The sequence below is a fragment of the Mesorhizobium sp. BR115XR7A genome (assembly GCF_020165315.1).
In the GTDB taxonomy this organism is placed as follows: domain Bacteria; phylum Pseudomonadota; class Alphaproteobacteria; order Rhizobiales; family Rhizobiaceae; genus Mesorhizobium; species Mesorhizobium australicum.
The window spans coordinates 724046-779510 of record NZ_JAIUHW010000001.1 but is presented as its reverse complement, the minus strand read 5'-3'; the positions used below and the strand labels follow the sequence as shown (position 1 = coordinate 779510).

The 55465-nt window shown below is 63.4% G+C and carries 56 protein-coding genes and 1 pseudogene; 32 read left to right on the top strand and 25 right to left on the bottom strand.

What is annotated here, in order from left to right:
• The first annotated feature begins 224 nt into the window (after positions 1–224).
• The 9 genes from LB557_RS04130 to LB557_RS31705 all read left to right on the top strand — a co-directional run bounded on the left by LB557_RS04130 (position 225) and on the right by LB557_RS31705 (position 10139).
• Positions 225–1385, top strand: a complete 1161-nt coding sequence (locus LB557_RS04130; RefSeq protein WP_224643253.1) for a porin — start codon at positions 225–227, stop codon at positions 1383–1385.
• 133 nt (positions 1386–1518) lie between these two features.
• Entirely contained in the window at positions 1519–2295 is a 777-nt protein-coding gene (gene recO, locus LB557_RS04125; RefSeq protein ID WP_140663085.1) for a DNA repair protein RecO, read from the top strand.
• Positions 2292–2810: a PaaI family thioesterase gene (locus LB557_RS04120; protein WP_015318570.1), complete on the top strand. Its 519-nt coding sequence runs from the start codon at positions 2292–2294 to the stop codon at positions 2808–2810. Before recO ends, LB557_RS04120 begins: the two co-directional genes overlap by 4 nt.
• 82 nt (positions 2811–2892) lie before the next feature.
• A complete protein-coding gene (locus LB557_RS04115) occupies positions 2893–5640 on the top strand; it encodes a DUF2339 domain-containing protein (protein WP_224643252.1) in 2748 nt (915 codons plus the stop codon).
• A gap of 161 nt (positions 5641–5801) precedes the next feature.
• Positions 5802–6320, top strand: a complete 519-nt coding sequence (locus tag LB557_RS04110; protein WP_140726435.1) for an RNA polymerase sigma factor — start codon at positions 5802–5804, stop codon at positions 6318–6320.
• On the top strand, positions 6317–7108 hold the full coding sequence (locus LB557_RS04105; protein ID WP_140663082.1) for an anti-sigma factor family protein: 792 nt from the start codon (positions 6317–6319) through the stop codon (positions 7106–7108). The genes LB557_RS04110 and LB557_RS04105 overlap by 4 nt, the downstream gene beginning before the upstream one ends.
• Positions 7109–7288: 180 nt before the next feature.
• A complete protein-coding gene (locus LB557_RS04100; protein ID WP_140618477.1) occupies positions 7289–8386 on the top strand; it encodes a peptidase C39 family protein in 1098 nt (365 codons plus the stop codon).
• A complete protein-coding gene (locus tag LB557_RS04095) occupies positions 8386–9849 on the top strand; it encodes a RimK family protein (protein WP_140663078.1) in 1464 nt (487 codons plus the stop codon). Before LB557_RS04100 ends, LB557_RS04095 begins: the two co-directional genes overlap by 1 nt.
• Complete coding sequence (locus LB557_RS31705; RefSeq protein ID WP_224643251.1) at positions 9813–10139, top strand: DUF3303 domain-containing protein; 327 nt, start codon at positions 9813–9815, stop codon at positions 10137–10139. The genes LB557_RS04095 and LB557_RS31705 overlap by 37 nt, the downstream gene beginning before the upstream one ends.
• A 14-nt stretch (positions 10140–10153) precedes the next feature.
• Here LB557_RS31705 and LB557_RS04085 read toward each other — a convergent pair whose 3' ends face one another.
• Positions 10154–11071 carry a LysR substrate-binding domain-containing protein gene (locus LB557_RS04085; protein ID WP_224598408.1) on the bottom strand — a complete coding sequence of 306 codons (918 nt, stop codon included), beginning with the start codon at positions 11069–11071 and terminating at the stop codon, positions 10154–10156.
• Between the two features lie 111 nt (positions 11072–11182).
• On the opposite strand from LB557_RS04085, the gene LB557_RS04080 reads away from it, so the two are divergent.
• Positions 11183–12073, top strand: coding sequence for a fatty acid desaturase family protein (locus tag LB557_RS04080; RefSeq protein ID WP_224643250.1), 891 nt, complete (start codon positions 11183–11185; stop codon positions 12071–12073).
• 15 nt (positions 12074–12088) lie between these two features.
• Here the strand turns inward: LB557_RS04080 and LB557_RS04075 are convergent, their stop codons facing one another.
• The 3 genes from LB557_RS04075 to LB557_RS04065 form a co-directional block, all read right to left on the bottom strand.
• Positions 12089–14230, bottom strand: a complete 2142-nt coding sequence (locus LB557_RS04075; protein WP_224643249.1) for a putative bifunctional diguanylate cyclase/phosphodiesterase — start codon at positions 14228–14230, stop codon at positions 12089–12091.
• Positions 14231–14295: 65 nt separating this feature from the next.
• The gene (locus tag LB557_RS04070) at positions 14296–14931 is read right to left on the bottom strand and encodes an HD family hydrolase (RefSeq protein ID WP_140791796.1); all 636 of its coding nucleotides are present in this window, start codon (positions 14929–14931) and stop codon (positions 14296–14298) included.
• Entirely contained in the window at positions 14931–15791 is an 861-nt protein-coding gene (locus tag LB557_RS04065; RefSeq protein WP_224643248.1) for a YgfZ/GcvT domain-containing protein, read from the bottom strand. The genes LB557_RS04070 and LB557_RS04065 overlap by 1 nt, the downstream gene beginning before the upstream one ends.
• 81 nt (positions 15792–15872) lie before the next feature.
• Between LB557_RS04065 and LB557_RS04060 the strand changes: the two genes are divergently transcribed.
• Positions 15873–17198, top strand: coding sequence for a dihydroorotase (locus LB557_RS04060; protein WP_140791798.1), 1326 nt, complete (start codon positions 15873–15875; stop codon positions 17196–17198).
• Positions 17199–17279: 81 nt separating this feature from the next.
• Positions 17280–17476: pseudogene (locus LB557_RS31820) on the top strand (hypothetical protein).
• Between the two features lie 302 nt (positions 17477–17778).
• Here the strand turns inward: LB557_RS31820 and LB557_RS04055 are convergent.
• The 4 genes from LB557_RS04055 to LB557_RS04040 form a co-directional block, all read right to left on the bottom strand.
• The gene (locus LB557_RS04055; RefSeq protein ID WP_224643247.1) at positions 17779–18564 is read right to left on the bottom strand and encodes an alanine and proline-rich secreted protein Apa; all 786 of its coding nucleotides are present in this window, start codon (positions 18562–18564) and stop codon (positions 17779–17781) included.
• Positions 18565–18634: 70 nt separating this feature from the next.
• Positions 18635–18892: a hypothetical protein gene (locus LB557_RS04050; protein WP_015318556.1), complete on the bottom strand. Its 258-nt coding sequence runs from the start codon at positions 18890–18892 to the stop codon at positions 18635–18637.
• 351 nt (positions 18893–19243) lie between these two features.
• A complete protein-coding gene (locus LB557_RS04045) occupies positions 19244–19621 on the bottom strand; it encodes a TIGR02301 family protein (protein WP_140718306.1) in 378 nt (125 codons plus the stop codon).
• Between the two features lie 129 nt (positions 19622–19750).
• Positions 19751–20173 carry an NUDIX hydrolase gene (locus LB557_RS04040; protein WP_140663065.1) on the bottom strand — a complete coding sequence of 141 codons (423 nt, stop codon included), beginning with the start codon at positions 20171–20173 and terminating at the stop codon, positions 19751–19753.
• Between the two features lie 128 nt (positions 20174–20301).
• Here LB557_RS04040 and LB557_RS04035 point away from each other — a divergent pair, with 128 nt between their 5' ends.
• Positions 20302–21063, top strand: a complete 762-nt coding sequence (locus LB557_RS04035; protein WP_140718304.1) for an SOS response-associated peptidase — start codon at positions 20302–20304, stop codon at positions 21061–21063.
• Positions 21064–21138: 75 nt separating this feature from the next.
• On the opposite strand, the gene LB557_RS04030 is transcribed toward LB557_RS04035, so the two are convergent.
• Positions 21139–21294: a hypothetical protein gene (locus tag LB557_RS04030; protein ID WP_015318552.1), complete on the bottom strand. Its 156-nt coding sequence runs from the start codon at positions 21292–21294 to the stop codon at positions 21139–21141.
• 413 nt (positions 21295–21707) lie between these two features.
• Between LB557_RS04030 and cysS the strand changes: the two genes are divergently transcribed.
• The 8 genes from cysS (at position 21708) to rarD (ending at position 28774) form a co-directional block, all read left to right on the top strand.
• On the top strand, positions 21708–23159 hold the full coding sequence (cysS, locus tag LB557_RS04025) for a cysteine--tRNA ligase (RefSeq protein ID WP_224643246.1): 1452 nt from the start codon (positions 21708–21710) through the stop codon (positions 23157–23159).
• Positions 23160–23439: 280 nt separating this feature from the next.
• Positions 23440–23844, top strand: a complete 405-nt coding sequence (locus LB557_RS04020; RefSeq protein WP_224643245.1) for an endonuclease domain-containing protein — start codon at positions 23440–23442, stop codon at positions 23842–23844.
• Positions 23841–24227, top strand: a complete 387-nt coding sequence (locus LB557_RS04015) for a VOC family protein (RefSeq protein ID WP_015318548.1) — start codon at positions 23841–23843, stop codon at positions 24225–24227. The genes LB557_RS04020 and LB557_RS04015 overlap by 4 nt, the downstream gene beginning before the upstream one ends.
• A 6-nt stretch (positions 24228–24233) precedes the next feature.
• On the top strand, positions 24234–24725 hold the full coding sequence (locus LB557_RS04010; protein ID WP_015318547.1) for a GFA family protein: 492 nt from the start codon (positions 24234–24236) through the stop codon (positions 24723–24725).
• Entirely contained in the window at positions 24722–25198 is a 477-nt protein-coding gene (locus LB557_RS04005) for a GFA family protein (RefSeq protein WP_140663054.1), read from the top strand. Before LB557_RS04010 ends, LB557_RS04005 begins: the two co-directional genes overlap by 4 nt.
• Positions 25195–26145 carry a prolyl aminopeptidase gene (pip, locus tag LB557_RS04000; RefSeq protein ID WP_015318545.1) on the top strand — a complete coding sequence of 317 codons (951 nt, stop codon included), beginning with the start codon at positions 25195–25197 and terminating at the stop codon, positions 26143–26145. Before LB557_RS04005 ends, pip begins: the two co-directional genes overlap by 4 nt.
• Positions 26142–27764: a citramalate synthase gene (cimA, locus tag LB557_RS03995; protein WP_181177885.1), complete on the top strand. Its 1623-nt coding sequence runs from the start codon at positions 26142–26144 to the stop codon at positions 27762–27764. Before pip ends, cimA begins: the two co-directional genes overlap by 4 nt.
• Positions 27765–27847: 83 nt before the next feature.
• A complete protein-coding gene (gene rarD / locus LB557_RS03990; protein WP_140718288.1) occupies positions 27848–28774 on the top strand; it encodes an EamA family transporter RarD in 927 nt (308 codons plus the stop codon).
• On the opposite strand, the gene LB557_RS03985 is transcribed toward rarD, so the two are convergent.
• The 4 genes from LB557_RS03985 to LB557_RS03970 all read right to left on the bottom strand — a co-directional run bounded on the left by LB557_RS03985 (position 28752) and on the right by LB557_RS03970 (position 31659).
• Entirely contained in the window at positions 28752–29750 is a 999-nt protein-coding gene (locus tag LB557_RS03985) for a transporter (RefSeq protein WP_224643244.1), read from the bottom strand. The genes rarD and LB557_RS03985 overlap by 23 nt on opposite strands.
• Positions 29751–29858: 108 nt before the next feature.
• Positions 29859–30641: a glucose 1-dehydrogenase gene (locus tag LB557_RS03980; protein ID WP_224643243.1), complete on the bottom strand. Its 783-nt coding sequence runs from the start codon at positions 30639–30641 to the stop codon at positions 29859–29861.
• Between the two features lie 158 nt (positions 30642–30799).
• A complete protein-coding gene (locus tag LB557_RS03975; RefSeq protein WP_224713008.1) occupies positions 30800–30967 on the bottom strand; it encodes a hypothetical protein in 168 nt (55 codons plus the stop codon).
• Between the two features lie 80 nt (positions 30968–31047).
• Positions 31048–31659, bottom strand: a complete 612-nt coding sequence (locus tag LB557_RS03970) for a TIGR00730 family Rossman fold protein (protein ID WP_015318539.1) — start codon at positions 31657–31659, stop codon at positions 31048–31050.
• 127 nt (positions 31660–31786) lie between these two features.
• Between LB557_RS03970 and LB557_RS03965 the strand changes: the two genes are divergently transcribed.
• From LB557_RS03965 to LB557_RS03950, 4 genes are all read left to right on the top strand, one after another.
• Positions 31787–33268, top strand: a complete 1482-nt coding sequence (locus LB557_RS03965) for a LysM peptidoglycan-binding domain-containing protein (RefSeq protein ID WP_224644191.1) — start codon at positions 31787–31789, stop codon at positions 33266–33268.
• Positions 33269–33347: 79 nt separating this feature from the next.
• Positions 33348–33695, top strand: coding sequence for an ArsR/SmtB family transcription factor (locus tag LB557_RS03960; RefSeq protein ID WP_015318537.1), 348 nt, complete (start codon positions 33348–33350; stop codon positions 33693–33695).
• A 25-nt stretch (positions 33696–33720) separates the two neighbouring features.
• Positions 33721–35604, top strand: coding sequence for an ABCB family ABC transporter ATP-binding protein/permease (locus LB557_RS03955; RefSeq protein ID WP_015318536.1), 1884 nt, complete (start codon positions 33721–33723; stop codon positions 35602–35604).
• A gap of 94 nt (positions 35605–35698) precedes the next feature.
• Entirely contained in the window at positions 35699–36046 is a 348-nt protein-coding gene (locus LB557_RS03950) for an antibiotic biosynthesis monooxygenase (protein WP_224644190.1), read from the top strand.
• Here the strand turns inward: LB557_RS03950 and LB557_RS03945 are convergent.
• Positions 36043–36909, bottom strand: a complete 867-nt coding sequence (locus LB557_RS03945) for an SMP-30/gluconolactonase/LRE family protein (protein ID WP_224644189.1) — start codon at positions 36907–36909, stop codon at positions 36043–36045. The genes LB557_RS03950 and LB557_RS03945 overlap by 4 nt on opposite strands.
• A gap of 405 nt (positions 36910–37314) precedes the next feature.
• Here LB557_RS03945 and LB557_RS03940 point away from each other — a divergent pair, with 405 nt between their 5' ends.
• Together LB557_RS03940 and LB557_RS03935 are read left to right on the top strand one after the other, a co-directional pair.
• Positions 37315–38013, top strand: coding sequence for a phosphatidylserine decarboxylase (locus tag LB557_RS03940; RefSeq protein WP_015318533.1), 699 nt, complete (start codon positions 37315–37317; stop codon positions 38011–38013).
• Between the two features lie 2 nt (positions 38014–38015).
• Positions 38016–38834 (top strand): CDP-alcohol phosphatidyltransferase family protein, encoded by an 819-nt coding sequence (locus LB557_RS03935; protein ID WP_411970514.1) that lies wholly within the window; start codon positions 38016–38018, stop codon positions 38832–38834.
• A gap of 27 nt (positions 38835–38861) precedes the next feature.
• On the opposite strand, the gene LB557_RS03930 is transcribed toward LB557_RS03935, so the two are convergent.
• Complete coding sequence (locus tag LB557_RS03930) at positions 38862–41084, bottom strand: AMP-binding protein (protein WP_224644188.1); 2223 nt, start codon at positions 41082–41084, stop codon at positions 38862–38864.
• A 102-nt stretch (positions 41085–41186) separates the two neighbouring features.
• Complete coding sequence (locus LB557_RS03925) at positions 41187–41594, bottom strand: tautomerase family protein (protein ID WP_140618441.1); 408 nt, start codon at positions 41592–41594, stop codon at positions 41187–41189.
• A gap of 109 nt (positions 41595–41703) precedes the next feature.
• On the opposite strand from LB557_RS03925, the gene LB557_RS03920 reads away from it, so the two are divergent.
• The gene (locus LB557_RS03920) at positions 41704–42567 is read left to right on the top strand and encodes a LysR substrate-binding domain-containing protein (protein WP_224644187.1); all 864 of its coding nucleotides are present in this window, start codon (positions 41704–41706) and stop codon (positions 42565–42567) included.
• 216 nt (positions 42568–42783) lie between these two features.
• On the opposite strand, the gene LB557_RS03915 is transcribed toward LB557_RS03920, so the two are convergent.
• Both LB557_RS03915 and LB557_RS03910 read right to left on the bottom strand, forming a co-directional pair.
• Positions 42784–43689: a DMT family transporter gene (locus tag LB557_RS03915; protein ID WP_224593906.1), complete on the bottom strand. Its 906-nt coding sequence runs from the start codon at positions 43687–43689 to the stop codon at positions 42784–42786.
• A 60-nt stretch (positions 43690–43749) separates the two neighbouring features.
• Positions 43750–44637, bottom strand: coding sequence for a DMT family transporter (locus LB557_RS03910; RefSeq protein WP_224643536.1), 888 nt, complete (start codon positions 44635–44637; stop codon positions 43750–43752).
• Positions 44638–44975: 338 nt separating this feature from the next.
• Between LB557_RS03910 and LB557_RS03905 the strand changes: the two genes are divergently transcribed.
• The 3 genes from LB557_RS03905 to LB557_RS03895 all read left to right on the top strand — a co-directional run bounded on the left by LB557_RS03905 (position 44976) and on the right by LB557_RS03895 (position 47302).
• Complete coding sequence (locus LB557_RS03905) at positions 44976–45557, top strand: VOC family protein (protein ID WP_224643535.1); 582 nt, start codon at positions 44976–44978, stop codon at positions 45555–45557.
• Between the two features lie 26 nt (positions 45558–45583).
• Positions 45584–46429, top strand: a complete 846-nt coding sequence (locus tag LB557_RS03900; RefSeq protein WP_224643534.1) for a glutathione S-transferase family protein — start codon at positions 45584–45586, stop codon at positions 46427–46429.
• Positions 46430–46594: 165 nt separating this feature from the next.
• Complete coding sequence (locus LB557_RS03895; RefSeq protein ID WP_224643533.1) at positions 46595–47302, top strand: response regulator transcription factor; 708 nt, start codon at positions 46595–46597, stop codon at positions 47300–47302.
• Between the two features lie 13 nt (positions 47303–47315).
• Here LB557_RS03895 and LB557_RS03890 read toward each other — a convergent pair whose 3' ends face one another.
• The 3 genes from LB557_RS03890 to LB557_RS03880 form a co-directional block, all read right to left on the bottom strand.
• Positions 47316–48419, bottom strand: coding sequence for a polyamine ABC transporter substrate-binding protein (locus LB557_RS03890; protein ID WP_224643532.1), 1104 nt, complete (start codon positions 48417–48419; stop codon positions 47316–47318).
• A gap of 69 nt (positions 48420–48488) precedes the next feature.
• Positions 48489–49595, bottom strand: coding sequence for an agmatine deiminase (gene aguA, locus LB557_RS03885; RefSeq protein ID WP_224643531.1), 1107 nt, complete (start codon positions 49593–49595; stop codon positions 48489–48491).
• A gap of 161 nt (positions 49596–49756) precedes the next feature.
• Positions 49757–51274 carry a S10 family peptidase gene (locus tag LB557_RS03880; RefSeq protein WP_224643530.1) on the bottom strand — a complete coding sequence of 506 codons (1518 nt, stop codon included), beginning with the start codon at positions 51272–51274 and terminating at the stop codon, positions 49757–49759.
• 194 nt (positions 51275–51468) lie between these two features.
• Between LB557_RS03880 and LB557_RS03875 the strand changes: the two genes are divergently transcribed.
• Positions 51469–51972: an OsmC family protein gene (locus LB557_RS03875; protein WP_140617232.1), complete on the top strand. Its 504-nt coding sequence runs from the start codon at positions 51469–51471 to the stop codon at positions 51970–51972.
• Positions 51973–52022: 50 nt separating this feature from the next.
• Here the strand turns inward: LB557_RS03875 and LB557_RS03870 are convergent, their stop codons facing one another.
• The 4 genes from LB557_RS03870 to purF form a co-directional block, all read right to left on the bottom strand.
• On the bottom strand, positions 52023–52241 hold the full coding sequence (locus tag LB557_RS03870) for a hypothetical protein (protein ID WP_015318519.1): 219 nt from the start codon (positions 52239–52241) through the stop codon (positions 52023–52025).
• 169 nt (positions 52242–52410) lie between these two features.
• On the bottom strand, positions 52411–53052 hold the full coding sequence (locus LB557_RS03865) for a hypothetical protein (RefSeq protein ID WP_224643529.1): 642 nt from the start codon (positions 53050–53052) through the stop codon (positions 52411–52413).
• A gap of 77 nt (positions 53053–53129) precedes the next feature.
• On the bottom strand, positions 53130–53870 hold the full coding sequence (locus LB557_RS03860) for an SDR family NAD(P)-dependent oxidoreductase (RefSeq protein ID WP_224643528.1): 741 nt from the start codon (positions 53868–53870) through the stop codon (positions 53130–53132).
• A 48-nt stretch (positions 53871–53918) separates the two neighbouring features.
• Positions 53919–55388: an amidophosphoribosyltransferase gene (gene purF, locus LB557_RS03855; RefSeq protein WP_015318516.1), complete on the bottom strand. Its 1470-nt coding sequence runs from the start codon at positions 55386–55388 to the stop codon at positions 53919–53921.
• Positions 55389–55465: the final 77 nt, after the last annotated feature.

The window sequence follows — 55465 nt, the reverse complement described above, 5'->3', positions numbered from 1 at the left end:
AGCAAGCTCTCATTAGTGTTATTTGTGCAACACGTATTTAATCTGTGGCGAGAATCCAGCGCATTTATGGAATTGTCATTGAAGGTGGACGATTGGTGGGTATGTTCGCCGCGAAAAGGGGACGCGGTGCGGGCCTTTTTCATTGTGGGGGTGAGGCGGGAAAACATATCCGCCAGCCACAATTCAGAAGCCATTTTTTCAAACTTGACTGGAGAGGTCAGAAAATGAACATCAAGAGCCTCCTTCTCGGCTCAGCCGCGGCTTTGATCGCGGTGTCCGGCGCGCGCGCCGCGGACGCGGTTGTCGTCGCCGAACCGGAACCGGCCGAATACGTCAAGATCTGCGACGTCTACGGCGCCGGCTATTTCTACATCCCGGGCACCGAGACCTGCCTGCGCATCGGCGGCTATCTCCGCTATGACATCGGCGTCGGCGATTCCGGCACGCTGGATGGCGTCGACAACGTTGGCGATCACATGGACGGTGGAAACCACGACACCTACTACAAGAACATGCGCTTCACGCTGAGGACGTATACCGGCCAGGAAACCGAACTCGGCACGTTGAAGACCTTCACCGAGACCCGCTTCCAGTTCGGCAACTCCTCGGGCGACTATGATGGAAGCTCCTCGACCTCCTGGCAGGCCGGCAACAAAACCACCAGCCTCAACTTCGCCTGGATACAGCTCGGTGGCCTGCGCGTCGGTAAGGATGAAACTGCATACGACCAGTTCATCGGTTACGCGGGCAACGTCATCCAGGACACGATCATCCCGTACGGCGTCAAGGACACCAATGTCGTCCAGTACTATTTCGACGCTGGCAGCGGCTTCACGGGCGTGGTCTCGCTCGAAGAAGGCACGGGCGTCAACACCATCGACAGCTATGTTCCGCATGTCGTCGGCGGCTTGAAGTACAAGGGCGACTGGGGCGCGATCACCGGTGTTGTCGCCTATGACAGCAACTACGAGGAAGTGGCCGGCAAGGTTCGCCTGGATGTCAACGTCAGCAAGGAACTGTCGCTGTTCATCATGGGCGGCTACGGCACCGACGACAACCTCACAGACGACGCCCACAATGCCATCGACGTACATGGCCGCAGCCAGTACAAGCCGTGGGGCGGCAACTGGGCCGTCTGGGGCGGCGGTACCTACAAGTTCAACGAGAAGACCTCGTTCAACGTCCAGGCTTCGGCTGACGACGACAAGAACTATGCTCTCGCCGCGAACGTCGCATACACCATCGTCCCGGGCTTCACGGTCACGACCGAAGTCGACTGGGATCACTACGGCAATTTCGGCAATCCATCCATCTACGGCAACTGGTCCAAGGCCGACAAGAAGGACAGCGTCGGCGGCATCGTCCGCTTCCAGCGCAACTTCTAACGGATCGACTGACCTCACCAACCGCCCGCAGCACATTGCTGCGGGCGGCTTTTTTATGCCTCGTTGCGAGAGCCGGCACAGGCGCCAGACCCATACCTTGATTTCGCCACCCGATCGGTGAAAAGCTCCTGATATGGAATGGCGCGACGAGGGAATCATTCTCGGCACCCGCAGGCATGGCGAAACCAGCGCCATTCTCGAGGTGATGACGCGCGCCCATGGCCGCTATCTCGGCCTCGTGCGCGGTGGCCGCTCGCGCAAGCAGCAGCCTGTTCTCCAGCCAGGCAATCGCGTCGATCTTTTGTGGCGTGCGCGCCTCGACGAGCATCTGGGCACATTCCAGGCCGAAGCCATCGAGATGAACGCCGCCCGGCTGATGGACAGTGCCGTTGCCGTCTACGGCCTTCAGACGATGGCGGCGCATCTGCGCCTGCTGCCCGAGCGCGATGCCCATGGCGGCCTCTACGAGGCGCTTTCGGTGATGATCGTTCATCTCGACGACGCAGATGCCGCCGGCGAACTGGTGGCGCGCTTCGAGCTCCTGATTCTCGATGAACTCGGCTTTGGCCTCGATCTCAGCCAATGCGCCGCCACCGGCTCGAGGCAGGATCTGGCCTATGTCTCGCCTAAGTCTGGGCGCGCGGTGTCGCGTGAAGCCGGGGCGCCGTGGCACGACAAGATGCTGGTGCTGCCCGCCTTCCTGCAGCGCGGCTCCGGCCAGCGCGCCAATCATGCGGCGATGGCGGACGCATTCCGCCTGACCGGCTACTTCTTCACCCGCCACGTCTACGAGCCGCGCGGCATCGATCAGCCCGATGCGCGCGCCGGCTTTCTGGCCGCACTGCGCAAGCACCACGCAGCGCAGAAGCCCATCGCCGGAGAGAGCACGGCCGGAGAAATCATCCGATGAGCGAAGTCGAACTCTATCCGGGCCGGGTCTCGCCGCTCGGCCTCGGCACCATTCCTCATGCCGACATCCTGAAATACACCGGCTTGGAATTGCTGCAGCGAATCGTCGACGGCAAATACCCGGCACCACCGATCTCCTTCCAGCTCAGCTTCGCGTTGACCGAAGTATCGGAAGGTCGCGCCGTGTTCCGGGGCGTGCCGAACGAACGCCACCTCAACCCGCTGGGCGGCGTTCACGGCGGCTGGGCGGCGACGCTGCTCGATTCAGCGTTGGCGTGCGCGGTGCAGACTCTGCTCGACAAGGGCGAGGCTTACACGACTGCGGAGTTCAAGGTGAACCTGACGCGGCCGATCACGCCCAGGACCGGTGAGGTTGTCTGCGAAGGCAAGGTGGTTCACAAGGGCCGCACGCTTGCCGTTTCGGAAGCGACGCTGAAGGATGCCGGCGGCAAGCTGCTGGCTTTCGGTACCGAGACATGTTCGATATTTCCAGCCGCCAATCTGGCGGCACGTTGAATTTTCAGCCGTTTAGCCGCCGTATTTGAATGTCAGTGAGATGAAGCGTCAGTGAAAACTGGCCTGGTTTGGGGGAACCGCCATGTTTGAGAGCCTGATCGGCCTCGTCGCCATCATTGCCTTGTTCGTCATCATTTCGCGTCAGCAGGGCCGCATCGGCCTGATCGAGCGCGAGCTTGGCGCACTGCGCAGCCATGTGCTTTCGGGCGCGGTATCGCCCACGGTCAAGCCGTCGGAACTGGAGGCGGCGCAGGGCAGGGCCGACACGGCTCCGGTGGCCGCGCCAGCCGACATCGCCCCGGCGGCAATCGGCGAGCCGGCACCCGCGCTACAGGCCACGGACGCGGAAATCCCGGCCGGAGGGCCCGGCCCTTGGAGCGCGCCCGAGATCGCACCGAAAACGCCAGAGGTCGCGCCGGCAGCGGTCGCCAAAGCCGCTCGCCAGTCCGACGTTGAAACCGCGCTCGGCACGCGTTGGGCGGTCTGGGTCGGCGGCATCGCGCTGGCTCTGGGCGGCTTGTTCCTGATCCGCTACACCATCGAGGCCGGCATTTTCGGACCCGGCATGCGGCTCACCATGGCGGCGGTGCTCGGGTTGGTGCTGGTCGCCGGCGGCGAGTTCATTCGCCGCACCGGCTTCAAGGTACCGGTGCAAGGTATTGCCGGCGCTTATATTCCGGCGATCTTGACCGCGGCCGGCGCCTTCATCCTGTTCGGCACCGTCTATGCCGCCCATGGCATTTACGGCTTTATCGGCCCGGCGCTTGCCTTCACGCTGCTCGGTGCGATCGGCGTTGCGACCATAGCCGCCGCTCTCGTCCATGGCCAGGCGCTGGCCGGCATCGGTCTCGTCGGCGCCATGGTGACGCCGGTGCTGATCGCTTCGCAGGCGCCCAATCCGTGGGCGTTGTTCGGCTATCTCGCCATCGTGCTCGCCGCCACTGGCGTGATCGCCCGCATGCGCGACTGGAAGACGCTGATGGCGGCCGCTTTTTTCGGTACCGGCGTCTGGACCATCCTCTACATGACCGACGCACCGGGCGCGAACCTCTCCGCCATACTGTTCATCGATGCTGTGACGCTGGCTGTGCTTGCCCTTGTCTGGCTGAGCAGTCGTGGCGGCGAGACCGGACTAGCAGGGACTTTCGACTGGCCATCCATCGTGCCTGGACTGTTCGTCGCCTTCTCGGCGCTTGGCCTCTCGGTTGACCCGGTCTTCGCCGCTGCCGGTGATGCTTTGCCGGGCGCGGTGCTGCTTGTCGTGATGATAGCGGTCGCGCTCTACCGCCCACTGGCGCTGCCACTGCTTTATGGCGCGGGACTGGTGACGGTGCTGATCTATCTCGGCATCATCCCGCCAACGTCTATCGCTTCCGACTTTTCGGGCGGCGCTTTGGGTGTTGATGGGGTGCCCTTGGCCACCGCTGACGCGCTGAGCTTGCGTATCGGTATTGGTCTCGGTCTTGTTTTCGTCGCCGCTGGTTTGTGGGCCGCGCGCCGCTTCGCCGCCACGGCGCAGATCCGAGCAGCCTCTTGGGCTGCATGGGGTGTCATCGTGCCGCTGATCGTCCTGCTGGCGCTCTGGTTCACGTTCGGCAATCTCGACCGCGACTTTGTCTATGCCGCCGTCGCGGCCCTGCTGGTCCTGGTCTTCGCCGCGGGCGGCGAGTGGATCGCGCGGGCTGAGGAACCGCCGCACAAGGGGGGAGCCGCAGTGTCGTTTGTTTTGGGCGGCGCGGCAGTCGCCGGCCTCCTGATGCTGCATATGGCTTTTGATTCCGGTTGGACCACCATCCTGCTTGGTGCCGCCGCGATCGTGCCGGCGCTCGTCACGCGCTGGCGCTCCTATCCTGTGCTCGGCTGGATTTCGGTCGCCGCTGTCATCGCGGTGCTTGGCCGCGCCGCCGTCGATCCGACGATCGTCGGCGCCGAATTCCTGTCGACGACACCGGTTTTCAACTGGTTGCTGCCGGGCTACGGCGTGCCGGCGCTCGCCTTCGGCTTCGCGGCCTGGCAACTCGCCCGCACCACCGATGGCCGTCCACGCCTGGCCATGGAAGCGGCGGCGGCACTGTTTGCGCTGCTGACGCTCGCCATGCTGGTGCGTCACGCAATGCATGGCGGCGTCATCAACAGCGATGCGCCGACGCTCGCCGAACAGGCGATCTACACGCTGATCGCCGTCGGTGCCGGCGCCATCCTGATCGCCATCGACAGGCGCTCGCCAAGCTCGGTGCTGCGCTATGGTTCGATGGCGGTGGGCGTGCTCTCGGCCGCCTTCATCGTCATCCAGCATTTCCTGGTGCTCAATCCGTTGTTCACGGACGAATCGACCGGTCGGATACCGGTCTTCAACCTCTTGTTGCTAGCCTATCTCCTGCCGGCCGTCGCCGCCGGTGGTCTGGCGCTCTATAGCAGGGGCAAGCGGCCGAAATGGTATTCGGCCATGCTGGCGCTGGTGGCGGCGCTGCTTGCCTTCGCCTATGCCACGCTTTCGGTCAGGCGCCTGTTCAAGGGCGAGTTCATCGGCATGTGGAGCGGCCTTGGCCAGTTGGAGACCTATACCTATTCGGCGCTCTGGCTGGTTATCGGCGTGGCGCTGCTCACGGCTGGCGTCTGGCTGAAATCGCAGGTGCTGCGCATCGCCTCCGCCGCGCTGATCGCGGTGGCCGTCCTGAAAGTCTTCCTGTTCGACATGTCGGAACTGGAAGGTGTGCTCAGGGCGCTGTCCTTTATCGGGCTCGGCGCCGTTCTGATCGGCATCGGCCTGTTCTACCAGCGGCTGCTGACGCGGGCGGCAAAGGAGAAATTGTCGGCCGGCGAACAATAATAGCCGGAATTCAACGCTGTGCGGGAATAAACCGGCATCCGCCGGCGTTATCTCGTTGCTTGGGTGACCGGAGCGGTGGACCGCTTCGCGCTGGCCGCTTGCGCCGTGCCGGGAAGGCGCGTTCTATCGGATCAACAAGGGCGACCTCAGAACCAGCGGTCATGGACGAAAAAAAGGCAGCAATCCTTGGTGAAATACCGCGCCTGCGCCGCTACGCACGCTCGCTTCTGCGCGGCCGTGATGCTGCCGACGACCTCGTTCAGGACTGCCTCGAGCGTGCGCTGTTGCGGCTCGACAACTGGCAGACGGGAGAAAGCCCCAGGAGGTGGCTGTTTACGATCATGCATCATTTGTTCATCGACCAGATGCGCAAGGTGAACCGCCGCGGCGAAGCGGCGATGCTGCCGCTGGAGGCGGGCGAGGCGGTTGCCCAGCCGCCCGAACAGTTGGAGGGCATCGCTTCGCGCGAGATCATCGACGCGTTGCAGGCGATCAGCCCCGATCGCCGCGCGGCCATTGTCATGGTTGCCATAGAAGGCTTTTCCTATGCCGAGGCTGCCAACATTCTGGGTGTTCCCGCCGGCACGCTGATGTCGCGCATCGCGCGGGGGCGTGAGGAATTGCGCGGGCTGCTGGACGACACAGCGCGCCGCCGCGCCATAAGGATCGTCGAGAAATGATCCGCCGCGATTTTTCCGAACGGGACATCCATATGGCGCTCGACGGCGAACTGCCGGCCGATGAGCGCGCCGCCTACGATGCCTGGCTCGACGCCAATCCCGAGATGAAGGCCAGGAGCGCCCGCTTCACCGCCGACCGGGAGGCGTTGCGCTCGGCCTTCGCCGGCGTGCTGGACGAGGTGGTGCCAGTGCGCTTGCGCAAGGTGGTGCTCGGTGAAGCGCCTGTTAAGGCAGCAGTGCCACGCTCACGCTGGTGGCTTGCCGCCGCCGCGGCCGTGCTTCTCGCCACGGGCGGATTTGGCGGCTACTTTGCGGGTATCGGAGGGATCGGGCAGGAGGATCCGGCGGAGGATCAGCTCGCCGAACAAGCGATCGCCGCCCATGTCATCTATGCCGCCGAGAAGCGGCACGCGGTGGAAGTGCCGGCCAGCGACAAGGATCATCTGCAGACCTGGCTGTCCAGTCGGGTCGGCCTGAAACTGGTGGCACCGGACCTGAGCGCGAACGGCTTCCAACTGGTTGGCGGCCGGTTGCTGCCGGCGGGGGAAAGCAAGGCCGCGATGCTGCTCTACGAAGACGACAAGGGCGAGCGCATATCCCTCTTCGTGACGGCGGAATCGACCGAGAATGCCAAGGGCACCTATGCTTCGGCGCAGGACGGTCCGCAGGCCGTCTACTGGCTGGATAAAGGCTATGGCTGTGCCGTCGTTGGTTCGCTGCCGCGCGAGCAGTTGGCGGCCGTGGCCAAGAGCGCGTATGGCCAGCTTCTGGCCGGTCTCTCCAGCTGAGCCGGCTGCGATCTTGCGCGGTCGGCTGGCATGAAACAGCGATTCCGTTCAAAGCTTGTCAGCTTCCCTGCCGTCGCGGAAAGTGTCACAATTCGGCCCTAATCAAGGAGCGATAGCGCTTGATGGATACCGGCGCTTCGGCCGGTGTTTGCGACGCTTTTCGACCGGGGACGTTGCCGCATGCCTGCCGAGATCCGCACGGCCCGCGCGTCTGACGTCGATGACCTCGCCGCCATCGAGAAAGCTGTATTCTCGAGCGACCGCATTTCCCGCCGCTCCTTCCGCCTGTTCATCGAGCGCGAGACCGCCGAGACGCTGGTCGCCGAAATCGATGGCCGCGTCGGCGGTTATGCGATCGTGCTGTTTCGCAAGGGCAGTGGGGTAGCACGGCTTTATTCGATCGCCGTCGGACCGTTTTTCGGCGGGCTCGGCATAGGCCGGCAATTGCTGGCCGCGGCCGAAGAGGCAGCCTTCGAACACGACCGCATGATGCTGCGTCTCGAAGTGCGCGAGGACAATGGCCGTGCCATCAGCATCTATGAACAGGCCGGCTACCGCAAGATTGGCCGCGAGCCCGGTTATTACGAGGACGGCGCGACGGCACTGCGCTATGAAAAAACCCTGCGCGGCGACCTTCCGGTCGCCACCAGGGTGCCATTCTATCAGCAGACCTGCGAGTTCACCTGCGGTCCATGCTGCCTGATGATGGCCATGGCTAATTTCGATCGTGGCTTCGTGCCCGACCCGGTGATGGAAATCCGACTCTGGCGCGAGGCAACGACCGTCTTCATGATGTCAGGACCGGGCGGCTGCGAACCATTCGGCCTGGCTGTCTCGGGCTACGAAAGCGGGCTTGCGGCGGAGGTTTACGTTTCCTTCTACGGCGCATTGTTCCTGCAGTCGGTGCGCAGCGAGGACAAGCGCCGGGTCATGGAACTGGCACAGGTCGACTTTCGCCGCCGCGCGGAACTTTACGGCATCCCGGTGAATTACCGTCCATTCACCATCGACGATATCAGGGCGGCTCTCGCCGGGGGCAAACTGGTGCTGGTGCTGATCAGCGGCTTCCTGATGTTCGGCAAGAAGGTGCCGCACTGGGTGCTGGCCATCGGCGATGATGGCGATCATATTCTGATCCACGATCCGTGGGTCGAGGATGAAAGGCAGGAAACCATCCTTGATGCCGCCAACATTCCCGTGCCTTACGGCATCTTCATGAACATGGCGCAGTTCGGCCGCGACGGACTGCGTGCCGCCATCACTTTGGGAAAGAGATAATGACCTGGGTCATTCTTACCGGCAGGCAGAGCGATCTCGACCAGGTGGCGACGCCGCACAAGATCATCACCAATCGCGACTATCTCGCGCATCCCTCGCTGTTTCGCGGTCAGCGGCCTAAGGTTATCAACCTGTCGAACAACTACGGCTATCAGAGCCGCGGCTACTATGCCTCGCTGCTGGCGAGTTCGCGCGGCCACAAGGTCATCCCGACCGTGGAGACGATGATCGACCTGTCGGAGCGCAAGCTCTACGAGCACGCCTTGCCGGAACTGGAACTGGCGCTCAACAAATGCCGCAAGGATCTCGGCGGTGTATTTCCGGCGAAGGTCTGCATCTTCTTCGGCATCGGCCCGTCCAAGGTCTGGGACCGTTTCGCCAAGCTGTTGTTCGACTGGTTCCGGGCGCCGGCGCTCGAAGTCCATATCAAGGACAGCGCCGAATGGGCTTCGATCCGCAAGGTCGGCTTCCACCCGCTGGCTCGGATGACGGAGGACGAGGAAAAAAGCTTCATCCAGTGCCTGGAGACCTACACCAACCGCGAGTGGCGCGACACCAAGGGCCGCACGCCGGCGCGCTACACCTTCGCCACGCTGGTCGATCCGCATGAGGAATTGCCGCCTTCGGAAATCTCTTCGCTGCGCTACTGGGCCAAGATCGCCGAAAAGATGGGGGTCGAAATCGAGCCGATCACCAGAAAAGATCTGGCCAAGCTCGCGAATTACGATGCACTGTTCATCCGCGAGACCACCTCGATCTCCAACCATACTTACCGCTTCGCTCGCCGCGCCCAGCAGGAAGGCATGCCGGTCATCGACGACCCGCTGTCCATGATCCGCTGCACCAACAAGGTCTATCTCAACGAACTGATGGCCTACAACAAGGTGCCGGTGCCGCCGACGGTGATGATCGCCGGCACCTCTGACCTCGAACTGGCCGCACAGACGCTGGGTTTTCCCCTAGTGTTGAAGATCCCCGATTCGTCCTTCTCGCGCGGCGTCAAGAAATGCGAGACCCTGGAGGAACTGACGCGGCTCGCGACCGAATGGCTGGAGGATTCCGACCTTCTCATCGCGCAGAAATTCATCCCGACCGAATATGACTGGCGTGTCGGCGTGCTCGGTGGCCAGCCGCTGTTTGCCGTGCACTATCTGATGGCCAAGAAACATTGGCAGATCGTCAACCACAAGGCCAATGGCAAGCCCGACCAGGGCGGCATCAAGACCTTCACGCTGAAGGAGACGCCGGCCCATGTCGTCGAGACCGCCGTCAAGGCGGCGCGCTGCATCGGCGACGGCCTCTACGGCGTCGACCTCAAGGAGACCAAGGACGGCGTCTTCGTCATCGAGGTCAACGACAATCCAAACCTCGATCACGGCTGGGAAGATTCCGGCGAGAAGGACGAGGTCTGGGTGCGGCTGACGCAGTGGTTCCTGGAGCGGCTCGACCGGCCGGGGCGGTAATCATCCGAGGGGAAATATGCAGTTCATCGTCATTGAGGATTTCACCGGCTGCGACCGCAAGGAAATCTACCGCCGGTTCCGCGCGACCGCGGCCGCCTGAAGCCGGAGGAGCTGTCGTGCATCACAGCTGGATCGCGGCTGACATGAGCCGCTGTTTCCCGCTGGTGGAGACCGATGACGTCACGTCGCTGCAGCGCTGGGTCGTCGAATGGGCTGATCTGGTCGAGTTCGAGATCGTGCCCGTGGCGACCAGCAAGGACATGGTGGCGGCCTTGAGCGGGCACCTCTGACCATCCCCTCCAGGTCAGCGCAGCGCCGGCGAGCCAACCGCGCGCTGGCATTGGTTGACCAGCCAATCGCGGAACGCGGCCACGACATCGCGGCTTGCGCTTCGCTCTGGAACCGTCAGGCAATAGGGCTGGCGCAATGCAATCGCGCCGCCGGCCGGCCGGACCAGCCTGCCGTCCTCCACCGCTTCGGCACAATAGACCCCTTGCGCCAGCGCCACCCCCAACCCCGAAATGGCGAGGTCGAGGGCCGCGCGCGACGAATTGGCCGAAAGGCCGCGCCGTGCCGCTCGGCCAGGGTGAGCACCCTCGGCCTCGAACCAGTTGGGCCAGGACGGAAACGATGCGCCTGTCGGCCCCCAGTCGGTGTGGATGAGCGGCAGCCCGGCGAGCGGCTCGCCGCCCGCCTTGGTGATGCCGGCAAGCCCTGGCGCGCAGACGGGATAGACGGCGTCCCTGGCGATCTCCTCGGTCGGGTGCTCGCGATAATGCGGACCATAGGAAAGCCTGATGTCGATCAACTCGCGGTCGAACGACACCGGGTCGTCATCGCCCCGGAGCGATATGTCGGCGGCGCCGTGGCTTGCGACAAAGCCGGCGAGGCGCTGCGAGAGCCAGCCCATGGCCATGGATGGCGGCACCGACACCACCAGGCGCGGGCGGAATGCATCGGCGCCCAGTTCGCGCGAGACGCTGCCGATCTCCTGGAAGGCCACGGTCAGCCGAGGCAGCATTTCCACGCCGGCCTCGGTGAGGACAACGCGGCGGTTGATCCGGTGAAACAGCTTGCGTTCCATCTGCACCTCCACGGTGCGGATAAGCTGGCTGACGGCGGCGGCCGAAACCGAAAGCTCTTCCGCCGCCGCGGTAAAGCTGCCCGTGCGCGCCGCGGCCTCGAAAGCCTGAAGTCCTTTCAGGGATGGGGATGTGGCCATGATCGCTAGATAGGTAAGGTAAGCTTATCTAAATCGCAGAAATCGTCGTTTCTGGAAAGCTTTTTCGTCGACTAGAATGGCTTCATCATTCTTCAGCATGGATCGAAGCCGATGGACCATCGCGACATTATCGCCTCATTGACACCGGAAGAGCGCAATCGCCTGACGGCCAAGTCCGATGTTGCGGGCCTGTTCCAGCTCTGCACTCACTTGGGTGCGATTATCTTCATTGGATCACTGATCGCGGCCGAGGTCCCATTCTGGCCGTTGCTGATGCTGCCGCAAGGCATCCTGATCGTGTTCCTGTTCACGCTGCTGCATGAGACGGCGCACCGCACGGCTTTCGAAACACAGTGGCTGAACGACGGCGTGGCGCGGCTGTGCAGCCTGGCCATCGCGCTGCCGGCCGACTGGTTCCGCTACTTCCATTTCGCTCACCACCGGTACACGCAGGATCCCGAAAACGACCCCGAGCTTGCCTCCCCGAAGCCCGAAACCCTGCGGCAATACATTGTCCACGTCTCTGGGCTTCCGGTGTGGTGGGGCCATCTCAAGACACTCTACGCCAATGCGATTGGCGGTAGTCAGGAGAGCTATGTACCGCTGAAAGGCCGACGCAAGGTGCGGGCCGAGGCGCGCGCCATGATTGCCTTCTACGCTGTCCTCATTCTGCTCGCCGTCTATTTCCGGCTCACCGTGCTTTTCTATGTCTGGATCATTCCCGCTCTGCTCGGACAGCCATTCCTGCGCCTCTATCTGCTGGCCGAGCACGGTCGTTGCCCGCTGGTGGCCAACATGCTGGAAAACACCAGGACGACGCTGACCAGCTGGGCGGTGCGCAAGCTCGCCTGGAACATGCCGTTCCATGCCGAGCATCATGCCTATCCCGGCGTTCCGTTTCACCAATTGCCGCGGTTTCATGCGCTGATCGAGCGGCATCTGAAGGTGGTCGAGCCCGGCTATGTCAGCTTCCATGAGAAATACCTGGAAACGCTGCGCTGACTTGTGCTGACGCCATCAGCCGGTCTGGCTGCGTGTCGCACGCGACTTCAGCAGGCGCTGGATGTCGGCCGGCTTCGACGGCACGCCGATCAGATAGCCTTGCGCCTCGACACAGCCATTGTCGCGCAGCATGTCGAGTTGCGCCTCCGTCTCGACGCCTTCGGCCGTGACGACGATGCCAAGCTCGGCACCCAGCCCGATGATGGTCCGAACGATGGCCGCCGTGTCGCGGTTGCCCATGTCGCGAATGAATGATCGGTCGATCTTGATCTTGTCGACCGGAAAACGCCTGAGGTAGCCGAGCGAGGAATAGCCGGTGCCGAAATCGTCCAGGGCGATGCGGATGCCGAGCTCACGCAACTGGCGCAGCGTTTTCAGCACGGCCTTGCTTTCGTCCATCAGCACGGTTTCGGTGATCTCCAGCTCCAGCCGTCCAGCCGGAACGCCGGAAAAAGCCAGCGCCGAGATCACCCCGCGGGCAAACCCGTTGCTTTCAAGCTGCACGGCCGAGACATTGACCGCAATGCGTAGGCCGGGTGGCCAGCTTGCGGCCTCTGCGCAGGCTTTCCTCAGCGCCCACTCGCCGAGCGGCACGATCAGCCCGGTCTCTTCGGCGACCGGGATGAAGTCGTCCGGCGCGACAGTGCCACGCCCTGGTGAATGCCAGCGCATCAAGGCTTCCGCGCCGGTGATCTCGCCGGACGTGATGTTCATGATGGGCTGGAAATGGAGATCGAACTCCTGGCGCGGCAGTGCTGCCTCGAGGTCTACTTCAAGCGCCCTGCGGGCCTGCACGACAGCATCCATTCCGGGCTCGAAGAAGCGATACAGGTTTCGTCCTTCGCTCTTCGCCCGGTAGAGCGCCGTATCCGCGTTTTTCAGCAGCGTGTCGGCGTCCCTGCCGTCGTCGGGAAAAACGGCAATGCCCATGCTGATGCCGACATGCATGTCCCGGCTCTTGTCTCTAAATGGTTTTGCGATTGCTTCAACCATGCGCTTCGCCAGTTTTTCGGCATCGCCAATGCCCTTGAAATGGAACTGCATGACGACGAACTCGTCGCCGCCGAAGCGGGCGACGATGTCCGTTTCGTTGCGGACGCAATGCCGCAGCCTCTCGGCTACGCTTCTCAGCAGCCAGTCGCCTGCGGGGTGTCCCCAGGTGTCGTTGACCGCCTTGAAGCGGTCGAGATCGAGCGAGAAGATCGCCAACGGCTTGGCTGCCGCGTCCTCCAGCGCAAGATCCAGCCGTTCGCGAAACTTCGAGCGGTTGGGCAGTCCGGTCAGCGTGTCATGATGCGCAAGATGGGTCATGCGCTCTTCGGTCCGGCGGCGCTCGGTCACGTCGTCGAAAGTCACCACCCAGCCGCCGCCGCTCATCGGCCGGCGTGTGACCAGAACCGTCCTGCCGTCGGTCAGATGCCGGTAGGCCGAATGCGTCTTTGCCGCCGCCAGACAGGCTTCGGTTTTGGCGACTTCGCTGTCGACGTCGATCTTCATGTAGATGCCGAGTTCCAGCAATCGTTCGAGCGCGTTGCGGTGCGTCGTTCCAAGCGGGAAGTCCTCCGCAGTGACGTTGTAGAGCTCCAGAAAACGCCTGTTGCGCACAATCATCTTGCCGTCGGCGTCGTACATCAGCAGGCCTTGCGACATGTTGGCGAGTGCCGCGTCGAAACGGCGATGCTGCTCCTTGAGATCCTGCTCGGCGCGCCGCTTTTCGGTGATGTCCTCGTAGATCGAAACCCATCCACCCAGGGCAAGCGGACGGTGCGAGATGTTGATGATGCGGCCGTCAGACAGCGTCTCCTCGTAAGTTGAGGGTTTTGCCTGGTCGATATAGGGCTTGCGGATGGCGTAGAGTTCTTCGGCGCTTTGCGAGGCAACCCCGATATCGACGCTGTGCCGCAGGATATCGACGAAGCGAATGCCTGGCCGTACCACTTTGGCGTCGAGGCGGAAAATGTTGATATAATTGCCGTTGCAGATGATCATGCGCTCGTCGGCGTCGAACATGCACAGGCCATGCGACATGTTTTCGACAGCAGCTGAAAAGCGTTCGTTCTGCTCGCGCAGCTCATCTTGCATGCGGCGCTGATGTTCCATGCCTCCGGCCGCCCGTTCCGGGACGACCGAACCACCCTTGACATCCACGACGGGCATGAGGCGCCCCTGCGATGCTTGATCGAACACCACACTGTTGACGCTTCCGGTTAATTTAGCGTTTTCTATCCTAGCGCGGACGTCGGAACGTGATGCCGCGACTTCTCGATCGCCGAAAACCGCTTCAGGAACGCATTCTGCGCTGAGGTCACCGAGCGTGGCGCGAAGTCGAAGCGCTCGGCGGAAAAACCGCGCGGCCGGCCGAAGAACTCGGTCGCCTCGGCGGTCGAAAACCCGGCAAGCAGCGTCGCCTCGAAATAGGCGGCGATCTGGTCGGCGCGCTTGATCTCCTTGCGCAGAATGGCACCCGGTTCCGGCGGCAGCGAGAAGCGCAGATGGATGGCGCGCTGCAGGCGCATTTCGCAGTCCTTGTAGCTGCCGCCCATCACCGACTTGAATGGCGAGATCATGTCGCCGATGACATATTCGGGCGCATCGTGCAGCAGCGCCGCCAGTTGGTCGTCGGCCGAAGCCTGGGGCACCAGCTCGTTGAACAGTGCCTCGACCAGCAGTGAATGCTGGGCAACCGAAAAGGCGTGCTCGCCGCTGGTCTGGCCGTTCCAGCGGGCGACGCGGGCAAGCCCATGGGCGATGTCCGAGATCTCGATGTCGAGCGGCGAAGGGTCGAGCAGGTCGAGCCGGCGGCCGGACAGCATACGCTGCCAGGCCCGTGGCGGCGCACCGGCGCGGTCTGCCGCCATCAGGCTTCCTCCGCGCCGGCGATTTCCTGCGGAAAGCTGAATTTGGCCCAACTGGGGATGATGAGCGTCACCGGTACGTCACCCGCCAGGATCGGCTGGCCGGCATCGAGCGCCGCCTTCACCCTGTCGATACGGGCGATGGCGAGCCCTGTCACGGTAGCACTCGAGCCGAGCGTGCCGACCGGCCGCCCGCCGACGGTTAGCTCGGCACCCGCAGCGGGCAGGGGAAGCCCAGCCTGGACAATCAGAACGCGCCGCCGGGCGGTGCCTCGATGCTGCATGCGCGAGACGACCTCCTGGCCGACATAGCAGCCCTTCTTGAAGCCGACGCCACCCATTTCGTCGAGCAGCACGTCATGCGGGAACGCATCGCCAAGTGCATAGTCGGCCCCGCTCTCGGCGACGCCGTGGGCAATGCGAAAGGCCTGCCACGCGCCAATGTCGCCAGCGTCCGCGGTGCCGGCATGGAAGCGCGTGACGCCTTCGTCGCCAAAGCGCCTGTCGGCAAGCGCGGTTGAATCACTTTCTGAGGCGATTGACTCTTTTCCCCAGGCGACAGTGACAAGTGCCTGTCCCGACTTCGCAATCTCGACCTTGGCGCGAAGCTTGTAGAGCATCAGCCGGCGAATGAAATCGTCTGAAATATCGGCACGGCATTCGATGCGGAAGGCGTTTTCGCCTGCCCGTGAGATCAGGAAGTCGAACAGGATCTTGCCTTGCGGCGTCAAAAGCGCGCCCGGCTTTGCCTCGCCATTGCCAAGCGTATCGAGATCGGTGGTCAGGATGTTCTGCAGAAAATGCTCGGCATCCGGGCCGGAGACGGTGATGAGCGCGCGATCTTTCAGCAGGGCAAAGGGCATGGGGCGATTAAAAGCCTGATCTTGCAAAACGGTTGGCCATTACGTAAGCCGCTGACACTCCCCCCGCAAGAGAGCATCACCATGACCTACGACCTCATCCTGACAGGCGGCATAGTGGTCAATCATGACGGCGAGGGGCCACGCGACATCGGTGTGAAGGGTGGGCGCATCGCCGCGATCGGCGATCTGCGCCAAGCATCGGCTGGCGAGACGATCGACTGCCGGGGCCTGCATATCCTGCCCGGTGTCGTCGACAGCCAGGTGCATTTCCGTGAGCCGGGACTGGAACACAAGGAAGACCTGGAAACGGGTTCGCGGGCCGCGGTGCTGGGCGGTGTCACCGCCGTCTTCGAAATGCCCAACACCAATCCGCTGACCACCAGCGAGGCAACGCTTGCCGACAAGGTCCGGCGCGGCAGCGGCCGCATGCATTGCGATTTTGCTTTCTGGGTTGGCGGTACCCGCGACAACGCCAGGGACGTCGGCGAGCTCGAACGTTTGCCGGGGGCTGCGGGAATAAAGGTCTTCATGGGATCGTCCACCGGTGACCTGCTGGTCGAGGACGATGAAGGCGTCGCCTCGATCCTGAGGAATACCCGCCGTCGCGCCGCTTTTCATTCGGAAGACGAGTTCCGGCTGCGCGAGCGCCTGGACGAGCGCGTCGAGGGCGATCCGTCATCGCATCCGGTCTGGCGTGACGAGATCGCCGCCTTGCGCTGCACCGAGCGGCTGGTGCGCATCGCGCGCGCCGTTCGTGCCCGCATCCATGTCCTGCACATCTCGACCGCCGAGGAGATCCTGTTCCTCGAACAGCACAAGGATGTTGCGACCTGTGAAGCCACGCCGCACCATCTGACGCTGAGCGCCGACGACTATGCGCGGCTTGGCACGCTGATCCAGATGAACCCGCCGGTGCGGGACAAACGCCATCGCGACGGCGTCTGGCATGGCATAGCGCAAGGCATCGTCGACGTGCTCGGCTCCGACCACGCGCCGCACACGCTGGCCGAGAAGGCAAAACCCTATCCGGCCTCGCCCTCGGGTATGACCGGCGTGCAGACGCTGGTGCCGATCATGCTCGACCATGTCAACGCCGGCCGGCTGACCCTGCAGCGCTTCGTCGATCTCTCCAGCCATGGCCCGCAGCGCATCTTCGGCATGGCCAGAAAAGGCCGCATCGCCGCCGGCTATGACGCCGACTTCACCATTGTCGACATGAAGCGGCGCGAGACCATCACCAACGCGCAAGCCGGCTCGAAAGCCGGCTGGACCCCCTATGACGGCAAGCAGGTCACGGGCTGGCCGGTCGGCACGGTCATTCGCGGTCAGCGCATTATGTGGGACGGCGAAATCGCGACGCCAGGCCAGGGGACGGCGGTGGAGTTTTCCGAGGCGCTGCCGGGTTAGCCACCTGTGGCTGTGCGTCACGTCTTTTAAGCGTTCCGCATTATGTTCAAGGCATCATGCGGACACATGTCGCGCCTATGATTGACCGAGTTTCCAGAGCTGCAAGCGCTCCTGTGGAATCGCGATGTCGCGCGACTGATCCCGGCCAACGAAGCATTTGCGTTCTACGAGCGCAATTGGCGCTTTGTCGATCAGACACGGCTTACGACGCGCGAGAAATTGCTTATCCAGAACTCGCCAGGGAATTCGGTCACGGTATCCTTCTGACTGCCGGCTGAATTGTCCTCCCGTGGTGTTTTTCGCCTCGTATCTGCAACATCAAACCGGACACGTCGCGAGCGAAGGCCATGAAGGAAGTCAGAAGCCTGAGCACAGGATTATCTCTGAAGCCCTCGCGCTTATGGACCGCGATTTCCTGACCGCGGTCCAATGCTGGTTCGGTGGCGGGACAAGCGATCGGGTTGAAAAGCATTCGAATTTGGCCGGGTGCTGACGTAAGTGCAAAACCTGCTGGCCCGCTCAAATAGCAACATCGTCCACGATGCTGTTCGCATCCTGGCGCAACCAGGCGGGGGCGCCTTCAGTCGCCGGCGACGAAGAAGGTCCATTGCCCGGCTGGCGTGATGCCGACGCGATAGAAGATGTAGGCTCCGAACTGCTTCATGTCGTCGAAATCGCCGGCGGTGACGATCTTGAACAGCTCGACCCGTTGCTTGGCGTCGAGCTTGTCCAGCGGCAGCGCGAAGAAATACGGCCAGACATAGAGGTCCTGTGGCGTGCCTGCATCGACATGGACGTAGCCTGCGGAAAGCACTTCCTCCAGAATGGCCAGGATCTCCTGGCCATCAGGGTCGCCGGACAGCCCCTTGAGGAAGGTGATGGCGTCGCCGTCGATGTCGGCCAGCGACAGCTGGGTCATGCTGTCGCCCTTGCCGATCAAAGGCCTGAGCTTCTCGATGTCGCCGCTCTTGCAGGCCTCGATGATCAAGTCATGCATGCGCCGCACGGGCTCGGGCAGCTTGCCGAGATCATAGACGACTTCCGGCAGAGGTGCCTCGGGATCGACACGCGGCCTGTTGCTGCCGCCATCCGATGGGCTGTCCGGCTCAGCGGCGTCGGGAGCGGCCGGCTGGCTTGTCGAAGGCGGCGTTCCCACCGGGTCAGGCATGGGAATCGCGCTTCCGGGCGGCGAAACATCGTCCTCCGACGGTGTGGCTGGCGCGGGGAGCTCTTCGCGTTTGATCTCGCTCAGCGCTTGAGCCGGACTGCTGGCCAGGCAAGTCGTGAAGGCAACCGCGGCACAGCAAGCAGCGAGGCGGATGTAGAGGCCCAAGCCCTTCGGCTTGCCTGACATCGGAAAATTCACTGCCCGTATCTCCCTACTTCCGGGCATGACACCCGAACGGCATTCGATCGTCAGAGAACCTGATATCGGTTCAGTGCCGCAGCCGCTCAGGTTCGAAGGCGCCTGCGATCACCTTCTCGCGCATGCGGTCGAGCAGGGCAAGGGCCGAGGTTTCGCCGTTGGCGCGCAACATTTCACCGAATGCCGTCTCAAGGGCCGCCTCGGCGATGATTTCTGGCTCAATACCGGCCGAGAGGCCTTCCGCCCAGGCTTCGCTGTGGCTCTCAACCGCCGTCAGGCGCTTCTCTTCCCTGACCAGCGCGTCGATGTCGTTGGCAGCATGTTCCATAAGCGATGTCCACCCTTCCAAGCGGCAACCCATCAGTGTGGATCAGGCTTGATCTGTTCCATTCATAGGCAGCTTCAAGTAAGTATCTGTAAATACGACATTTTTTTGATCGTCATTTACAGGGGCCAAGTGTGTTTGGCGAAGCTGCGTTTCAACCCGGATCAAACTTAGCCGATTAGGCTGGCCTGCGGGGCGAAAACCTTCAGTTTGAGTTAATTGCGCCTTCGCGTGATAACGTTTGATTAACGCTGTTGCAGAAGTGCAACATCAGAATTGCACCAAGATGTGGGCGGCGACAAGCCGGATATATCGAGATCCCTGGCGGTGGGCCTGATATCTGTTGATGAATGCTCAGTTGCCATACCGCGAGGCGATATCGCGCGACAGCGTCTCGCCTTCTTTCATGTAACGGCTGATGGCTTCAGTGGCCGAAGCGGTGCACTGGGTATAAGTGCCGCCGAAGGAACGGTAGCCGCGATTGAAGCTGGCGATGAAGCGGGCGCGGCGCTCTGGGTCCGGGTTTTCCGAATCGAGCAGTTTTTCCATCTCGCCACGCCACTGGTCGCCCTTCTCCCCGCAGAGATTGCGCAGGAAATGCAGCGACCCGAGAACTTCCGCCAATCGCATCAGCCCCGGCTCGAACGGCGACTCGGCACTGAAGGCAGGCCGCGCCGGGACGACCGCGCTGACCGCAAGGCAAATGGCAAGGAGCACTGACGGACGATTCATAAACCTTCTCTGCCTGACGGCTTAGGCCTTGTGGTCTGCCTGATGGCCTGAGACGTCGTGGCTGGCGAGACAACATAAGCCTTGTGACGAAACAATTTGTCGCCTGCAAGGCGGTTTTTCAGTGCCGTGTCAGCGGGCTTGAACGGGACCGAGGAGTTCCTCGGCGACCGCGAACACCGAGCCGGCGAGCGGCAGCAGGGTCATCTCCTTGAGTGTATAGAAGGCGGCTGTCTCGGCGTCGTCGCGGGCCTCGGCCTCGCCACCGGCATAGATGGCGCCGAAGACCGTGAGGAGATAATCGACCGGGTGGCTGTCTTGCCTGCCGTCGATGTGGATTTCCCGAAGCGGGCGAAAGCCGGCGGCGCGCAAGCCGGTCTCTTCCATCAGTTCACGCCGTGCCGCGTCCTCCAGCGTCTCGCCGGCTTCGACCTTACCGCCGGGAAAGGCGTAGAGCCCTTGCGAGGGCGAACGCGCCCGCTTGACCAAGAGTACGGTGTCGCCGCGCACGACGGCTACGGAAACGGCCGGAAGTACCTTGCGTGCTGTGTCCATCGATCCTTGATCAACTCATTTGAGACAGCTCTTTTGTGGACCGGCAGCATGGGCAAGCTTTAGCGGTTGCGCAACGCCGGTTCGATCGCCACTTTCAACACCGAACTATTCGAAAGACACAATCGATCATGTGCGGACGTTTTGCCTTGACCGCCACGCCGGACCAGACCGCTGCCTTGCTGGGCCTTGCGGAGCTGGAGGATTTCCCGGCCCGCTACAACATCGCACCGACACAGCCGGTCCTGATGGTGACCGCTGGCGTGCCGCGAGCCCCAGGCTCCAATCTGCCGGACCGGCAGCCGATGCTGGTGCGCTGGGGCCTGATCCCAGCTTGGGTGAAGGACACCAGGGAGTTTCCGCTGCTGTTCAACGCGCGCTCCGAAGGTGCGATCGAGAAGGCCTCGTTCAAGGCCGCCATGCGCCATCGCCGCGCGCTGGTGCCGGCATCCGGTTTCTACGAATGGCGGCAGACCGGAGGCAAGAAGGGGCAACCCTATTGGATCCGGCCCAGGCATGGCGGGTTGATCGCCTTTGCAGGTCTGATCGAAACCTATGCCGAGCCCGGTGGCTCGGAGATGGACACCGGCGCTATCCTGACCGTCAACGCCAACGCCGATATCGCCCATATCCATGACCGAATGCCGGTGGTGGTCGATATTTCTGACTTTGCCCGTTGGCTGGATTGCCGCACGCTCGAACCGCGCGATGTCGTCGATTTGCTGCGGCCGGCGCAGCCCGACTTCTTCGAGGCGATCCCTGTCTCCGACCTCGTCAACAAGGTTGCCAACACTGGACCGGAGATTCAAGAGAGGGGCGAAATCGGGCCGGAACCCGAGAAGGTCAGGCGCCAGAAACCTAGCGCGGACGACAGTCAGATGACGCTGTTCTAGCGAAGCCGGTCGAAGTCTAAGTTCAGGACGCCTGTTCTCGCCCTCATCGTCGGCGATTGCGCCAGCCGCGTCATCTCAGGCAGCGCGAGGCGACACGATCTTCTGCGCCGGCTTCTTCTTCTTGGCGGTGTGAAGAAGGGCAGCGACGATGGCGGCCGGGCCGATTGCGCGATAGTGGTTGGCCAGCGCCGGTTGCTTGGCGCGGTTGGCTTCCTGCTTGCTTCGAGGCATGTTTCTCTTCCCTGGTAACATTTCCGTGTCTGCGTTTGCTGGTTGATTCCGACCAAATCGTGACGCGTGGTGATCTAGCCGGCGAATGTTTCATGACTGTGCCGACATGTTTAATAAAATGTTTCACTGACTGATTCCGCGTGACCGGGCGATGCGTTTGCCAGCCCTCGCTACCTTTTCCCGGGATCCGCGACTTGACGGCAACACTGGTCAGGGCGATAAAGCCGCCGATGAAAACGTCTTTCGCCATTTGTGGCATTTGCATTATTGGCTAGCCTCGCGCTGGTCCGGACGTTTTCGCCTCATCTTCCCCAGAGTGGACAAACGCCCCGGCCAGCAGGCTGGAACCTGATTTGCGCCTCGGCGCTGGGCTGGCTCCATCCAGACAAGAAGTTCTGAACGGGAAGCATCGAATGTCTGACGCATCAAAGGGCCTGCGCCTCTACAACACGCTGACGCGCACGAAAGAGGGCTTCGTGCCGATCGATCCGCTTGACGTGCGCATGTATGTCTGCGGCCCGACCGTTTACGACTTCGCCCATATCGGCAACGCCAGGCCGGTGATCGTGTTCGACGTGCTGTTCCGCTTATTGCGCCACCTCTACGGCGAGACGCACGTGACCTATGTGCGCAACATCACCGACGTCGACGACAAGATCAACGCGCGGGCGCTACGCGATTTCGGCGGCGAGATCGCTTCGGGAACCCTTTCGCTCAACGAAGCGATCCGACGGGTGACCGAAAAAACGGCCGACCAGTTCCACAGGGATGTCGCGACGCTTGGCTGCCTGGAGCCGACGGTCGAACCGCGCGCCACCGAATTCGTCGAACCGCGCGCCGACGGCAAGGCTGATATGATCACCTTGATTAAGCGCCTGATCGAACGCGGCCATGCCTATGTCGCGGCAGGCGAAGTTCTGTTTGATACGGCCTCGATGCCCGACTATGGTCAATTGTCGAAGCGCAATCTCGACGAGCAGCAGGCCGGTGCCCGCATCGCCGTCGACGCCCACAAGAAGAACCCCGGCGATTTCGTGCTGTGGAAACTGTCATCGCCGGAAGAGCCCGGCTGGCAAAGTCCATGGGGCAGGGGCCGGCCCGGCTGGCATATCGAATGCTCGGCCATGTCGGCCGCCTATCTCGGCGAGGTCTTCGATATCCATGGCGGCGGCCTCGATCTGATCTTCCCGCATCATGAGAACGAGATCGCCCAGTCGCGCTGCGCCCACGGCACCGATGTCATGGCCAATGTGTGGATGCACAATGGTTTCCTGCAGGTCGAGGGCCAGAAAATGTCGAAGAGCCTCGGCAATTTCTATTCGATCCAAGAATTGCTCGAGACCGAGACCTTCGGCGGCCGCAGATGGCCTGGCGAGGTGCTGCGGCTGGCGATGCTGATGACGCACTACCGCGAGCCGATCGACTTTTCCGTGCGCAAGCTTGAGGAGGCGGAGAACACGCTACGCAAATGGAAACGCGCGTCGGACCTGGCGCCGGCTGCGGGAAGCCAGGTGCCGGCGGAAGTCGTGGAGGCGCTGTCGGATGATCTTGCGACCTACGCGGCCTTCCAGCAACTGACCCAGCTTGCCGGTGAGGCAACCGACTTCAGCGGCGCTGGCGAGAATGGCGCCGCGGCTTCCTTGAAAGCCTCGCTCGCATTCCTCGGTTTCGACGTCGGCGCGGCCAAGGTCGACGAGGCCGCGATTGCGGAAACCATCGCCAGGCGCCTGCAGTTCATCGCTGCCAAGAACTGGGCCGAGGCCGACCGCATCCGCGATGAACTTCTGGCCAAGGGCGTGCAGTTGAAGGATGGCAAGGACCCGGTCACCGGCGAGCGCGTGACGACGTGGGAGGTGAAGCGGTGAGGGTGGCGCCAGGCACCTTTGCGGTTTTGGCGGGGGCGCCGGTGACAGCCGATCTCCCCCCTTGCGGGGGAGATGTCCGGCAGGACAGAGGGGGGTGTGACGGAACACCGGCGTTTCCGTTTGTTCACCCTCGCCGCAAACATTTATTGAGAAGGCAGTGGTCGCAAGCTGATAGATCGGCGGGACAGCACCCCCCTCTGCCCTGCCGGGCATCTCCCCCGCAAGGGGGGAGATCAGCTCTCGTCGCCGATTTCGCTAATTGCTGGCGAAGGGGTGTTTGATGGGGCACGATCTCGTTCCGTCCCGTCAACGCAAGAATGCAAAATCCATGCGGCGCGTCATGACCGATGCCGAGCTGAAGCTTTGGAATGAGTTGCGTGCTCACCGGCTGATGGGAATGAGCTTTCGGCGGCAGGGGCTGATTGGGCCTTATGTCGTTGACTTTGCTTGCTCGGCTCATCGCTTGATAGTCGAAGTTGACGGCAGCCAGCATGCCGACGCGGAACATTCAAAACGCGATCAGGCAAGAAGCGCTTATCTGAGCGCCAGCGGCTGGACCATCCTGCGCTTCTGGAATGACGACGTGATCCGCGATATCGACAATGTCTGCCAGCACATCGTTATCGCGGCCGGTCTGGCCGGCGCCGAAGTGCCGGAGCCAGCAACGGAGGAGCTCGTTTCATGATCGACCATCTCGGCATCACCGTTTCCGATTTCGATGCCTCCAAGGCCTTTTACGACAAGGCGATGGCGCCGCTGGGTGGCTCGCTGCTTTATATGGTGCCGCAGGAATACACTGGTGGCGCCAAGGTCGGCGGCTATGGCCGCGACCGGCCGGTGTTCTGGTTGAGCGCGGCCAGGGAAAAGCCCCGAGATCATCAGCACGTCGCCTTCACCGCGCGCAGCCGCGCCGAGGTCGACGCCTTCCACGCCGCCGCCCTTGCAGCCGGCGGCAAGGACAATGGCGGACCGGGCCTGCGTCCGCACTATCACCCCAACTATTACGGCGCCTTCGTCCTCGATCCCGACGGCAACAATGTCGAGGCGGTCTGCCATGATCCGGAGTGAAAACCGATGAGCCTCGACAACCGGCCAGTCTACACAGGCGGCTGCCAGTGCGGTGCGGTGCGCTTCCGCGTCGAAGGCGCGCTCGGCGACGCCTCGGTCTGCCACTGCCGCATGTGCCAGAAGGCCAGCGGCAATTTCTACCTGCCGCTGGTCTCGGTGCGCGGCGCCAAGGTCGACTGGACGCGCGGCGAACCCAAGCGGTTCCGTTCCTCCAATGTCGTATGGCGCGGTTTCTGCGCCGAATGCGGCACGCCGCTGACCTTCGAGGCGCCCGACGGCATGGCTCTGGCGATCGCCGCCTTCGACGATCCGGCTGGTATCGCGCCGACCATCCAGTGGGGCACGGAAGCAAAACTGCCCTATGTGGATTCCATTCCGCGATTGCCGGGCGAGGACACGATGGCGGATATCGGCTCGGCTCCTTATCTCGCCGAGCTCGTCTCCTATCAGCATCCCGACCACGACACCGACCAATGGCCGCCGGAGGAAAGACCATGACCGAAACTGTCCGAACCGGCGGCTGCCAATGCGGCGCCGTGCGCTTCCGCATCAAGGGGGCGCTGGGACGTGCGTCCATCTGCCATTGCCGCATGTGCCAGAAACAGTTCGGCTCCTTCTTCGGCGCGCTGGTGACGGTACCCAAGGACGGCGTCGAATGGACCCATGAAGAACCAAGTTATTTCCAGTCTTCGGTCAACATCGATCGCGGCTTCTGCGCCCGTTGCGGCACGCCGCTGACCTACCGGCAGCCCGGCGGGCTCGAGATCGCCATCGGCGCCTTCGACGACCGCTCGGATCTGGCGCCGCGGATCCAGGTCAACTATGCGGCACGGCTGCCTTGGGTCGAGACGATCTTCGACCAGCCTGTCCACCAGGATCCCGATTATTACGCGCGGCAGGAGCAGATCATCTCCTTCCAACACCCCGATCACGAAACGGCCAACTGGCCGCAACAGGGCCTGAAAATATGAGCTTGCGCACCCTCTACCCGGAAATCGAACCGTTCGACTCGGGGATGCTCGATGTCGGCGACGGCCATATGGTCTATTGGGAGCGGTCGGGCACCAAGGGCGCCAAGCCGGCCGTGTTCCTGCATGGTGGGCCGGGCGGCACCATTTCGCCAAAACACCGGCGGCTGTTCGACCCCAAGCTCTACGACGTCATCCTTTTCGATCAGCGCGGCTGCGGAAAATCGACGCCAAACGCCTCGCTGGAGGCCAACACGACATGGCATCTCGTTGCCGACATCGAGCGACTGCGCGAAATGGCCGGCTTCGACAATTGGCTGGTGTTCGGCGGTTCCTGGGGCTCGACGCTGGCGCTCGCCTATGCCGAGACACACCCTGATCGCGTCAGCGAACTGGTGGTGCGCGGCATCTACACGCTGACCCGCGCCGAGCTCGAATGGTACTATCAATTCGGCGTCTCGGAGATGTTCCCCGACAAATGGGAGCGTTTCCTGGCGCCGATCCCGCAGGCCGAGCGCGGCGACATGATGGCCGCCTACCGCAAGCGGCTGGTCGGGTCCGACCGAAAGGCGCAGATCGAGGCCGCCCGCGCCTGGAGCCTGTGGGAGGGCGAGACGATCACGCTGCTTCCTGAACCCGAAACCAGCGGTCCGTTTGGCGAGGACGACTATGCCGTCGCCTTCGCCCGCATCGAAAACCACTATTTCGTCCATGCCGGCTGGCTCGAGGAGGGACAGTTGCTGCGCGATGCCGGGAAGCTCAAGGACATCCCCGGCACCATCGTCCACGGCCGCTACGACATGCCGTGCCCGGCGCGCTACGCCTGGGCGCTGCACAAGGCCTGGCCGAAGGCGGACTTTCATCTGATCGAAGGCGCCGGTCATGCCTATTCGGAGCCGGGCATCCTCGACCGGCTGATCCGCGCGACGGACAAGTTTGCGGGCAAATGACGATGAGCCGCGAGCGCCTCTATCTCTTCGACACCACGCTCCGCGACGGCCAGCAGACGCCGGGCATCGACTTTTCGGTCGAGGACAAGATCGCGATTGCCAAACTGCTTGACGAGTTCGGCTTCGACTATGTCGAAGGTGGTTATCCCGGCGCCAATCCGACCGACACTGCATTCTTCCAGCAGAAGCGCACGGCACGCGCAAAATTCGTTGCTTTCGGCATGACCAAGCGGGCTGGAGTCTCAGCCTCTAACGATCCGGGGCTGGCGGCGCTTGTCCAATCGAAATCGGACGCCATCTGCTTCGTCGCCAAGAGCTGGGACTACCACGTTCGCGTGGCGCTCGGTTGCACCAACGAGGAGAACCTCGACTCCATAAAAGTCTCCGTCGAGGCATCGGTCGCTTCGGACAAGGAAGCGATGGTCGATTGCGAGCATTTCTTCGACGGCTTCAAGGCCAATCCGGACTATGCGCTCGCTTGTGCGAAAACGGCCTACGACGCCGGTGCGCGCTGGGTGGTGCTTTGCGACACGAATGGCGGCACGCAGCCCTCGGAAGTGCGGGCAATCGTCGAGAAGGTTATCGCCGCAGGCATTCCGGGAGAGCATCTCGGCATCCATGCCCATGACGACACCGGCCAGGCGGTGGCCAATTCCCTTGCCGCCGTCGAGGCCGGCGTGCGCCAGATCCAGGGCACGCTGAATGGCATCGGCGAACGTTGCGGCAACGCCAATCTGATCTCGATCCTGCCGACACTGGCGCTGAAGCCGGCTTTCGCCGACCGCTTCGAGACGGGAATCTCAGCCGAAGCGCTTACCGGCATTTCGCGCCTGTCGCGCGCCTTCGACGAATTGTTGAACCGCGCTCCGGAAGCGCAGGCGCCCTATGTCGGCTCCTCCGCCTTTGCCACCAAGGCGGGTATCCACGCTTCGGCGCTGGCCAAGGAGTCGGCGACCTATGAGCATGTGGAGCCGCAGGCCGTGGGCAACCGCCGCCGCGTCATGGTCTCCGACCAGGGCGGCAAGGCCAATTTCCTCGCAGAGTTGAAGCGGCGCGGCATCGATGTGCCGAAGGACGACCATCGGCTCGACGCCCTGATATCGGTGGTCAAGGAGCGTGAGGCCTCGGGCTACGCCTATGAGGGCGCCGACGCCTCCTTCGAACTCCTGGCGCGCAAGATGCTGCATGGCCTGCCCGAATTCTTCCACGTCACCTCGTTCCGCTGCATGATTGAACGCCGCTTCGATGCCAATGGCCAGTTGAAGACGGTGTCGGAAGCAGTGGTCAAGGTGCTGGTCGAGGGCGAGGAGAAGATGTCGGTGGCCGAGGGCCATGGCCCCGTCAACGCGCTCGACATTGCGCTGCGCAAGGATCTCGGCAGATACCAGAACGAGATCGCGGATCTCGAGCTTGCCGACTTCAAGGTGCGTATCCTCAATGGCGGCACCGAGGCCATCACCCGCGTGCTCATCGAATCGCATGACGGTACCGGTGCGCGCTGGTGGACGGTCGGGGTCTCGGAAAACATCATCGACGCCTCGTTTCAGGCGTTAATGGATTCGATCGTCTACAAGCTGATGAAGAATCGCGAGATGGCGGGGCTGGTGGCGGCGGAGTAAGTTTGAACCATCAGCGAAAGTCCATTGATCCATCAGAACTTTGCGATGGTCTTGCCAAGATTACTGGGCCATAGCGTTGGGCCATGGCCGCTGAAGCAATTACCCCCGATGCAGAATCGAAAGCCCGCCGCGGCTTCTTGCTGGCGCTGGGTGCCTATCTCTTGTGGGGGTTGCTGCCCTTCTACATGAAGGCGGTGGCGCATCTGCCGCTTGCCGAGGTGATTGCACACCGCATCGTCTGGTCGGTGCCGATTGCCGCGGCGGTCCTGGTCTGGGCCGGCCGCACGGCCGACTTCAAGGTGGCGATCCGCTCGCCTCGCACCATCGCCATGGCGGGGCTGACGGCGGCGCTGATCTCGGTCAACTGGGGCATCTATGTCTGGGCGATCGCGGTCGACCGCACCGTCGAGACGGCATTGGGCTATTACATCAACCCACTGGTGAACGTCGTGGTCGGCGCACTGCTGCTCGGCGAGCGGCTCGACCGGTTGCAGATCGCGGCGGTGGTGCTTGCGGCGGTCGCCGTCGCCGTGCTGACAATCGACGGCGGCAAACTGCCCTGGGTGTCGCTGGCATTGGCGTTTTCCTTCGCCGCCTACGGCTTCTTCCGCAAGACGCTGCCGATCGGTCCCAGCCAGGGCTTCCTGCTCGAAGTGCTTTTGCTGTCGGTGCCGGCGCTGGGCTACATCGTCTTCCTTATCGCCACCGGACAGGACCATTTCGTCTCCAGCAATGGCACCGACACCGCGCTGCTCATCGGCTGCGGGCCGGTGACGGCCGTGCCGCTGCTGCTGTTCGCCTTTGGCGCCAAGCTGCTGCGCCTCTCGACCATCGGCATCATGCAGTACATAGCGCCGACCATGGTGTTTCTGATTGCCGTGCTGATCTTCGACGAGCCGTTCGGCACCACGCAGGCCATCGCCTTTGCCCTGATCTGGGCGGCTCTTGCGGTCTATTCCTGGTCCATGCTGGCGACGGCGCGCCGGGCTACATCTGCCCGAGCCGCCTGACAAAAAGATAGGTCACGCCCGCGATCAGCAGCGACGCGCCCGTGATCACCCAAAAACCCAACGGGGTGTTGACCAGCGGCAAACCGCCGACATTCATGCCGAACAGGCCTGAGATGATGGTCATCGGCAACAGCACCGCCGTCATCACCGAGAGCACGTAAAGCAGCCGGTTCGACTGCGTCGTCAGCTTGGCCATCAGCTCGTCCTGCAGCAGCCGGGCGCGCGCCTGCAACTGCTCGCCGTCATAGTGCAGCGTCTGTGCGCGGTGCGAAAGCCGCGCCGCCATGTCGTTGATCGAATCCGGCAGGTCGTTGCGGTGCGAATGGTCGAGATGGCGAAACAGGTTGGTCAGCGTCGCCATCTGCCGGTGGATGACCACCAGATGCCGGCGTGCATCGACCAGCGCCTGCCGCTCATTGTGCCATGCGTCGCAGACGATGCGGTCCTCAATGCCGTCGAGACTGTCGCTGAGTGCCGCGAGTTCCGTCGCCATCCCGTCGAACGACTGGCCGACGACAGCCTCGATCAGCTCGGCCGGAGACCGGAACTTGCGCGATCCGTTCTCGATCGCCTTGCGGATGTTGTCGACCGATTGCAGCGGCTGCTTGCGGGCGCCGACCAGCATCGTGTCGTTGAGGGCGAAGCGGAAATGACCAAGCCCGCCGGCTTCCGCCGAATAATCATGGCGCAGGTCCGGCAGATCGCCATAGAGCCAGTCATCCTCGAGGTCGATGTGGCAGCCATGACTGGCGGTCAGGAAGGCTTCGCGCACCGGCGCCGGCAAGGCCTGATCGGCGCCGATCTCGTGGCGCGCATGCATGTCGGAAAGCTGGTAGCTGCGCCATGTCCAATGCGCGGCGGCGGCATCCCTGGTGCGCACCCCCTCGGTGGTAAAGTGGTAGATGAAGAACAGACCGTGCTCATCGGGCAGGTAAGGCGACAGGTCAGTGCCCTCGGAGGGGATGGCGATGTTCATGGCGGCTTCGCCGGTCTCTGATGCGGTCGGGGTCGCGGGGGCGGCCAAGCGCGATTTCTAGCACGGCATCCCCGATTTAGTGTGACTGTTCCGTGACGGCGTGCCCCCTTACAGGACGCTGGTGATCCCGCCATCCACCAGCAGCGTCTGTCCGTTCACGAAACTGGCGGCGTCGGACGCCAGGAACACGGCAGCGCCCGCGAGTTCCCTCACTTCGCCCCAGCGCCGCATCGGCGTGCGGCCGGTCAGCCAGGCGGAGAATGTCTCGTCGGCGACCAGCGCGGCGTTGAGCTCGGTCTTGAAATAGCCCGGCGCGATGGCGTTGACGCGCACGCCGTGCTGGCCCCATTCGCCGGCCATCGACTTGGTCAGCATGGTGATGGCGCCCTTGCTCGCCGCGTAGGGCGCGATCGACGGGCGGGCGAGCACGCTCTGCACCGAGGAGACATTGATGATCGACCCCCTTTGGCGCGCGATCATGCCCTTTACGACGGCCCGGCTCACCTTGAACACGCCGTCCAGGTTGGTGGCCATCAGCGCGTCCCAGTCGGCGTCGCTGAAGGTCTCCAACGGCGCCCGTCGCTGGATGCCGGCATTGTTGACCAGGATGTCTATCGGTGCGGTGCCGGTTTCCGCCGCCGCGATTGCCTGGTCGACCGACTGGGTGTCGGTCACGTCGATCACCGCTTCCATGATCGAATGGCCCGGGGCGCGCAACTTGTCCGCGGCCGCTTTCAGATCGTCGGCCTTGCGGCCGCCGATCGTGACGCGCGCGCCGGCGCTCGCAAGCGCCTCCGCGAAGGCGAGGCCCAGGCCACGGCTGGCGCCGGTTATGAAGGCATGCTTGCCTTCGAGGCCGAACAGTTGGCCGAGATAGTCGGTCGAATGCAATTTGCACCTTCATCGATTGCGATTTATCGCCCGTCAGTCGAAGGCTCGTTCGGCCCTTGGCAAGCGGCAGCGCCAGCGTGCCGCGTGGCTTGATGAGATGCAAGGCGCTTGTCGGCCTGGCGGTCCTGCTGACGACCTCGATTGCGCGGCCGTCGGCCTCAGCGCTTCGGCCCAAACCCCGGATAGGGGTTGAGTGGCACGATCGCGGCAATGTCCATCATGTCGGCCTTGACCAGTGGCAAGGTGGCGAGATGGCCGCGCACATCGGCATCGCTGCCGACTTCGAACATCATGCCGCTGCCGGGAATGTCGCCGACCTGGGGCAAGCTGCTCGGAGGGAGCAGGGAGCAGGCAGTAGGGGGAAGTGTACGCTCCGACACTGCAAACCTACTGCTCTCCCGCAACCTTACATCTTGTCGATCACCGACTGGACGCCCTCGGTCGGTGCGTCGACCGAGGAGCCGGCGACCATGATGGCGGCGACGATGGCCTCGGGGTCGTTGACGACCAGCGGCTTCACACGCTGCGCGGTATGAATGAAGCCTTCCGCCGCCATGTGATCAAGCAACGCCGTCATCGGATCCCAGAATCCGTTGACGTTGCCGAAGACGATCGGTTTGCGGTGATGGCCAAGCTGCGCCCAGGTCATGATCTCGACGATCTCCTCGACTGTGCCGATGCCACCAGGCAGCGCCACAAAGGCGTCGGATTTCTCGAACATCTTGTGTTTGCGCTCGTGCATGTTGTCGGTGATCGACAACTCGTCGAGCCGGTCAAGCGCGGTTTCGGTTGCTTCCTTGTTGATCAGGAAGCGCGGAATGATGCCCGTCACCTTGCCGCCGGCCTTGAGCGCGCCTTCGGCGACGGCGCCCATAATGCCTTTGGTGCCGCCGCCATAGACCAGCCGCAGGCCTGCCTTTGCAATTGAGCGTCCAAGCAGGTGGCCGGCCTTGACATAAATTTCATCGCGGCCCGGAGATGAGCCGCAATAGACGCAAACGGATCGAATCGTGTTCATGCCGATGATTGGTGATTGGGTCTGAAAGCGCGGTCAAGCCCTAGGGTTGAGAAGGCCGGGCTTTTTCTTGTCGGTCATGGCAAAACACGCTAGACCGGCGTTAGGTGGCTAAGGGGCAGGGAAATACATGGCAATCAATCCATTGAAGGCGTTCTTGTTCGCGGCGGGTGGGACCGTCGCGGCCGCGGGAACCGCCTATGTGTCGGGCGCACTCGACCCGTATCTTCATCGCACACCGCCGGCGGAAGTCGCGGCGTTGACGCCGCCCGCGGCGCCGAAGCCGGCCGATCCTGGCACGGAAGGGCGCCTGCCGGCTCCGGCGATGCCGGCCGCGTCGGGCGCGGCACCTCAGGCGACGGCCCCGGCAGCACCTGCAACCGACGCTGCGGCGCCTGCGGCGCCCGCGACGGCGGATCCGATCGCGCCGACTTTCGATGTCGTACGGGTCGAGAGCAACGGCTCGATCGTCGTTGCCGGCAACGCGGCGCCCAACTCGAAAGTCGAAATTCTCAACGGCGCGACGGTGATCGGCTCCACGGTTGCTGGTCCCGATGGCGCCTTTGTCATCGTGCTCGAAGACCCGCTGAAGCCCGGCGACTATACGATCGCCCTGCGTTCGACGGTTGGCGCGGTCGTGACCGCCTCGGCGCAGACCGCAGTCGTCTCGGTGCCCGCGAATGCGGCTGGCCAGGTGCTGGCCATGGTCGAGGAGCCGGGCAAGCCGGCCGAACTGCTGACGGTTCCGGCATCTGAGCCAAAGCCGGCGCCGGCAACCGGCGACCAGGCTGCCGCTCCTGCTGCTGAAGCGCCCGCCGCGCCGGCGACGGCCACGCCAGCCGTGGTTGAAGCAAAACCCACTCCGGCGGCACCGGCCGCGCCCGCGGCAGCCGTCGCCGAACCAAAGATCGTGGTCGAGGCAGTCGAGATCGACGGCAACAAGATCTTTGTCGCCGGCCTCGCCGATCCGGGCCGCAAGGTGCGCGCCTACGCCAACGACATCCTGCTCGGCGACGCGCAGACCTCGTCGGACGGCCATTTCCTGGTCGAGGCGACGCGCGATATTCCGGTCGGCAGCTATACCATCCATGTCGACGGCCTCGATGCCGATGGCGTGAAGGTGGTGGCCCGCGCCGCGGTGCCCTTCGAGCGCGAACCGGGCGAGGCGGTCGCCGCCGTTGCCCCCGCCGAGACCAAGCCCACCGAGACCAAGCCCGCCGAGGCCAAGCCCGCGGCGCCCGCTGTTGCCGCCGCTGCTCCGGGCGAGACCGCGCCGGCTCCCGCCGCGCCAGCCACCGAGGCTCCGGCTAACGTCGCGGCAGCCACGCCGCCAAGCGACGTGCCCGAAATCGTGTCGCCCAAGCTCGAACATGCCGACAGCGCGGTCATCATTCGGCGCAACGACACACTGTGGCGGATCTCACGGCGCGTCTATGGTCACGGCGTGCGCTACTCCACCATATACCTCGCCAACCAGGACCAGATCAGGAATCCGAACCGCATCTGGCCGGGGCAGGTGTTCAAGGTTCCGGAAAAGTCGAAGGAAGGCGAAGCCGCCGACCTCAAGGCAATGGGCGAGCAGGCGACGACCGCACCGATGAAGACGGAATAGGGATAGACCGGCAATTCCGGCGATCTACCCATCGGCCTAGCTTGCCCTGTCATCGTTCATCGTCTATCGCCGATGAACGATGACAGAATGCGTTCCCTTACCAGATCATGCCGCCTCGGCACTGCCTGGCTGCATGCCGGACAGCCGCGCTGTCGCGGCGCGGTTCGCAGCACTTTCGCATCCGGCGCGGATCGAGATACTGAGGCATCTGTCGGCCAGCAATTCCTGCTGCTGCCGTGAGGTCGTCGACCGTTTCGCTCTGGCCCAGTCGACGATCTCCCAGCATCTGAAAATATTGGTCGAGGCGGGCCTCGTCCGGTTTGAGCCCGACCGTCAGCGATCGCGCTATGCGGTCGATCGCGCGGCACTTGCCGACGTATCGGCATCGCTGGGCGCGCTCATCAATTCCTGCTGCTCCGGCCGCTGACCCTCTCACCCAAAAGGCAAGAAAAGTGGCCGAAAAAACCGTCTCCTCCGACACCTCGACACTCACGACACTGCGCAATCTCTGGCCCTATATGTGGCCGGCCGACCGCGCCGATCTCAGGGCGCGGGTGACCTGGGCGACGCTGCTGCTGGTCGTCGCCAAGGTGACGCTGGTCGCCGGTCCCTATTTCTTCAAATGGGCGACCGATGCGCTGGCGGGCGGCTTCAAAACGCCACCGCCGCTGCCATCGTTCATGCTTGCCCCGGTGATGCTGGTCATTGCCTACAATGTGCTGAGGCTCGTCCAGCTCGGCTTCAACCAGCTGCGCGATGCGCTGTTTGCCCGGGTCGGCCAGCATGCGGTTCGCCAGCTTGCCTTCCGCACCTTCGTGCACATGCATCAGCTGTCGCTGCGCTTCCACCTGGAGCGCCGCACCGGCGGCCTGTCGCGCATCATCGAGCGCGGCACCAAGGGCATCGAAACGATCGTCCGCTTCATCATGCTCAACACCGCGCCGACGATCCTCGAATTCGCGCTGACCGCGGGCATATTCGGTTTCACCTATGGCTGGAAATATGTGGCCGTGGTGGCGGTCACCGTCTGCCTCTACGTCTGGTTCACGGTCAAGGCCAGCGATTGGCGCATCTCGATCCGCCGCGACATGAACGACAGCGACACCGACGCCAACACCAAGGCGATCGACTCGCTGCTCAACTTCGAGACGGTCAAGTATTTCACCAATGAGCGCATGGAGGCCGAGCGCTTTGACCGCTCGATGGCGCGTTACGAGATCGCCGCAACCAAGACATGGACCTCGCTCGGCTGGCTAAACTTCGGCCAGGGCTTCATCTTCGGCGTCGGCACGGTCGTCGTCATGTGCATGTCGGCGCTGGAGGTGCAGGCCGGCACCCAGAGCGTCGGCGATTTCGTTTTCATCAATGCCATGCTGGTACAGCTCTCCGTGCCGCTCAACTTTATCGGCTTCATCTATCGCGAAATCCGCCAGGGCCTCACCGACATCGAGCACATGTTCGACCTCCTCGACGTGCCGCAGGAGATCGTCGACAAGCCCAACGCCAAGCCGTTGGCCGTCAGCGCCGGCAAGGTCGAGTTCCGCGACGTCCACTTTTCCTATGATCCGAACCGCAAGATCCTGAAGGGCGTCTCCTTCGAGGTGCCGGCCGGCAAGACCGTTGCCATTGTCGGGCCGTCGGGCGCGGGCAAGTCGACCATCTCGCGGTTGCTGTTCCGCTTCTACGACGTGCAGGGTGGCCAGGTTCTGATCGACGGCCAGGACGTGAGGGATGTCACACAGGACAGCCTGCGCGCGGTGCTCGGCATGGTGCCGCAGGACACGGTGCTGTTCAACGACACCATCGCCTACAACATCCGCTACGGCCGTGTCGGCGCCGGCGAGGAGGAGGTGCGCAAGGCCGCCGAACTCGCCCAGATCGGGCCGTTCATCGAGAAGCTGCCCGACGGCTATAAGTCGATGGTTGGCGAGCGCGGGCTGAAACTTTCCGGCGGCGAGAAGCAGCGCGTGGCGATCGCCCGCACCATCCTGAAGGCACCGCCGATCCTGATGCTCGACGAAGCGACCTCCGCACTGGACAGTCATACAGAACAGGAGATCCAGGCCGCGCTCGACCTCGTCAGCAAGGGCCGCACCACCATCGTCATCGCCCACCGCCTGTCGACGGTGATTGCCGCCGACGAGATCATCGTGCTGAAGGACGGCCAGATCGCCGAGCGCGGCACTCATGTCGAGCTGATGCGAAAGCACGGCCTCTATGCCTCGATGTGGGACCGCCAGCGCGAGGCGACCGAAGCCGAGGAGCGGCTGCGCATTGCCCGCGAAAGCGACGAACTGGGTGTCGTCGTACGCCGGCGCACATCGGAGATGTCGTAGCTCAAAAAAGCTCTTGACCTCAACTTAGGTTGAGATTGTAGACCGTCGCCCGAGAGCCGCAAAACAGCATCGTCGAGGACGGAATCAAATGGATATGAGCTTTACGAATCAGGATGTTAACGGCGGCAGCGTGTTCAGGGTCGACAAGTTCGTGGTGCCCGCCAATGCCCGCGATGAAATCCTCACAAAGGTGAAGATGACGCATGAGTTGCTGCGTCTGCAGCAAGGCTTCGTCCAGGACTTTCTGCTCGAGCAATTCTCCGGACCGGGCGAATTCAACCTGGTCACCATCGTCGAATGGGAAAGCCAGGCTGCCGTCGACAATGTGGTACCGATCGTCAAGGCTGCTCACGAGCGCATCGCCTTCAACCCGCAGGAGACGATCGCCCGGCTCGGAGTGCGAGCTGATATCGCCAATTATCAGCGCGTGCCGGGACTCTAGCCAGGCCACCCCACACCCGGTGCCGGCGCTTCAATGCCGAGCACCTGGCCGGTGCGGGCCTCGCTTGTCATATGCTCGAAGCCGCGCCACTCGGCGGCGGTGATGAACAGCGTTTTCCGGTCCGCAGCGCCCAGCATGCAGGCAAAGCAGCCGCGATCGGCGGTGACGGTCTGCAAGACGTCACCGCCTTCGCGCACCCGCACGCAATGCTTGTTGGGAACGTCGGCATACCAGACCGCCCCGTCCGCATCGAGGCAGATGCCGTCGGGATATCCGTCGAGATCGGCCCAGGTGCGTCTGTTGGACAAGGAACCGTCGGCGGCAATGTCAAACGCGCTCAGCCGGTTGGCATGGGATTCGGCAATGATCAGCGTCTTGTTGTCCGGGGTCACCGCCATGCCGTTCGCAAAGGCGATAGTGTCCGCCACTTGCCTGACCGCGCCATCCGGTGTGACCAGCACGATGGTGCCGGGACCGAAATGCTGGCCGGCCGCCGGCGCCGGCCCGCCGCCATTGACGTAGATGTTGCCGCGCCCGTCGACGACGATCTCATTCCACGGGCTTTTCGACAGGCCGCGCAGGTCGGCGTGGATGACGAGCGAGCCATCGGCTTCCTGCCGCAACAGCAGGCCCTCGCGGCCTGAGACAACCAGCAGACGACCATCCGGCAGCCAGTCGATTGAGTAGGGCAGGACAGCCGGAATCGTGAGCATGATCTTGCGGCTGCCGCCGGCATCGACGGCGATGATCTCGCCGGTGCCCCAATTGCAGACCCACAGGCGTCCGTCATGCCAGCGTGGCGATTCCCCGAAGGCGAGACCTTCCATGACGATGTACGGTTTGTCGCCGGACGATATTCGCATGATCAGGAGCCTCCGTTGCGCGCGTCATCGGCCCTTGCGATGAAGCGCTTCCCACCAAGGACGGGCGAGATGAGAGTCTCCCGACAGCGGACCGCTGTATTTTCGCGCAGGAAGAACGCCGCATCGGTGTGACGTTGACGCCACAGGTGCCGGTCTGCGCAAGGGCGGCGTCGGCGCAGATAGGTTTTTCGGCCATTCTGGCTGCCTTGGCGCAGTCAAGGGATGGCTTTTGACGGCACGACAGGCATGCGACCCGGTATCCATTTCACGACACACGGAGCGCCCGGCTATCCGCGGTCACAGGCCCGCCCTTGCCCGTTCATCCGCGCCGGCGATTGTCGCGTTGCGGGCAGGGGGTGTTTCGGCTATTGAGGCCGGACCTGAAACAGGGACCGCCCCCAGCCCATGAGCCTTGTCGACACGGTCAAGAACGCGTTCGTACCGATCCATCGCGAAGGCTATCCCTTCATCGCGGCGTTTGGCGCGGCGACGCTGTTCCTCGGCTATTTCTCCTCGATCCTGTTCTGGATCGGCCTGATCCTGACCGCCTGGTGCGTCTATTTCTTCCGTGACCCCGAGCGCGTCACGCCTGTTGACGATCGCCTGGTGGTAAGCCCCGCCGATGGCATCGTCTCGGCGGTCGGGCCGGCCGTGCCACCGCGCGAGCTTGGCCTCGGCAATGTCGAGATGACCCGCATCTCCGTGTTCATGAACGTCTTTTCCTGTCACGTGAACCGCTCTCCGGTGCGCGGCCGCATCGCCAGGATCGAACACCGGCCGGGAAAATTCCTCAATGCCGAGCTGGACAAGGCGAGCACGGAAAACGAGCGCAACGGCCTCGTCATCGAGAGCCCCAACGGCACGGTGGCGGCAGTCCAGATCGCCGGCCTGGTGGCGCGCCGCATTGTCTGCTGGACCGAGGCCGGCGCTTCGATCGGCACCGGCGAGCGTTTCGGCCTGATCCGTTTCGGCTCGCGCGTCGACGTGTTCCTGCCCTTGACCGCCACGCCGCGCGTCGCCGTTGGCCAGACGGCGGTCGGCGGCGAAACCGTGCTCGCCGAATTCGGCGGTGTCGCCGGCACGCCCCTCGTGCGGATTTCCTGACGGTGGGCACGCAATATAAGAAATTCGAGGCCCATGCCAGCGGCGGTCCGCGCATCCGCGAGATCCCCATGCGCATGGTGCTGCCCAATCTGGTCACCGTGCTTGCCATCTGCGCCGGCCTGTCCGGCATCCGCTTCGGCTTCGAGGGGCGTTTCGAGCCGGCGGTGGTGATGGTGCTGCTGGCCGCTTTTCTCGACGGCATTGACGGCCGCCTGGCGCGGATGCTGAAGGCGACCTCCAAATTCGGCGCGCAGATGGATTCCCTGGCCGACATCGTCAATTTCGGCGTTGCGCCGGCACTGGTGCTCTATGCCTTCCTGCTCGACCGCGCCGGCTCGCCAGGCTGGATCGCGGCACTGCTGTTTGCGATCGCTTGCGGGCTGCGGCTGGCGCGTTTCAACGTGCTCGACGACGAGAACGCCGACCGCCCGATATGGCAGACCGAATATTTCGTCGGTGTGCCGGCGCCGGCAGGCGCCGTTCTGGTGATGCTGCCGCTCTATCTCTATTTCCTGCGGCTTGGGGTGGAGCCCAGCCGGCCGGCCGCCTTCGTCGCCACCGGCTTCACCATCCTGGTGGCCTTCCTGCTGGTCAGCCGCTTGCCAGTCTATTCAGGCAAGAGCATCAAGATCCCCGGCGACAGGGTGCTGCCGGTCATCCTCGCCGTCGTCCTCTACATTCTCTTGCTGATGACCTATCCCTGGTACACGCTGACGGCATCGGTCGCGGGCTACCTGATCTTTCTCCCATTCAGCGTGCGCGCCTACTCCAAGCGGGCCAAGCTGGAAGGCGAGAAAGTGCCGCCTTCGGACATAGGTTAGAAAGTCGGCCGAAGTCCTTGATCCGACTCAGGCCGCCACGCCAAGCCCGAGCCGGTCGATCGCCAGCTTTCTCGTCGACACATAGTCGGTCTTGCCGGAACCGAGCACCGGGATCTCCTCGACCTTGACGATGTCGTTAGGCACCATCAGTTCGGCCGCTCCGGCCTTTTTGCCGAACTGACGCAACTCCTCGGCGCTGGCATCGTCGGCGGTGGTGACCAGCACGATGCGCTCGCCCCGCCTCTTGTCCGGCACCGCCACCGCCGCATGGCGTTCTTCCGGCCAAAGCGACTGCACCAGCATCTCGACCGCACCCAGCGACACCATCTCGCCAGCGATCTTGGCGAAGCGCTTGGCGCGGCCGCGAATGCTGATGAAGCCTTCGCGGTCGACGGCGACGATATCGCCCGTGTCGTGCCAGCCGGTCAGCGGCTGGAGCTCGCCGGGGCGGTCCGCGGTCATGTAGCCCATCATCATGTTCGGCCCGTCGAGCCACAACTGGCCGGCATCGTTGATGCCTTCGACTGGCTCCAGTTTCATGCGAATGGCCGGCAGAAGCCGGCCGACCGTGCCGTCGCGGCCGTGGATCGCGGTGTTGACGGCAACCACGGGCGCCGCCTCGGTCAGTCCGAAGCCCTCGATGATCTCGGCCTGGAAGCGTTCGCGATAAACGCGGCGGGTATCCGGCTTCACCGCCTCGGCGCCGGCGACGACGAAGCGCAGACTGGAGAAATCCCCGTCCTTGGCGGTGCGCGCATAGTTGGCGAGGAACGTGTCGGTGCCGAACATGATGGTCGGTTTTACCTTGCGCGCGATCTCGGGGATGAGCTTGTAGTGGAGAGGCGAGGGATAGAGGAACAGCTTTACCCCGGTGACCAGTGGCAGGATGGTGCCGCCCGTCAGGCCGAACGAATGGAACACCGGCAACACGTTGAGCAGGATGTCCGCCGGCGAAATGGTGATCCGCGCCTCGGCCTGCATGGCATTGGCGAGGAGATTCTTTTGCGACAGAACAACGGCCTTCGGCGTGCCTTCGGAGCCCGAGGTGAACAGGATCACGCCGGGCTTTGCCGCGTCCTGTCGCTGCAGCGGCAGGCGCCACAGCAAGGCGGCTGCAAGCTTGTCCAGCGTGGTGACGCTTTCGCGTACATCTTCCAGCCACAGCAGCCTGGCGCCGCCCTTCTCGACCGCGGCGACGATATCGGCGAGATCGGCCTTCTCGACGAAGGCACGCGAAGAGACAACGGTGCGGATGACGGCGGTGCGGACAGCCGCGGTGACGCTTGCCGGCCCGGCCGTGTAGTTGATCATCGCCGCCACACGGCCCGCCGAGAGCAGGCCGACGAGCGACAGCACGACGCCGTTGGCGTTGGGCAGCATCACCCCCACAGCTTCGCCCGGCGCCGTCACCGCCTCGAAGCGCCTGCCCAGCACCCGCGCGCCGATGAACATCTTGCGGTAGCTCAGCGCCCCGGAAATGACGTCCTCGATGATCGCATGCGAAGCGCCGATCCTGGTTGCGGCGTCGCGCATGGCAAGGAACAGGCCGCGGTCGAGGTCGGTGCCAAAAAGCCGGGCCTCCGCGACGCGGTCGAACAGCGCATTGGTGTTGGAAGCCTGGTCCGGATTGCGCGCCACCAGTTCGGCGATCGTCATCGGCTCCAGGACACTGACCGACAGCCGTGGAAACCAGTGACGCGGTGCCTTGTCCGCCGGCGTCAGCGACACCGGCAGGTTGCGGGCGCCGGCGACGAAGATCGGCACGATGCGGGCGTCGGCCTGCATGGCGATGCGGGTGACGGCGCGGAACAGCCGAAACGTCTTGACGTCGGGCTCGACCGCGTCCGGCAGATAGACGGCCAGCCGGCCCTTGCCCTTCAGCACGCGCACCAGCCGGCGGCTGACGAAGACATGTTCGGCGTTGAAGGCAATGGTGCGGCCGAGTTCGCGCCATGGTTCGAGCCAAGGCGAACGCGCCGAGACCTCGTCGAGTATATGCAGCGTGTCTTCGGGCAGCAGCGACAGCATCAGCGCCGGCTCGAAGCGCGACTGGTGCGAGATGACATAGATGACCGGCACCTGCGCCTTGCGAGCGATCTTGATGCGATTGTCGCTGATCCGGTAGGCGAGCTTGAACGGTGCGTAGAGCAGCGCTTGGGTGAAGCGCAGGCCGAGGCGGAATTTTTCCACCACGCCGATCAGCAACCAGGCCACAACCAGACCCGCAAGCAGCGCCAGTGTCAGGATCATGCCGCGTCTCTCCCAACGATTTTGTCATTGCGGCTCTTGTGCGGCCGCTTCGGGGGCAGAGCCTAGCGGAAGTCGAGGCAAGGTCAATGCGGAAGGGCGCCCTCACGCCGCGTTCAGCCGCCCGCTGATGAAACGGAACTCCTGCGTCTTGCCGCCGTAGCCATAGGCCGCTGCCGGAACCTCATGCACGAAAGCATAGCTCTCCTGGTGCACGCCGCCTAGCAGGCGGCCAAAGGCATCGAAGATCGCCTTGAGATAGGCCTCCAGTTCGAGCTTTGTGTTGGTGCCGTCGACCACCTTGATGTCGAGCCAGAATGTGTTGGTGCCGTGCTCGGCGAGCGACTTGCCGCCGGCGAACCAGTGCTGCGGATCGAGATAGGACACGGCAACTGCGGTGATCGTCGGATCCTTGCGCAGATGCGTGGCGGTGATCTCGGTTATTTCCCTGGCGATGCTGGCCGACAGGGTGGCGTCGGGCTTGCCGGTGACGCTGACATTGATGATGGGCATTTTGCTCTCCTTGGTTTTTAGCGGCGTGGGCGCCGTTGAAGACCATGCCATCATCTTTTGATCGAAAAAACTGAATTGTTTTTAACTGATGATTTGATAAAATCGAATTATGGAAACGCTTGATCCCGACCTGCTCAGAACCTTCCTTGCTTTCGTCGACAGCGGTTCGCTGGCGCAGGCGGCGGCCAATGTCGGCCGCTCACCCTCGGCGGTGACGGCGCAGATGCAGCGCTTGGAAGAGATCGTCGGTGAGCCGGTTCTGGCGCCGCACGGCAGGGGGCGCGGCCTGACGCCGGCAGGCGAGGATCTTGTCGGGCACGCCAGGCGTATTCTTGCCGTGCATCGCCAGGCCTGGCTGGCGCTGAAGGGCGCGCGCGCTGCCGGGCGCGTCGCCATCGGCACGACGCAGGATTTCGCCGATAGCGGCCTGCCGGACCTGCTGCGTGCCTTCGCCTCCAGCCATCCCCGCGTCAGGATCGAATTGCGTGTCGGCCGCTCCGCCGAACTGGCGCACGCGTTACAAGCTGGCAGCCTCGATCTGGCGATCGTCATGCGCCAGGCTGCCGTGCCGGACGAGGTCGGCGTGTTGCGCGAGCCGATGACATGGCTGTGTTCGAACAAGGGACTGGCCTCGCGGCAGGAAGAATTGCCGCTGGCGCTGCTCGACCCCTATTGCGGGTTTCGCGAGGCGGCGCTCGCCGCGCTCGACGCCGCCGGCCGCCGCTATCGCATCGCTGCCGGCAGCGCCAGCCTGGCCGGGCTGCGCACCGCGGTAAATGCCGGTGTTGCGCTGACCTTGCGAACCCCGCGCTTTGCCCATTCCGGCATCGTCGAAGCGCCCCACGAACTTGGCTTGCCGCCGGTTCCGATGGCTGAGTTCGCGATCCGCCTGCGCGCCGGTGCCGATGCGCCCGCGGGCGATCTGGCGACGCTGCTCGGCGGTAGCCTCGCTTTGTCCGGATCGCTTGGTTGATTGACGAGGCGCGAAGTTCCGTCGCCGGTCTATTGGCTGGAAAGCCGACTTGTGGTCGACCCGTCTGTTGCAAAGCAAAAGCTGTCGCAAAGAAAAAGCCGACCTTGCGGTCGGCTTGGAGTAGGACGGGCCGAGGGGTTTGGGGGACTTGGGGGGGTGGCCCGTCGCACTAATAATGTCCGGGCACGGTGATGGTTCCGTGACTTCCGAAAATTTTTAAGAAATATTTGAAGACGCCTGTCGCGAGCGTGCCTTCAGCCAGTCGCGGCCGGCATGGGCGAAGACGGCGCCGAGCACGATGGCACCGCCGACCATGCTGGCCAGCGGCGGGATTTCGGCCAGGAACAGAAATGCAAACAGGATCGCGAACGGCACTTCCGCCGAACCGAGCAGGCCCGATTCAGGCGCCGGGATCAGCCGCGAGCCTTCCGTCCACAGAATGGAAGCCAGTGCGAAGGACGCGCCGAAGGTGGCAAGCAGGATAGCGTCCCTTGATGAGACCGCCAGGGGATCGGTGACGAACCATCCGAGTATGAACAGCAGGAAGGCCGAAACCGCGCCGGCCCACACAACGGGCGTGTCACGGAACGCGCGAACCATGATCATGTACAGCGCGCTGCCGGCCGTCATCAGCAGCGCTAGCCCGTCGCCGAACAAATTGCCGGTGGCAAAACCCGACCACACCATGATGGCGACCCCGCACAGCGACACCGCCGCCGCCACCATCGTCTGCAGCCGGAAAGGTTCGCGCACCAGCATCCAGGCCAGTACGGCGGCAATGAAGGGCGACGTCGCGTAGATGACCGCGACATTGGCGACGAAAGTGAACTTGAAAGCGGAAATGAAGGCGATGCTGGCCAGTGCGCCTTCGACGGCCAGCAGCCAGCCGCGCCAGCCAAGCCGCAGCGGTTCACGGTTGCCGGCACGGCGGCGGCGCCACAATACGTAGAGGCTGATCAGGATCGCGCCGACAAAGCCGCGCCAGCAGGTGATCGTCAGCGGATCGGCATGGATCGACTTGGTCAGAACGCCGGTCAGCCCGAATACAGCCGCCGAGGATGATACCAGCAGGATACCCAGCGTGCGTTCGGCGGTTTCCGCGGTGGCCGTGATCTCAGTCATGCCGGCAGCCTACCTTGCCTCGTCCTGACATCGTCGTGTCGGGAGTAATGACCATCCACGTCAAAGCCGCTTGCGGAAATGTTCGCCGCCGACGATCAGCAGGCCGGCGGTGACGATAAGGGCGGCACCCAGGAACACTTCGCGGCGCGGCACGTCGCCCCAGATCGCGAAGCCGAGGGCGAACGCCCACAACAGCGAGGTGTACTCGAGCGGCGCCAGGATCGATGCCGGCGTGCGCTTCATGCCTTCGAAGAGAAGGTATTGCGCCAGGCCGCCGAGCGCACCGACGCTGGCAAGAAGCAGCAATTGTGCCGGATCCGGCGTATGCCACCACGACAGCGCCGGCACCGCCGAAAAAACCAGGAAATAGAAATTGTTGAGGAGGAGCTGGATCGTCGAGCGCTCGGCAAGCGCCGTCTTGCGCAGAAGCACGATGGCGATGCCCCAAAGGCAGGCCGCCGTCAGTACCAGCAACACGGGCACGGACAGGCCAAGATGGGCGGGATCGCAGGCGACAAAGACGCCGGCAAAGCCGATCAGAACCGCCAGCCAGCGCAGAACGGGCACCTTTTCGCCGAGCAGGACCACCGATAGCACGGTGACGATGATCGGAGCCGCGTAATAGACGGTGGTCAGTTCGGCGAGTTGCAGGCTGCGGGCGGCATTGTAGTAACAGAGCCAGGCGGCGAGCGTGAAGGCGCTGCGCACCAGCATCGGCCGCACGATCGGCGAGCGCACCGTGTCGGCGAACAGCGGCCGCCCGCCGATCACCGCGCAGGCGCCAAGAATGGTGATGCTGCGGAAGAACATGATCTGCCAGACGGTCATGCCGGTGACCAGCAGTTTGATCGAGGCGTCCTGCGTCGAAAACAGCAAATAGGCGGCGCCCGTCAGCAGGATTCCGGCGAAGACCCTTTCGCGTGTATCGAGAATGGCGATATCGGCCATAAGGCGTGCGCCTGCTTGAGTGAAGGCGGCCCCAGCCCCCGGCGGCTCCGCACCTGCCAGCTATACGGGCGAAATCCCGCACGGCGCTGCTCCAGCACCGCGCTTGCTTTTGGGGCAGGCGGCAATGGCGCGAAATGCAAGCTTGTCCCGGATGCGGCTTCTGGCGCGGCAGGGTCGATTGGTTTAGCATCATCTTATAAAGCCGGAGACGAAGGCAGGCGCGCAGAACGCCGAGGGACGGACATCGAATTGGCGCTCAGCTCATGCCAGATGTAGCTTGTGCGGGCGCGGCGTGACGGGCCGCTTCTGCCAGAGCGGATATTGCGGGGAGAAGGCCGATGCAGAAACTGCAGTCGCAAGGCGTCCATCACATCACGCTGGTCGGTGCCGGTCGCCAGACCTCGATCGATTTCTGGGAAGGTGTGCTGGGCATGCCTTTCATCTTCGAGCAGCCCAACCTCGACAAGCCGAGCGAAAGCCATCTTTATTTCGATCCGGGCGACGGCCGGCTGATCACCATCTTCACCGACGAGACCCGCACGGCCGTGCAGCGCCGCACCCCGACCGACCCGGGCTGCGTGCATCACATCGCCTTTTCGGTGTCCCGCGTCACTTTCCTGCAGGCGGTCGCCCGGCTCGACGAGCGCGCCATCAAGCACAGTGGCATCAAGGATCGCGGTTTCATGGATTCAATCTATTTCGAGGATCCGCTCGGCCTTCTGATCGAGCTTGCCTCTTATCGTTTCGAGCCGCCTGCAGGCTTCACCCATGCCGATGTGCTGATGGAGGCGCATAAGCTTCGCGTCACGCGTGGCGACTACAACATCGCCGAGGTGCATCTGGCTGATGCGATCCAGGCGCTGGTGGAACACGCGCGCGCGACATTGTCGGCGGACCGGGCGCCCAAAAATCCGTACTGAAGGCTGAACAGGCAAGGGAGGAACACGTGGCAAAAGCAGTGACGAAAAGCGTAGGGAAACCGGCCGCCAAACCAGCGGCAAAAGCGACCGCGAAGCCGGCAGCAAAAGCTGCGACCAAGACGGCGCCAAAGGCCGCCAGCAAGACCGCGGCCAAGGCCAAGGCGAAACCGGCAAGGAAATCGGCGCTGACCATCAGCATGCTGAAGCCGAGCGTCAACAACATGACCGTTCGCGTCTTTGCCCGCGCCGCCGGGCTCGACCATGCGGAGACCGATGCGTGGGGGCACACGCGCTCGCCCGAATACATGGCGCGTAATCCGGCCCACCTGACGCCGATGATCGAGGACAAGGGCCTGCCGCGCGGCGTGCTGTGGGAGAGCTGCGCCATCATGCAATATCTTTCCAACAAGCATGGGCTGGAGAAATTCTACCCCAAGGCGCCAGCCAAGCGGGCGATGATAGACAGCGCCATGTTCTATCTGATCGGCACGCTTTATCCCTATGTCGCGCGCGCCACCTATCCGGCGCTCGGCTTCCCGCAATATGCCGGCGAAGTCGGTCACAGCGATGCCCACCCGGATAGGAAATCGGAGGCGCAGAAGGCCGCGGTCGCCGCCATTGCCGAGCCTCTCGAGGTCTTCCACTCCTTCTTCCGCGACGGCAAGCCGTTCATCGGCGGCAAGAACCCGTCGATCGCCGACATCCGTCTTGCGGCAACGCTCGAATTCCTCGCCGTCATCGACTACGCCCTGCCCAAATGGGCGAAGGAATACATGGCTGCGATGGAGAAGAAGCTCGGCAAGGCCTATGCTGGTCCGGCCGGCGACGTGCGCGGTTACATCGCCCATGTGAGGTCGCAGGCCAAGGCGTGAGTCCAACCAGTCGATGGGGCGATGAGCTGCGGAAGCGGCCACGGGGTTGATCTCACCGGCGACGTCGCGTTCCCCGCCAGCTTGAAGTTGGCGGGGCTTGCTTTAGTCTGGGCGCGGATGCAGTCGATTTTTTCTCTCGACCGGCTTGAACGCTGGAGTGGTGGCGTGGCCGCCGCGGCCTTGGCGGCAACGCCCGAAGACTTGTCGGCCCGCTTCAGCGCGGCGGCGAGGGTGCTGCTTGGCTCGGATCGTGTCTATGTTGGCTTCTATCGTCGCGACATAACATCCCTGACCATCGACGATGCCGGACCCGATCGCTGGAACCGGGACTATGATGCGCGCGTCTATCGCCAGGATCCGTTCTTTCAGAGGTTCGCCAGCACCAGCCAGGATTTCCTGCTGCCGTTGTCGGCTCTCAGCCAATGCGATTTCCAGCGCACGCCGTATTACCGCGAATTCTACGGGCCCTCCGGCAGCTTCGATGAAATAACCGGCGTGTTCAACCTCGACGGACTGACCGCCGGCTATGTAACCTTTCTTCGCCGGGAAGGCGCACCGCGTTTTGGCGAGCAGGATCTGGCCGTGGCCGGCGCGGCGAGCAGCGCGACAAAGCTCATTCTGCAAAGGCTGCTTCATTTGTGCCGTCTTCGCGACAAGGGTTCCGCAATCGAAGCCGCGGGGTCGCAACTCAGCGCCCGGGAAAGGCAGATCGCGCGGCTCCTGGTCGGGGGCGGCAGCGCCAAGACGATTTCACGAAACCTGTCGATTTCACCCGGCACCGTGCGCAACCACATCAAGCAGGTCTACCGCAAGCTCGGTGTGCACTCCCAGGTCGAGCTGTTGGCCATAGGCTGGAAGGCCTCGCCCAACTGATGGTTCGCCATCTTCACTGTCCCGTCACGACGCGTGTCCACATGCGGTTTTGCAGCCGCAGCAGCTTTGCGTCGTTGTTTTCGACCACGAACAACTTGGCCTTTACATCGTCGGATGGGAAAACGCCGGGATCCTTTGCGACGGCCTGATCCATCAGTGGCAGGGATTCCGGGATCGCATTGGCATAGGAAACATAACTGGAATTGGCCGCTGCGATATCGGGCCGCAAGTTGAAATCGATCCAGGCTTGGGCATTCTCCGGATGCGGCGCATCCTTCGGCACGGCCATCGTATCGAAGTTTATCAGCGTGCCTTCCCTTGGAATGGAATATGCAATCTCCAGCTTCTTCGCGGATTCCGCCGCACGGGTCTTGGCCTGCAATATGTCGCCCGACCAGCCCAGCACGACACAGATGTCGCCATTCGCCAGGTCGTTGATGTATTTCGACGAGTGGAAGTAACGGATATAGGGACGCACCTTGCCCATCAGCTCTTCGACCTTGGCGAGGTCGTCCGGACTGATCGACCTGGGATCGATGTGGAGATAGTTCATAGCCATAGGAATGATCTCCGCCGGAGCATCGATCATGGCGACGCCGCAATCGGAGAATTTCTTGACGACGTCGACGTCGAAGACCATGGCGAAGGAACCTGTCGGCGCATACGGCATCCGTTGCTTGACGGCAGCGACATTGTAGCCGATCCCGTCTGTGACGGCCATGTAAGGCACGGCGTACAGGTTCTGCGGATCCGCGCCCGCGATCAGCGACAAGGCTTGCGGATCGATTTTCGAATGGTTTGAAAGCTTCGATCTGTCGAGCCGCAGGAAAGCGCCTGCCTTCACCTGGTTCTTCAGGAACGGAAAGGCCGAGGGATAGACCACGTCATATCCCGAGCCGCCGGTGAGCAGTTTCGTCTCAAGGACCTCGTTGCCGTCATAGACATCGTAGCGGACCTTGATGCCCGTCTCCTTCTCGAATCTCTCAACCGTGTCCGGGGCGATGTAGTCGGACCAGTTGTAGACGTTGACCACCTTCTCATCGTCCGCCCGGGCGACGCCGAGACTGATGCCGCAGGCAAGCGCGGCGGTCAGGATTGGGAAGAGCAGAGCGCGCATGGGTATCTCCTTTTGCCTGGCGGGCCGATGCGGCGCACCGTTCTGATTTCACTTCGGCACGCTTGCCGCTCAACGCCGGTGGGGCGCATAAACGGGTAACGTGATACAGGCGACATTGCCGCCTCCGAGCAGAATTTCGCGGGAGTTCTCGATGCCGACGAGCTTGTGATCGGGAAACAGCGTGGCCAGCTGTTGCTTTGCCTTCCCGTCGAGATCGCAGCCGAATTCCGGCACGACCACGACGCTGTTGCCCGGATAATAGTTGATGTAACTCGCCGCGATCCGGTTGCCGGTCGGCCGTGCCCAGGTCGAATCGACCCGGTCCACGCTCTCGCTTTCTTCCATCGTCATCTCGATCGGCAGGGGATGGTGCAGCCGATGAACCTCCAGGCGACGGCCACGCGCGTCGCGGGCCGAGCGCAGCACCTCTTCGGCTTCGCGTACGATCTCATATTGCGGATCGTCCCGCTCGTCGGTCCAGCTCAGCGCCACAACGCCCGGACGAACGAAGCAGCAGAGGTCGTCGACATGGCCATCCGTCTCGTCGAAAGCAAAACCGCGCGGCAGCCAGATGATTTTGTCGACGCTGAGATAGTCGCCAAGCTGTTGTTCCACCTTCGCCTTTCCGAGATGGGCATTACGGTTGCGATTGAGCAGGCACTGCTCGGTTGTGATGAGCGTGCCTTGGCCGTCGCATTGCAGCCCGCCGCCCTCGGCGATCAGCGGTGCGCGATAACGGTCCATCCTCTCGATCTCGAGGACCTTTTGCGCCACGAGGTCGTCGAGATCCCAAGGCGAGTAGAGGCCGCCGTCGAAACCGCCATAAGCGTTGAAGATCCAATCGACGCCGCGCACTTCGCCTCGATCATTGACGACGAAATTGGGGCCACTGTCGCGCAGCCAGGAATCATTGGTGGACATTTCCACGACGCGCACATGGCTGGGCAATCGCGCTCTTGCGTTCTGCCACTGGCGGCTGGACGCCGCCACCGTCACCGGCTCGCTTTGCGCGATCGCCGCAGCGACATTGGCGAACAGCCTCTGCGCGGGCTTGGCGCCCAGCCGCCAGGTGTCCGGCCGTTCTGGCCAGATCAGCCAACAGCCCGATTTGGGCTCGAATTCGCCAGGGGCGCGAAACCCATCCTGCCTCGGTGTGGTCGAGAGCGTATGTGACATTGTGGGACCACCGGGAAATGGAATGACGAAACCTCGCCCGATCAGACGGTTTTGGGACCTTGTCCGTCAATGTCCCATTTGGGACAGCTTGATCACTGCACCGGCCACCGGTCCTGCATCGGCGCCGGCCTTGGTTGCCCGGAGACTCGATGTCCCGTTGTCTACTGGGTTGCCTGGTAAACCTCTGAAGCGGCCTGCTTCAGCGCGCGCCGTCCGTCCGGTTCGAGATACATCATGTGCCCACCTTCAACGACGTCGAGGCGGATCTGCCTGGCGCCGGCGAGCGACGGGATCTGGCTGACCAGATAACGCGACGCCAGATAGGGAGTGACGAGATCGGTGTAGCCGTTGACGATGACGACGCCCAGCGCGGGATTCAAGGACCGCGCCCGTTGCAGGTCATCCATCACGCCGGCATAGCCCTGGCGCGAGGCGCTCGTCCCATAGTCCCAGTTGTGGCTGATATCGCCGTTCAGCAAGCGGTAGCTGACATCGGTGCGAAAGTTCAGCTCGTCGCGCGCGTAAGCGACAAAGGCCGAGGTCAGCGCCGGCACGCTACGGTCCAGCACCGGATCGGGGCCAGCGATACGGGCGCTCTGGGGAGCGATGTCCGCCGTCGCGATCATGCCGTCATAGGGGCTGAGCACCTTGCCCGTGGCACGGCCAAACTCCCTTGCGAAGAGCGAGGTCGGGACGCGCGCGAAGTTGCGGTGAACGAGGTCGAGCGGCAGGCCGGTGATCTCGGCCACGCGGTCGCCCGCCAGCCGTCCGCCTTGCTCCAGCCCACTGGTGAGCGCACTGAGGTACTCGCCAAGTGCATAATGCTCGACCTCGGCGAGCTTTTTCCGCAATGTGTCGCCGTTGACACCTTCACTGCGCAGGCGAACCGCGGCGAGGGAGGGTAGTTCGAGAGCCCAATGCAGCGGCTCGAATTCGTCGGGCTGCACCAGGGTGAATTCCAGCGCCGGCGAGATCAGCACGATGCCGCTCGGGCTGATGCCGATATCTTCCTGCAGCGTCCTGGCAAGCAGTGCCGCCCGGAACCCGCCATAGCTCTCACCGGCGAGGAACAGCGGAGATCCCATGCGGCCGTTTTGGGCGAGATAGAGCCTGATGAAGGCGCCGATCGAACTGGCGTCCTGGCTGACGCCCCAGAAGTCGTGCGTATCGTGGCCGGGCGCCTCGCGGCTGTAGCCGGTTCCCACCGGGTCGACGAAGACGAGGTCGGTCATGTCGAGCCAACTGTCGGGATTGTCGATGAGCTTTTGCGGCGAGGGGAGGAATTCCCCGCCGGCTCCGGTGGCCACGATGCGCGGTCCGAGCGCGCCGAGATGCAGATAGGCTGAAGCGGCGCCCGGGCCGCCGTTGAACACGAAGGTGATCGGCCGCGGTGCTTCCGTCGCCACGCTCTCCCGCGGCTTCAGCGTATAGGCAACATAGAAGATCTCCGCCGTGATCTCGCCCTTGCCGGAGAGCAGCGGAAGCGTGCCGGCCTTTGCCTGATACCGCAGGCTGCGTCCGCCAATGGTGATCGAATGGTCGGTGATCTCAGGTGACGGCAGCAGTGAAAGCACGCCGCCCGCGGGTGCCGGCCGCTCCGCCGTTTCGGCCAGGAGAGGCTGCGCGAAACCGGCAAGCATGAAGAGGACAAGGGAGACGAGTTTCAGCTTGGAACGCATGAGACCTCCGCGGAAAAGACTCCCGCATAGCTATGGCCGAGGCGGATGAAGTCAAAGGGATCAGACGATGGCGCGCCCACTGCTGTTGTTTCCGCCGAACCAGTTCCTGACAGCTTGGGTCGTCATGTTCGGATTGCCTCACACGTCTCGCAGGACCATGCTATCAAGGCAGAAAGCCTGTCGGAGGAACGAAAATGGACGCAACCGAGCTGAAGGCCATGCAGGCGCCGCTGAAGCAGGCCTACCGCGACGACGCCACGCAAGCACTGATCACGCTAAGGGCAAAGGGCTCGATCGACGAACAGTCGGTGGCCTGCAAGGTGGAGACGGGCAGGGCGTTGGCAATCGCCGGCCTTCATCCGGCAACAGGCGGCTCGGGGCTCGAACTGTGCTCCGGCGACATGCTGCTCGAGGCGCTGGTGGCGTGCGCCGGGGTGACGCTGAAGGCGGTGGCGACGGCGCTCGAATTCAAGCTCGGCGCCGCTACCGTTGAAGCCGAAGGCGACCTTGATTTTCGCGGCACGCTTGGTGTCGCCAAGGATGCGCCGGTCGGCTTTCGCGCCATTCGGCTCAATTTCAATCTCGACACGGCGGAGCCTCCGGAGCGCATTGATTCGCTGCTGAAGCTGACCGAGCGCTATTGCGTGGTGTTCCAGACCATCAAACAAAAGCCGGAACTGACGGTGAGCGCGCGGTGATGAATCGCAAGGCCCGCGGCAGCGGTCGCGGGCCTTGCGATATCTGATGCTTACTGAGCTGCCGGCTCTTCGGCGTCGCCTTCGTCGGTGAAGGGCGAGGCGCTCGGCACGCACTGCACGGACCAGCCGGCGGGTGTCGGCTGCTTCTGATACTCGGTGATGGCGGCGGTGCACTGTTCGCGCTTGTCGAAGGTGCTGGGCAGCACGACCATGCCGCCCTGCGGGCCGGCGATTACCAGATACCAGACCAATGCTGCGGTCGTAGCCATGGAGTTTTCCTTGTTCTGCCCAGATCGGGCTCTCGTTGCGGGATTCGCTCGATCCTAACAACTCCTCGGAAATGACGAAAGCATGACCGCCCAGCGGCTTCTCCCCTCAGATCACAGCCGCGTGATGATCCGTCGGGTTCCTAGCTGCGGTATTGCCCTCCGCCGTGGTTCAGTCGGTCGCAAAGCAATAGAACAGGCCGTCGCCGCCTGTGCCTTTCAGCGCCTCCTGGCTGCAGCCGCCACGCGAGGCATGCGAAGAATTCCACGACTTCGCCGCCGCCGAATCGTCGAGACCGGTGCGGTCGTGATGGCCCATCATCGCCGCCCCTTCGGAGCCGCTCATCGTCCAATCGCCGCAGGTCTGGTCGGCGATCCTGGTGCCGTCGGGCTTGGAGCCGGTCAGCATGTCGTGTCGGTTGGGCGTATCGCCGCGGCCGTTGACCGTCTCACCCTTCTCGTTCAGCGCGGTCTGCTTGGTGATGCCGTTGGCGTCGCTGTGCAGCGAGGCGACATCATCGGCGATCTTGGCGCCCTTGGAGTTGAACCAGGGACCCTTGCCGATGCGATCGCGCGCATCCTCCGCGCTGGTCGAGAGATATGCGTGCCAGGTCTTGCCGGTGACGCCGGCGGCTTCCGCCAGCGACGCGCAATGGGCATCCGCGCCCTTCAGGCCGCCGAGATCGCCCCCCTTGCCGGAGCCGACGCTGGTGACGAAGAAACTCATCTTGGTATCTTGGGAAACGGCCACGCCCACCGTAGCTCCAAGAGCGGCGGCAAGGGCGGTGGCGGCAACGATGGCGAGTCTTGGCATGTCGGTCCTCCGGTTTCGAATGTCCTACGTCAGAAGAACGTAGCCGAAGGCTGTTTTAATCCATTTCGAACCGGCTTTTATTCCGGTTGTCGGTAGGCGACGAAGCGGTTGTGCTTGGCCTGGAAGATCAGGCCGGTCTCTTTGAGATCCGGGCTGGCCAGCGGCACGATGCGTTTGGCGATCTCGGAGGGGTGCGGCAATGTCTCGGGATCCTCACCGGGCACGGCTTGTGCGCGCATCGCGGTGCGGGTGGCGCCGGGGTCGGCTGCATTGACGCGCAGCGGCAGACTTTGCGTCTCATGCGCCCAGGAGCGCATCATGGTCTCCACCGCCGCCTTCGATGCCGCGTAAGGCGCCCAGAAGGCGCGCGCCGAATGCGCCGCGTTGGACGACAGGATAATCGCCCGGCCGGCATCCGAAAGCCGCAGCAGCGGGTCGACCGAGCGGATCAGCCGCCAGGTCGAGGTGACGTTGATGGTCATCACCTTTTCGAAGGTCTTGGCCTCGACATGGCCGATCGGCGAGATGACGCCAAGCACGCCGGCATTGGCGACGAGGATGTCGAGCTTGCCCCAGCGCTCGTGGATGGCGCCGCCCAGCCGGTCGATACCGGCCATGTCGGCGAGATCGAGCGGCACCAATGTCGCCTGGCCGCCGGCCGCCTTGATCTGGTCGTCGAGTTCTTCCAGCCCGCCGACGGTGCGGGCAACCGCGATGACATGCGCGCCGGCCGCAGCCAATTCCCTGGCGATGAAATAGCCGATGCCGCGCGAGGCGCCGGTGACGACCGCGACGCGGCCCATAAGGTCGAGGGTCATGCGATGGCTTCCGGAACTCTGGCTAAGGCTGATGAGGATCCGCCAATTCTACGACCCGCTTGTCGCCAGCAGCGACAGCGTGCGCACATTGTCGTGGCCTTCGAAGTCGAGCAGGCGGGTCGGGTACTGGCCGGTGAAGCATGCATCGCAGAACTGCGGCTGCTCGTCGTCGCGGCTGGCCTCGCCGACGGCGCGGTAGAGACCGTTGATACTGAGGAAACCGAGCGAATCGACCCGGATGAACTCGGCCATCTCTTCCACCGACATGCGCGAAGCCAGCAGCTTCGACTTCTCCGGCGTGTCGACGCCATAGAAGCACGATGCGCTGGTCGGCGGCGAGGCGATGCGCATGTGCACTTCCTTGGCGCCGGCATCGCGCACCATCTGCACGATCTTCTGGCTGGTGGTGCCGCGCACGATGCTGTCGTCGACCAGCACCACGCGCTTGCCCTCGATCATGCGGCGATTGGCGTTGTGCTTGAGCTTGACGCCCATATGGCGGATCGAATCGCCGGGCTGGATGAAGGTGCGGCCGACATAGTGGTTGCGGATGATGCCGAGTTCGAAGGGAATGCCCGCCGCCTGGCTGAAGCCGATTGCCGCCGGCGTGCCGGAATCCGGCACCGGTACGACGATGTCGGCGTCGACCGGATTTTCCTGAGCCAGTTCCGCGCCGATGCGCTTGCGCACCTCATAGACATTGCGGCCCTCGACCGAGGAGTCGGGTCGGGCGAAATAGACATATTCGAAGATGCAGAAGCGGGTCTTCTGCGGTTCGAACGGGAACAGGCTCTCAATGCCCTTGGACGTGACGACGACCATCTCGCCGGGCTTCAGGTCGCGCACGAAACGCGCGCCGATGATGTCGAGCGCACAGGTTTCGGAGGCCAGGATCCAGGCGCCGTCCAGATCGCCCAGCACCAGCGGGCGGATGCCGAGCGGATCGCGGCAGCCGATCATCTTCTTGGCCGTCATCGCCACCAGCGAGAAGGCGCCCTCGACCTGGCGCACCGCGTCGATGAAGCGCGAATTGAGGTCGCGCTCCTTGCTGGTCGCGACCAGATGCAAAAGCGTCTCTGTGTCGGAGGTGGAGGAGAAGATCGCGCCTTGCTTCTGCAGCGCGCGCTGCACCGTCATGGCGTTGGTGAGGTTGCCGTTATGGGCGACGGCAAAGCCGCCATCGGCCAATTCGGCGAAGAAGGGCTGGATGTTGCGCATGCCGGCACCGCCGGTGGTGGCGTAGCGCGTGTGGCCGATGGCGCGGTTGCCTTGCAGGCTGTCGATGACGCGCTGCTTGGTGAAGGTGTCGCCGATCAGGCCGACATGGCGTTCGACATGGAACTGGGTGCCGTCATAGGAGACGATGCCGGCCGCTTCCTGACCTCGATGCTGCAACGCATGCAGGCCGAGTGTGACGATGGCCGCCGCGTCCTGCCGGCCAAAGATGCCGAACACGCCGCACTCGTCATGGAAATGATCGTCAGCCTCGGCGGAAAGCACGTCGTCTGCGTCTGCCATCTTAAGCTCCGCTAAAATCGCCATATAAGGCGGTCGCGCGTCGAAAGCAACGCACTGCATGCGATCGTTCACATGGA

Bases quoted from the DNA above. Each gene is read 5' to 3' on its own strand.
- LB557_RS04060 (WP_140791798.1), top strand. From the start codon at position 15,873: ATGACCTACGACCTCATCCTGACAGGCGGCATAGTGGTCAATCATGAC.
- LB557_RS04120 (WP_015318570.1), top strand. From the start codon at position 2,292: ATGAGCGAAGTCGAACTCTATCCGGGCCGGGTCTCGCCGCTCGGCCTC.
- LB557_RS04105 (WP_140663082.1), top strand. From the start codon at position 6,317: ATGATCCGCCGCGATTTTTCCGAACGGGACATCCATATGGCGCTCGAC.
- LB557_RS03960 (WP_015318537.1), top strand. From the start codon at position 33,348: ATGACAGAATGCGTTCCCTTACCAGATCATGCCGCCTCGGCACTGCCT.
- LB557_RS03910 (WP_224643536.1), bottom strand. From the start codon at position 44,637: ATGGCCGATATCGCCATTCTCGATACACGCGAAAGGGTCTTCGCCGGA.
- cimA (WP_181177885.1), top strand. From the start codon at position 26,142: ATGACGATGAGCCGCGAGCGCCTCTATCTCTTCGACACCACGCTCCGC.
- LB557_RS04030 (WP_015318552.1), bottom strand. From the start codon at position 21,294: ATGCCTCGAAGCAAGCAGGAAGCCAACCGCGCCAAGCAACCGGCGCTG.
- LB557_RS04115 (WP_224643252.1), top strand. From the start codon at position 2,893: ATGTTTGAGAGCCTGATCGGCCTCGTCGCCATCATTGCCTTGTTCGTC.
- LB557_RS04100 (WP_140618477.1), top strand. From the start codon at position 7,289: ATGCCTGCCGAGATCCGCACGGCCCGCGCGTCTGACGTCGATGACCTC.
- LB557_RS03985 (WP_224643244.1), bottom strand. From the start codon at position 29,750: ATGAACATCGCCATCCCCTCCGAGGGCACTGACCTGTCGCCTTACCTG.
- LB557_RS04050 (WP_015318556.1), bottom strand. From the start codon at position 18,892: ATGGAACATGCTGCCAACGACATCGACGCGCTGGTCAGGGAAGAGAAG.
- LB557_RS03860 (WP_224643528.1), bottom strand. From the start codon at position 53,870: ATGACCCTCGACCTTATGGGCCGCGTCGCGGTCGTCACCGGCGCCTCG.
- purF (WP_015318516.1), bottom strand. From the start codon at position 55,388: ATGGCAGACGCAGACGACGTGCTTTCCGCCGAGGCTGACGATCATTTC.
- recO (WP_140663085.1), top strand. From the start codon at position 1,519: ATGGAATGGCGCGACGAGGGAATCATTCTCGGCACCCGCAGGCATGGC.
- aguA (WP_224643531.1), bottom strand. From the start codon at position 49,595: ATGTCACATACGCTCTCGACCACACCGAGGCAGGATGGGTTTCGCGCC.
- LB557_RS03875 (WP_140617232.1), top strand. From the start codon at position 51,469: ATGGACGCAACCGAGCTGAAGGCCATGCAGGCGCCGCTGAAGCAGGCC.
- rarD (WP_140718288.1), top strand. From the start codon at position 27,848: ATGGCCGCTGAAGCAATTACCCCCGATGCAGAATCGAAAGCCCGCCGC.
- LB557_RS03930 (WP_224644188.1), bottom strand. From the start codon at position 41,084: ATGATCCTGACACTGGCGCTGCTTGCGGGTCTGGTTGTGGCCTGGTTG.
- LB557_RS04045 (WP_140718306.1), bottom strand. From the start codon at position 19,621: ATGAATCGTCCGTCAGTGCTCCTTGCCATTTGCCTTGCGGTCAGCGCG.
- LB557_RS04085 (WP_224598408.1), bottom strand. From the start codon at position 11,071: ATGGCCACATCCCCATCCCTGAAAGGACTTCAGGCTTTCGAGGCCGCG.
- LB557_RS04010 (WP_015318547.1), top strand. From the start codon at position 24,234: ATGAGCCTCGACAACCGGCCAGTCTACACAGGCGGCTGCCAGTGCGGT.
- LB557_RS03950 (WP_224644190.1), top strand. From the start codon at position 35,699: ATGAGCTTTACGAATCAGGATGTTAACGGCGGCAGCGTGTTCAGGGTC.
- LB557_RS03865 (WP_224643529.1), bottom strand. From the start codon at position 53,052: ATGCCAAGACTCGCCATCGTTGCCGCCACCGCCCTTGCCGCCGCTCTT.
- LB557_RS03970 (WP_015318539.1), bottom strand. From the start codon at position 31,659: ATGAACACGATTCGATCCGTTTGCGTCTATTGCGGCTCATCTCCGGGC.
- pip (WP_015318545.1), top strand. From the start codon at position 25,195: ATGAGCTTGCGCACCCTCTACCCGGAAATCGAACCGTTCGACTCGGGG.
- LB557_RS04040 (WP_140663065.1), bottom strand. From the start codon at position 20,173: ATGGACACAGCACGCAAGGTACTTCCGGCCGTTTCCGTAGCCGTCGTG.
- LB557_RS04005 (WP_140663054.1), top strand. From the start codon at position 24,722: ATGACCGAAACTGTCCGAACCGGCGGCTGCCAATGCGGCGCCGTGCGC.
- cysS (WP_224643246.1), top strand. From the start codon at position 21,708: ATGTCTGACGCATCAAAGGGCCTGCGCCTCTACAACACGCTGACGCGC.
- LB557_RS04110 (WP_140726435.1), top strand. From the start codon at position 5,802: ATGGACGAAAAAAAGGCAGCAATCCTTGGTGAAATACCGCGCCTGCGC.
- LB557_RS04080 (WP_224643250.1), top strand. From the start codon at position 11,183: ATGGACCATCGCGACATTATCGCCTCATTGACACCGGAAGAGCGCAAT.
- LB557_RS03890 (WP_224643532.1), bottom strand. From the start codon at position 48,419: ATGCGCGCTCTGCTCTTCCCAATCCTGACCGCCGCGCTTGCCTGCGGC.
- LB557_RS03905 (WP_224643535.1), top strand. From the start codon at position 44,976: ATGCAGAAACTGCAGTCGCAAGGCGTCCATCACATCACGCTGGTCGGT.
- LB557_RS03880 (WP_224643530.1), bottom strand. From the start codon at position 51,274: ATGCGTTCCAAGCTGAAACTCGTCTCCCTTGTCCTCTTCATGCTTGCC.
- LB557_RS03920 (WP_224644187.1), top strand. From the start codon at position 41,704: ATGGAAACGCTTGATCCCGACCTGCTCAGAACCTTCCTTGCTTTCGTC.
- LB557_RS04070 (WP_140791796.1), bottom strand. From the start codon at position 14,931: ATGGCGGCAGACCGCGCCGGTGCGCCGCCACGGGCCTGGCAGCGTATG.
- LB557_RS04130 (WP_224643253.1), top strand. From the start codon at position 225: ATGAACATCAAGAGCCTCCTTCTCGGCTCAGCCGCGGCTTTGATCGCG.
- LB557_RS03870 (WP_015318519.1), bottom strand. From the start codon at position 52,241: ATGGCTACGACCGCAGCATTGGTCTGGTATCTGGTAATCGCCGGCCCG.
- LB557_RS04015 (WP_015318548.1), top strand. From the start codon at position 23,841: ATGATCGACCATCTCGGCATCACCGTTTCCGATTTCGATGCCTCCAAG.
- LB557_RS04095 (WP_140663078.1), top strand. From the start codon at position 8,386: ATGACCTGGGTCATTCTTACCGGCAGGCAGAGCGATCTCGACCAGGTG.
- LB557_RS03915 (WP_224593906.1), bottom strand. From the start codon at position 43,689: ATGACTGAGATCACGGCCACCGCGGAAACCGCCGAACGCACGCTGGGT.
- LB557_RS04065 (WP_224643248.1), bottom strand. From the start codon at position 15,791: ATGCCCTTTGCCCTGCTGAAAGATCGCGCGCTCATCACCGTCTCCGGC.
- LB557_RS04035 (WP_140718304.1), top strand. From the start codon at position 20,302: ATGTGCGGACGTTTTGCCTTGACCGCCACGCCGGACCAGACCGCTGCC.
- LB557_RS03945 (WP_224644189.1), bottom strand. From the start codon at position 36,909: ATGCGAATATCGTCCGGCGACAAACCGTACATCGTCATGGAAGGTCTC.
- LB557_RS04020 (WP_224643245.1), top strand. From the start codon at position 23,440: ATGGGGCACGATCTCGTTCCGTCCCGTCAACGCAAGAATGCAAAATCC.
- LB557_RS03965 (WP_224644191.1), top strand. From the start codon at position 31,787: ATGGCAATCAATCCATTGAAGGCGTTCTTGTTCGCGGCGGGTGGGACC.
- LB557_RS03940 (WP_015318533.1), top strand. From the start codon at position 37,315: ATGAGCCTTGTCGACACGGTCAAGAACGCGTTCGTACCGATCCATCGC.
- LB557_RS03925 (WP_140618441.1), bottom strand. From the start codon at position 41,594: ATGCCCATCATCAATGTCAGCGTCACCGGCAAGCCCGACGCCACCCTG.
- LB557_RS04075 (WP_224643249.1), bottom strand. From the start codon at position 14,230: ATGCCCGTCGTGGATGTCAAGGGTGGTTCGGTCGTCCCGGAACGGGCG.